This is a genomic window from Tenacibaculum sp. L6 (genome assembly GCF_028823685.1).
Taxonomy (GTDB): Bacteria; Bacteroidota; Bacteroidia; order Flavobacteriales; family Flavobacteriaceae; genus Polaribacter.
Genome location: NZ_JAPEHZ010000005.1, coordinates 1 through 57,671, shown reverse-complemented (window position 1 = coordinate 57,671; position 57,671 = coordinate 1). Strand labels below are relative to the sequence as shown.

The window sequence follows — 57,671 nt, the reverse complement described above, 5'->3', positions numbered from 1 at the left end:
TCCCACATTACTTTGAGCTAGAGCTCCAGCATCATTCAATCCGTCTCCAATCATCAACACACTCTTATCTTTTTCTTGCAACTCCTCAACATAGTGCAATTTATCTTGTGGTTTTTGATTGAATAAAAAGGTGGTTTCTTTCGGTAAAAACTCTTCTAAAAACTTCTTTTCTCCTTCATTATCTCCAGATACTATCGATAAATCATATTTCTTATTTAGCTGAGTAAATAATTCCTGAACACCTTTTCTATAGGCATTTTTGAAAACATACTTTCCTTTGTATTCATCATTAACACTAATATGTACTGAAGTATCTAAATTCGTTTGCTCTTTTGCATTTTTAACAAAAGAAGATGAACCTATTTTTATTTTTGTTTGTTGATAATTCGCTTCAATTCCTTTACCTACGTGCTCTTGATAACTATCTACGGTTAACACCTCTTCATCTTGTAACGAAGTGTACAACATTCTACTTAATGGGTGATTCGACGCTCTAAGAGAACTTTTTAGTATTGATTTTTGAGTGGGATCTAAGCTTTCTCCTTCATACGTTATTGTGTTTTCTTTATTCGTGGTAAGCGTACCTGTTTTATCAAAAATTACCGAATTAACAGCTGCTAATTGTTCTACTACAGTCGCATTTTTAAGATAGAATTTCTTTCTGCCAAAAATTCGCAAGATGTTTCCTAAAGTAAACGGAGCTGCCAATGCAATTGCACACGGACATGCGATAATTAGAACCGAAGTAAATACGTTTAACGCTACACTTGAATCGTAATACAGCCAAAATCCAGTAGATAAAAAAGCGATAGATAAAAAACACAACTATGGTAAAGTTTTTACTTATCTCATCTGTTAATGTTTTAAAAGATGAGTTCTTATCTTTCTGAAACACATCATTACTCCATAACTGCGTTAAGTAACTTTGTGAAACCGAAGCTAACACTTCCATTTCTATACTTCCTGATAATTGTTTTCCTCCTGCGAATAACTTATCTCCCGATTTTTTGTTTACGGGCACTTCTTCACCTGTAACGAAACTGTAATCTATTTTTGCTTCTCCGCTAATTAAAATTCCATCAACAGGAATCAACTCCTGATTTCTAATTAATAATCTATCTCCTTTTTTAACTTCATAAATTTGAGTATTCTCTTCTTTTTTGTCGGAAGTTATCTTGGTTACCGCAATTGGGAAATACGATTTATAATCACGTTCAAACGATAAGAAGTTATAGGTTTTCTGTTGAAAAAACTTTCCAAGTAATAAAAAGAATACTAATCCTGTTAAACTGTCAAAGAATCCTGTTCCTAGATCGAAAAGAATTTCAGCTGTACTACGAACAAACAGCACAAATATTCCTAAAGCAATCGGAACATCTATATTCAAAATTTTTGAACGTAAGCCTTTATAAGCTGAAATGAAATAATCAATTCCTGCATAAAACACTACTGGAAGCGAAAAAATAAACATTAACCAACGGAATACACCTTTGTATTGTTCTAACCAGTATTCTGACACTTCAAAATATTCAGGAAATGATAAAAACATCACGTTTCCGAAAGCAAAACCAGCAATTCCTAATTTGTAAATTAAGCTGCGATCAACTTTCTTTTTTCCTACTTCATAATCTTCTAAACTGATATACGGTTCATAACCAATAGAACTTAATAATAGTACTATTTCTTTTAGTGAAGTCTTTTCTGAATTGTACGTAATTCGTACAGTTTTTTTCGGGAAGTTAACTTGTGCCGACGACACATTACTTTGCAGTTTGTGAAGATTTTCTAAAACCCAAATACACGAACTACAGTGAATATGCGGTATATACAGATTAATGACCTGCATATTACCATCGTTAAACTCAAGAAGTTTTTCTACAATCGGTTGATTATCTAAAAAATCGTACTTTCCTTGTATTTCTTCAGGGATAGCTCCTGGGTTGTTTTGAAAATCGTAATAACACGTTAAATCGTTTTCTGAAAATATTTCATAAACGGTTTTACACCCTTTACAGCAGAAAAATTTATCTTGTACTGTAATTTTTTCGGTATCACATTCGTTACCACAATGAAAACATATTTTGCTTTCCATATTTACTCTTTTGCCTACAACAAATGTCCGATAAGATTCTATTTTAAAACATGATAATTGTCAGCTTTTTCTGTATATTTGAGTGGAAAAAAAGGCATAAATATGAGCAAGTGTGAGCAGTGTATCATTCGTGAATTCAACTCCTTAAAAACTCTTACAAAAGACGAGCTGATAAGAATCACTGGGTGTAAAACGTCGAAAACAGTGAAAAAAGGAGAAGTTTTATTTGATGAAGGAGAGTATATCAACGGAGTATTTTGTATTAAAGATGGTGTTTGTAAGGTTTCTAAAATGAGTGATAATGGTAGAGATCAAATTATTCATTTAATACAAAAAGGAGATATTTTAGGAGAACGTAGTTTAATAAACAACGAAGCCTCAAATTTAAAGGCTATTGCCATAAATGATATGGAGGTTTGTTTTATTCCTAAAGATGAAATTATTAGGGATTTAGAGAACAATCCTCTTTTTTCTTTGGATCTTTTAAGAAAAATGGCAAACTCACTAAAAAAAGCAGATGATGTTATTGTTGATATGGCTCAAAAAACCGTAAAACAACGTTTAGCAGCTACTCTTTTGTTTTTAGAAGCCAAGTTTGAAAAAAATGATAATGGCTCTATAAAGGTTAACTTATCTAGAGAAGATATTGCCAATATTATAGGAACTGCCACTGAAAGTGCCATCCGATTACTTTCTGAATTTAAAAAGAAGAAAATGATCGATTTACAAGGAAAAGAAATCGTTATTTTAGATGTTAAAGCCTTAAAAGACTTGTCTGAAGGTTTCTAAATATAAAAACAAAAAAAATCGTCTAAATAGACGATTTTTTTGTTTTAAGCTTCACCTGTAGTCCCACCAAAATTCATTGGAATTGGAGGCTGCTCATAATCTTTAATTTCACCATGTGCTTGTTCAAACTTACGAATATTATCTGCCAACGCTTTTGATAAACGTTTTGCATGTTGTGGTGTTAATATAATTCTCGATTTTACTTTTGCCTTAGGTACACCTGGCATAATGTTGATGAAATCAACAATAAACTCTGAAACAGAATGGTTTATAATAGCTAAATTACTATAGGTTCCTTCAGCTATTTCTTGATCTAATTCTATGTTTAATTGAGGTTCTTTTTTAGTATCGTCCATACTGTAATATATTATTTTTTTAGAAAAAAAACAAGGGTTTAGAGTTTTAAAAACTCTAAACCCTTGCTATAATTTATAAACATAAGTTCTTATAAACTTTGTTCAATCTCATCTTTAGGACCAACGATTAAATCTTCGTATGCTCTCATTCCTGTACCTGCTGGTATACGTTTACCAACAATTACATTCTCTTTTAATCCTTCTAAGGTATCTACTTTACCGTTTACTGCGGCTTCGTTTAATACTTTAGTAGTTTCCTGGAACGACGCAGCTGAGATAAACGACTTCGTTTGTAACGAAGCTCTTGTAATACCTTGTAATACTTGCTCAGCAGTAGCTGGTTGAGCATCACGTGCAATTACTAAGTTTTTATCTTCTCTACGTAATAAAGAGTTTTCATCTCTTAATTGACGAGCAGTAACAATTTGTCCTGGTTTTAAGTTTGCTGAATCTCCTGAGTCTTCAACAACTTTCATTCCGTAGATAGCATCGTTTTCTTTGATGAAATCAGTTTTATGAACTAATTGATTTTCTAAGAATAAGGTATCTCCTGAATCAATAATTCTAACTTTACGCATCATTTGACGTACTACTACTTCGAAATGCTTGTCATTAATCTTCACCCCTTGTAAACGATATACTTCTTGAATTTCGTTTACTAAGTACTCTTGTACAGCTGAAGGTCCTTTGATATTTAAGATATCTGTTGGTGTAATTGCTCCGTCAGATAACGGCATACCTGCTTTGATAAAGTCATTTTCTTGAACTAAGATTTGGTTAGATAACTTGATTAAGTATTTTCTAACATCACCTGTTTTAGATTCAATAATGATTTCACGGTTACCACGTTTAATCTTACCAAAAGATACAACTCCGTCAATCTCAGCAACTACAGCTGGGTTAGATGGGTTACGTGCTTCAAATAATTCTGTTACACGTGGTAAACCTCCTGTAATATCTCCTGCTTTACCAGACTTACGAGGAATTTTTACTAATGTTTTACCAGACTCAACTTTATCACCATTATCAACAATTAAGTGAGCACCTACTGGTAAACTGTATGAACGTAATGCATTACCATCAGCATCTTCAATGATTAATGAAGGAATGATTTTCTTGTTCTTAGAATCAGTAATTACTTTTTCTTGGAAACCTGTTTGTTCATCAATTTCTACAGAGTAGTTAATTCCTTGCTCTAAGTTATCAAACTTCACTTTACCAGCGAATTCTGAAACGATAACTCCGTTAAATGGATCCCATTGACATAGAGCATCTCCTTTTTTGATTGTTTTTCTATCTTTATCAAAAATGATAGAACCGTAAGGAATAATGTTTGTACTTAATACAACTCCGTTTTTCTTATCGGTAATTTTAACTTCGGCAGTACGAGAAATAACGATATCTACTTCTTCTCCTGCTGCGTCTTTACCTTTAACCGTACGTAAATCATCAATAGTTACATCTCCATCAAACTTAGCGATTAACTTGTTATCTTCTGAAATGTTTCCTGCTACCCCTCCAACGTGGAACGTACGTAATGTTAACTGTGTACCTGGTTCTCCAATCGATTGTGCTGCAATTACACCAACTGCTTCACCTCTTTGAACTTTCTGACCAGTAGACATACTTTGTCCGTAACACTTCTCACAAATTCCTTTTTCAGATTCACAAGTTAATGCAGAACGAACTTCAATTGTATCTACCCCTGCAGCTTCAATTTTATCAGCTAATAATGGAGTAATTAATTCTCCTGCAGCTATTAATAACTCATCAGAGTTTGGTGGATATACATCGTGTAATGCTGTACGACCTGAAATTCTATCGCTTAAAGATTCAACGATTTCATCGTTTTTCTTTAATGCAGAAACTTCTAATCCTCTTAATGTACCACAATCTACCTCGTTAATGATAACATCTTGAGACACATCTACTAAACGACGTGTTAAATAACCTGCATCGGCTGTTTTTAATGCGGTATCGGCAAGACCTTTACGAGCACCGTGCGTAGAGATAAAGTATTCTAAAATTGATAAACCTTCTTTAAAGTTAGATAAAATCGGGTTTTCAATAATTTCTCCACCACTAGCAGTAGATTTCTTAGGTTTTGCCATCAGACCACGCATACCTGTTAACTGACGAATCTGCTCTTTCGATCCACGCGCTCCAGAATCTAACATCATAAATACCGAGTTAAATCCTTGTTGATCTTCACGTAAACGCTTCATCGATAATTCAGTTAATCGGTTGTTGGTAGATCCCCAAACATCAATTACCTGGTTATAACGCTCTTTTTGCGTTAACATACCCATGTTATAGTTCATGATAATACCATCCACTTCTTGGTTTGCCTCAGCAATCATAGCGTGTTTCTCTTCTGGAATAATGATATCACCTAATGAGAATGATAAACCACCTTCGAAGGCGTATTTATATCCCATATTTTTAATTTCATCTAAGAATTTTCCAACAGCTGGTATATCAGTAACTTTTAAAATTCTACTAATAACACCTCTTAATGATTTCTTAGTTAAAACTTCATTAATAAACCCTGCTTCTTCTGGTACAACTTCGTTAAATAAAACTCTACCTACAGTAGTTTCAATAATTCTAACTACGTGCTCTCCATTTACTACATCATTAGTACGAACCTTAATACCTGCATTTAGGTCTACTTTTTCTTCATTTAAGGCAATAATTACCTCTTCTGGAGAGTAGAAAGTTAATCCTTCACCTTTAATTGGCACTTCAGGAGTTGACTTTCTTTCTTTCGTCATATAATAAAGTCCTAATACCATATCTTGTGATGGTACAGTAATAGGAGCTCCGTTTGCTGGGTTTAAGATATTGTGAGAACCTAACATTAATAGTTGAGCTTCTAAAATAGCTTCTGGCCCTAATGGTAAGTGAACCGCCATTTGATCCCCATCAAAATCCGCGTTAAATGCCGAACATGCTAATGGGTGTAAACGAATTGCTTTACCTTCTATTAATTTTGGTTGGAATGCTTGAATACCTAAACGGTGTAAGGTAGGGGCACGGTTTAATAACACCGGGTGTCCTTTAATTACATTTTCTAAGATATCCCAAACAACTGGTTCTTTGCGATCTATAATTTTCTTTGCAGATTTTACAGTTTTAACAATACCTCTTTCGATTAACTTACGAATAACGAAAGGCTTGTATAGTTCTGCTGCCATATCTTTTGGCAATCCACATTCAAATAATCTTAATTCTGGTCCAACAACAATTACCGAACGTGCAGAATAATCAACACGCTTACCTAATAAGTTTTGACGGAAACGTCCTTGTTTACCTTTTAAACTATCAGATAATGATTTTAATGGTCTGTTAGATTCAGTTTTTACTGCAGATGATTTACGCGTGTTATCAAATAATGAATCTACTGATTCTTGTAACATACGTTTCTCGTTACGTAAAATTACTTCTGGAGCTTTGATTTCCATTAATCGCTTTAAACGATTGTTACGGATGATTACACGACGGTATAAATCATTTAAATCAGAAGTAGCGAAACGACCACCATCTAATGGAACTAATGGACGTAATTCTGGTGGAATAACCGGAATTACTTTCATAATCATCCATTCTGGATTATTTTCTCTGTTCTTTTGAGAATCTCTAAAAGCTTCAACAACATTTAAACGCTTTAATGCTTCGTTTTTACGTTGTTTAGAAGTTTCAGTATTTGCTTTATGTCGTAACTCATAAGATAGTTGGTCTAAATCGATTCTTTCTAATAAATCGATTAAACACTCTGCTCCCATTTTAGCGATAAACTTATTAGGATCAGAATCTTCTAAGTACATATTTTCTTGTGGAAGTGTATCTAAAATATCTAAATACTCTTCTTCTGTTAAGAAATCCATTTTTTGTAATGGTTCTCCTTCAGCATTTTTAGCAATACCTGGTTGAATTACTACGTAACGCTCGTAGTAAATAATCATATCTAACTTTTTAGATGGTAACCCTAAAAGGTATCCCATTTTGTTAGGTAATGATCTAAAATACCAAATATGTGCTACAGGTACCACTAAGTTAATATGACCTACTCTATCTCTACGTACTTTTTTCTCAGTAACTTCAACCCCACAACGGTCACAAACGATACCTTTATATCGAATTCTTTTGTATTTACCACACGCACACTCATAATCTTTTACAGGTCCAAAGATACGCTCACAAAATAACCCATCTCTTTCTGGTTTATGTGTACGGTAGTTAATAGTTTCTGGTTTTAACACCTCACCTTTTGAAGCCTCTAAAATAGACTCAGGTGATGCTAAACCTATTGAAATTTTGTTAAACTTCTTAACAGTGTATTTTTCGTTTTTTCTTGCCATGATAATGGATTCGAATTAAAAATAAATGTCTTTTAACAAGACTGATATTGAAAAAATGATTTGCCTCAGAGCCTAGACTCTGAGACATTTCACTGTGATTATTCTTCTAATTTAACGTCTAATCCTAAACCTTTAAGTTCGTGCATTAATACGTTAAATGATTCTGGTAAACCTGGTTCTGGCATAGCCTCACCTTTTACAATACTTTCGTAAGTTTTTGCTCTACCTAATACGTCATCAGACTTAACAGTTAAGATTTCACGTAAGATACTTGATGCACCATATGCTTCAAGTGCCCAAACTTCCATCTCTCCAAAACGCTGACCTCCAAACTGAGCTTTACCTCCTAATGGCTGTTGTGTAATTAATGAGTAAGGTCCGATAGAACGTGCATGCATCTTATCTTCAATCATGTGACCTAACTTAATCATATAAATTACCCCTACCGTTGCTGGCTGATCGAAACGCTTACCTGTACCTCCGTCATATAAGTATGTATGACCGAATCTTGGAATTCCTGCTTCGTCTGTTAATTTATTAATTTCATCTAAAGAAGCCCCATCGAAAATAGGAGTCGCATATTTTTGACCTAATTTTTGACCTGCCCATCCAAGAACAGTTTCATAAATCTGACCAATGTTCATACGCGATGGTACCCCTAATGGGTTTAATACGATATCTACTGGTGTTCCATCTTCTAAGAAAGGCATATCTTCTTGACGTACGATACGTGCAACAATACCTTTGTTTCCGTGACGTCCTGCCATCTTATCTCCTACTTTTAATTTACGTTTCTTAGCAACATAAATTTTAGCAAGTTTTAAGATTCCGGCTGGTAATTCGTCTCCTACAGAAATAGTAAACTTCTCACGACGTAAAACTCCTTGTAAATCGTTTACTTTAATCTTGTAGTTGTGAACTAATTCTACAACTAAATCGTTTAACTCCTTATCGGTAGTCCAAGTTCCGTTTAAATGTGTAAAGTCTTCAACAGAGTTTAACATTTTTTGCGTGAACTTCTTACCTTTTGGTAATACTTCTTCACCTAAGTCGTTATAAACTCCTTGAGATGTTTTACCTGATACTAAGTTGAATAATTTTTCAACTAATACATCTTTTAAGTCTTCAAACTTAGATACGTAAGATGCTTCTAAAGCTGCGATAGCTTCTTTATCACGAGCACGCTTATTCTTATCTTTTACCGCACGTTTGAATAATTTTTTGTTGATTACAACACCTCTTAATGATGGAGAAGCTTTTAATGATGCGTCTTTTACATCACCTGCTTTATCACCAAAGATGGCACGTAATAACTTTTCTTCTGGAGTTGGATCAGATTCTCCTTTTGGTGTAATCTTACCAATTAAGATGTCACCAGGATTTACTTCTGCTCCAATACGAATCATACCATTTTCATCTAAGTCTTTAGTAGCCTCTTCAGAAACGTTAGGAATATCGTTTGTTAACTCCTCTGCTCCTAACTTCGTATCACGAACATCTAATGAATACTCATCAATGTGGATAGAAGTAAAGATATCTTCACGAACAACTTTTTCAGAAATCACAATCGCATCCTCGAAGTTATACCCTTTCCAAGGCATAAAGGCTACTTTCATGTTTCTACCTAAAGCTAATTCTCCTTTTTGTGTTGCATAACCTTCGCAAAGTACTTGTCCTTCTTCAACTCTATCACCTACTTTTACGATTGGTTTTAGGTTGATGTTCGTACCTTGGTTGGTTTTTCTAAACTTAATTAAGTCGTATGATACTTCATCAGAATCGAAGCTTACCATTCGCTCTTCTTCTGTTCTGTCGTACTTAATTGTAATTTTGTTAGCATCTACATACTCAACAACTCCTGCTCCTTCAGCATTGATTAAGATACGAGAATCTTTAGCAACTCTACGCTCTAAACCAGTACCAACGATTGGAGATTCTGGACGTAATAATGGAACTGCTTGACGCATCATGTTCGATCCCATTAACGCACGGTTGGCATCATCATGCTCTAAGAAAGGAATTAACGATGCTGAAATCGAAGCGATTTGGTTAGGCGCAACGTCCATATAGTTAATTGCTTCAGGACTTTCTACTGGGAAATCTCCTTCTTCACGAGCAATTACTCTATCTCCTTCTATCTTACCATCATTTGCAACAGGTAAGTTAGATTGAGCAATCTTCATTCCTTCTTCCTCCTCAGCACTTAAATAAATAGGCTCTTCAGAAGAAACTGAACCGTTTTCTACTTTCTTATATGGAGTTTCAATGAATCCCATATTGTTAACTTTAGCATATACAGCTAAAGAAGAAATAAGTCCAATGTTTGGTCCTTCAGGTGTTTCAATCGGACATAAACGACCGTAGTGAGTATAGTGAACGTCACGCACCTCGAAACCTGCTCTTTCACGTGATAAACCTCCAGGTCCTAAAGCCGATAAACGACGTTTATGAGTAATCTCTGCTAATGGGTTTGTTTGATCCATAAACTGAGATAACTGGTTGGTACCAAAGAAAGAGTTAATTACTGAAGATAAAGTCTTAGCGTTAATTAAGTCGATTGGAGTAAATACTTCGTTGTCACGAACATTCATTCTTTCACGAATAGTACGTGCCATACGAGCTAAACCTACACCAAATTGACCTGCTAATTGCTCACCAACAGTTCTAACACGACGGTTAGATAAGTGATCGATATCATCTACTTCAGCTTTTGAATTGATTAACTCAATTAAATACTTAATGATGGTAATGATATCGTTCTTTGTTAATACTTTTTGATCTAAATCTTCATTTAACTGAAGTTTAGTATTCATTCTAAAACGTCCTACTTCACCTAAACTATAACGTTGCTCTGAGAAGAATAATTTTTCAATAATTCCTCTTGCAGTTTCCTCGTCTGGCGGTTCAGCATTACGTAATTGTCTATATATATGCTCTACAGCCTCTTTTTCAGAGTTTGTAGGGTCCTTTTGTAATGTGTTATGGATGATTGCATAGTCTGCTTGCTGATTATCTTCTTTGTGTAATAAGATAGTCTTAGCACCAGAATCTATAATTTCATCAATATGTTCTTTTTCAATAATGGTATCACGATCGAAAATAATTTCGTTACGTTCAATCGATACTACTTCTCCTGTATCCTCATCAACGAAATCTTCGTGCCAAGTTTTTAAAACTCTCGCCGCTAATTTATGCCCTAATACCTTCTTTAATCCAGCTTTTGAAACTTTTACTTCTTCAGCTAAATCAAAAATTTCTAATATATCTTTATCTCTTTCAAAACCGATGGCTCTGAATAATGTTGTTACTGGTAATTTTTTCTTTCTATCAATATAAGCATACATTACTTGATTGATATCGGTAGCAAATTCTATCCAAGAACCTTTGAAAGGAATTACTCTTGCAGAGTATAATTTGGTTCCGTTTGCGTGGAAAGATTGCCCAAAAAATACACCTGGTGAACGGTGTAATTGCGACACTACAACTCTTTCTGCTCCATTAATAATGAATGTTCCAGAGTTAGTCATATAAGGAATTGTACCTAAGTATACATCTTGAACTATCGTTTCGAAATCTTCGTGTTCAGGATCGGTACAATATAATTTTAAACGTGCTTTTAAAGGTACACTGTAAGTTAAACCACGCTCGATACATTCTTGAATGCTATATCTTGGTGGATCTACAAAGTAGTCTAAAAATTCTAGTACAAATTGATTACGTGTATCGGTAATCGGGAAGTTATCCATAAAGGTTTTGTACAAACCTTCTTCTCCACGTTCTTCTGCTTTAGTTTGCAATTGGAAAAAATCTTGAAATGATTTTACCTGAATATCTAAAAAATCTGGATAATCAGTTCCTAACTGCGAAGACGCGAAGTTAATTCTTTCAGTAGTGTTTATCGTTGCCAAAAGAGATGCTATTTTTAATTAAAAATAATATTTTTGAAACTTAACCGTTTCAATACTGCAATTTTAATTGCTTTACTGATTAAAAACCAGCACTTTATAATCGTAAAATCACAATGGAATTTATTGTGAAAAATAAAGAACGAATATATACACAAAATGGTTTAGGCCTAAAAACATGTGTTTTTAGTACCTAAACCTTAATTGTTTTTCCCCGTTTTAAATCGGGAGTATAGCTTACTTAAGCTCTACCTCAGCTCCTGCTTCTTCTAAAGACTTCTTAAGACCTTCTGCCTCATCTTTAGAGATTGCTTCTTTTACTGGTGCTGGTGCGCTATCAACGATTTCTTTAGCTTCTTTTAATCCTAATCCAGTTAATTCTTTAACTAACTTTACAACTGCTAATTTAGAACCACCTGCTGCTTTTAAGATTACATCAAACTCAGTTTTTTCTTCAGCTGCATCTCCACCACCTGCTGCTGGACCTGCTACTGCTACAGCTGCTGCTGCTGGCTCAATACCATACTCTTCTTTTAAAATATCAGCTAATTCATTAACTTCTTTTACTGTTAAGTTAACTAATTGCTCTGCGAAATCTTTTAAATCTGCCATTTTAATTGTTTTTAAAAATTTTATTATTTTAGTTTATTAGTGCGCGAAATTATTTTTCTGATAATGTCTTTAAGATACCTGATAACTTACCACCACCTGATTGTAATGCTGAAACAACATTCTTAGCAGGAGATTGTAATAAGGTAATAATATCTCCAATAAGTTCTTCTTTAGACTTGATGTTAACAAGAGCGTCTAATTGGTCATCTCCAACATAAACTGCTTCTTCAACATACGCACCTTTTAATAAAGGTTTGTCTGATTTTTTTCTGAACTCTTTGATAACTTTTGCTGGTGCATTTGCAGCCTCAGCAATTAACATTGAAGTATTACCTTTTAATACGTCTGGTAACTCTCCGAAATCTTTATCAGAAGCTTCCATTGCTTTAGAAAGCAATGTATTTTTAACAACAGCCAATTGTACGTTAGCTTTGAAACAAGCTCTACGTAAGTTAGATGTAGTAGCTGCATCTAAACCAGAAATATCTGCTAAATAGATTGTGCTAGTATCTGCTAATTGTGCTGTTAAATCTTGTATTACTTGTGATTTTTCCTCTCTAGTCATAATTAAAAAGTTTTAACTGCCTTACGATACTGTTTTAACATCTACAGCAACACTAGGACTCATAGTAGAAGAGATAAAGATACTCTTAATATAAGTTCCTTTAGCCGCTGTTGGCTTTAATTTAATTAATGTTTGAATTAACTCGTTTGCATTTTCTGTAATCTTTGCAGCATCAAAAGATGCTTTTCCGATTGCAGCGTGTACAATACCAGTTTTATCTACTTTAAAGTCGATTTTACCAGCTTTTACTTCTTGTACTGCTTTTGCAACATCCATAGTTACTGTACCTGTTTTTGGGTTTGGCATTAAACCACGAGGACCTAAGACACGTCCTAAAGGACCTAATTTACCCATTACTGAAGGCATAGTAATAATAACGTCAACATCAGTCCATCCTCCTTTAATTTTTTGAAGGTACTCATCTAATCCAACATAATCAGCACCAGCTTCCTTAGCTTCTGCTTCTTTATCTGGAGTAACTAATGCTAAAACTTTTACATCTTTACCAGTTCCGTGAGGTAATGTTACAACTCCACGTACCATTTGATTAGCTTTACGAGGATCTACCCCTAAACGCACTGCTAAATCTACAGATGCATCAAATTTTACGTTTGTAATTTCTTTAACTAAAGCTGATGCTTCACTTAAATTATAAACTTTAGAGCTATCTATTTTAGCACGAGCCTCCGTTTGTTTTGTTTTTTAGTCAATCTTGCCATTTTCTAAATCTCTTTTAAGTTTATGCAGGAGCATCACCTGTTACTGTTAATCCCATAGAACGAGCTGTTCCGGCAATCATTTTCATTGCAGATTCTACTTCAAAGGCATTCATATCAGCCATTTTGTCTTCTGCAATTCCACGAATTTGATCCCAAGATACGCTTGCTACTTTCTTTCTATTAGGCTCACCTGAACCTTTCTTAATTTTGGCCGCTTCTAATAATTGTACCGCAGCTGGTGGAGTTTTTACAACAAACTCGAAAGATTTGTCTGTATAAACTGTAATAACAACAGGTAATACTTTACCTTGTTTGTCCTGTGTACGAGCATTAAACTGCTTACAGAACTCCATGATGTTAACACCGGCAGCACCTAAAGCGGGTCCAACTGGTGGCGACGGATTCGCAGCACCTCCCCTAACTTGTAGTTTTACTAATTTACTTACTTCTTTTGCCATTGTTTAAGATTTAACGATGTGCTTAAATTGGAAGCTTAAACACACCAAAATATAGGTGTAACAATTATATTTTCTCTACTTGCATGTAATTTAATTCTAATGGAGTTTTTCTTCCGAAAATCTTTACCATTACCTCTAATTTACGTTTTTCTTCATTAACCTTTTCAACAGTTCCATCGAATCCGTTGAAAGGTCCGTCAATTACTTTTACAGTTTCACCAACTGAATAAGGAATTGCAACGTTTTCATCTTTAACAGAAAGTTCATCAACCTTACCTAACATTCTGTTTACTTCTGATTTACGCATTGGTACTGGATCACCTCCTTTTGTTTCACCTAAAAAACCAATAACTCCAGTTACTGATTTGATTACGTGAGGAACCTCACCTGCTAAATTAGCTTCTACCATTACATAACCAGGAAAGTAAACTCTTTCTCTGTTCATCTTCTTTCCGTTTCGTACTTGAATAACTTTTTCAGTTGGAACGATTACTTGGTTTACATAATCAGACAACCCATGACGCGCTATTTCAGTCTCGATATAAGATTTAACCTTATTTTCTTGACCACCAATAGCTCTCACAACATACCATTTCATCACCGAATCAGCCATCATTAAAACATTTTAAAGAAGTTATCTAATCCTGTTTGAAAAACTTTATCTATTCCAGCTACTGCTAAAGCAAAAACAATAGTGAATACTGCTACTACCACTGTAGACTTTTGAGCTTCTTCGCGAGATGCCCAAGTCATATTGGTATTTAATTCTTCAAAAGAATCTTTAATATATTGTACAAAGTTACTCATATTTTATCCTTTTAACGAGTTGCAGTAAAACCACAACTCGTTTTTAATTTTTGCACGGGTTGAGAGACTCGAACTCCCGACACCTGGTTTTGGAGACCAGTGCTCTACCAACTGAGCTAAACCCGTATTTATAAAGGAGTCTCACCAATAAGGAGACTCCTTATAATTTATAATTAAACTGTAATTAGTCTAAAATTTCAGTTACCTGACCAGCTCCTACTGTTCTACCTCCTTCACGGATTGCGAACTGTAAACCAACGTTTAATGCGATTGGTTGGATTAAGTCTACGATGATAGTTAAGTTATCACCTGGCATTACCATCTCTACTCCTTCTGGTAAGTTGATGTTACCAGTTACGTCTGTTGTACGTACGTAGAACTGTGGACGGTAGTTGTTGTGGAATGGAGTGTGACGTCCACCTTCTTCTTTCTTTAAGATATATACCTCTGCTTTGAATTTAGCGTGTGGAGTAATAGAACCTGGCTTACAGATTACCATACCTCTTTTAATATCTTCTTTTGCAATACCTCTTAATAAGATACCTGCGTTATCTCCAGCCTCTCCTCTATCTAAGATTTGACGGAACATTTCGATACCAGTTACAGTAGAAGTTAACTTCTCGTCACCCATACCGATGATCTCTACAGGATCTCCAGTGTTAACGATACCAGTTTCGATACGTCCTGTTGCTACAGTACCACGACCAGTAATAGAGAATACATCTTCGATTGGCATTAAGAATGGCTTTTCAGTATCTCTTGGTGGCTCTTCAATCCAAGTATCAACAGCTTCCATTAATTCTAATACTGTATCAACCCACTTTTGCTCTCCGTTTAATGCACCTAAAGCAGAACCAGCGATTACAGGACCGTTATCTCCATCGTACTCATAGAAAGATAATAAGTCTCTTACTTCCATCTCTACTAATTCTAATAACTCCTCGTCATCAACCATATCAACTTTGTTTAAGAAAACAACGATACGTGGAATACCTACCTGACGACCTAATAAGATGTGCTCACGAGTTTGTGGCATTGGACCATCTGTAGCAGCTACTACTAAGATAGCACCATCCATTTGTGCAGCACCAGTTACCATGTTCTTTACGTAATCGGCGTGACCTGGACAGTCAACGTGTGCGTAGTGACGGTTAGCTGTTGCATACTCTACGTGAGAAGAGTTAATTGTAATACCTCTTTCTTTTTCTTCTGGAGCGTTATCGATTTGATCAAAAGCTCTTTGCTCAGAATATCCTGCATCTGCTAATACTTTAGTAATTGCAGCAGTTAAAGTAGTTTTACCGTGATCTACGTGACCAATAGTACCTACGTTTAAGTGCGGTTTCGAACGATCATAAGTTCCTTTTGCCATGATTATTAATTTTAATTCTTAGTTAAATATATTTAGTGTTATTTTAAAACTCTTGTCAAATAAACTCTAAAATAGAGCCAACAACGGGATTTGAACCCGTGACCTCATCCCTACCAAGGATGCGCTCTACCAACTGAGCTATGTCGGCAACGAATTTAGAGCGGGAGACCGGGTTCGAACCGGCGACATTCAGCTTGGAAGGCTGACGCTCTACCAACTGAGCTACTCCCGCAATTTTGCTTCTTAAGATTTTTGTGGGGAGAGCAGGATTCGAACCTGCGAAGTCGTAAGACAACGGAGTTACAGTCCGTCCCATTTGGCCGCTCTGGAATCTCCCCAAAAATCTTAAATCAAAATTTTAATGAACTTTTGTTCTTTTAGAGCCGATGGAGGGACTCGAACCCACGACCTGCTGATTACAAATCAGCTGCTCTAGCCAGCTGAGCTACATCGGCAATTGCTATAAAAAAACAATCCGCTATTTCTAACGGACTGCAAATGTAAAAAGTAATTTTTGATTTTTAAAACTTTTTTTAATTATTTTTTATTGTTTTTTTATACAAGAGCATCTTTCTTTTTTTCTTTAGACTTTTGCAACTGTCTTTTTAATGATTCTACCGACATACTAACTCCTTCTTCAAAAGTTTTGCATTGCTTTTTCACCATTAACTCATCTCCTGGTATATTGATTTTTACCTCTGTAATTTTATTCTCTTTTTCGCTCGTTTTTTGCACTTTTAAAAATACTTCTGCATCAACGATCTTATCATGAAACCTTTCTAATCCTCTTACTTTTTTCTCAATGTAATCTATTAACTTTTTGTCTGCTGAGAAATTTACTGATTGCGTGAATACCTTCATAATTCTTCGATCTTTTAGGTTGACTCTCTAGGATGAGCCTTATTATACACTTTTTTTATTTGTTCCAAGCTATTATGCGTATACACTTGGGTAGAGGCTAAACTTGAATGCCCTAGTAATTCTTTAACCGAATTTAACGACGCACCGTTATTTAGTAAATGCGTTGCAAAAGCGTGCCTTAAAATATGGGGGCTTTTTTTTGCTTTTGTCGACACCCTACTAAAGTACAAATTTATTATTCGGTAAACAAGAGTTTCATAAATTTTAACTCCCTTTTTGGTTACAAAAAGTGCTTCTTCATTTTCTATTTCATACGCTTTTTTTTCAGACAAATATTCTTCTAACGTTTTATAGACTGACGGCAAGATTGTTACATATCGTTCTTTATTTCTTTTCCCTAAAACTTTAATTGCTTTTTTAGAATGATCTACATCTTTCTCTTTAACATTTATTAACTCTATTCTTCTCATTCCTGTTGAATATAATAATTCAACAATTAATCGATCTCTTATCGATTCAAAATCGGAAGCTTCATTTAACAACTTCAACACCTCTTCTACTTCATTTTGATCGAATGGTGTTTGAATTTTCTTTTGAACTTTTAACGCTTTATGACTCGCTAACGGATTCGTTGTTACTTCACCTATTTTTTGCAAAAACTTATAAAAGGTCTTTAGTGAACTTACCTTTCTATTTACACTTCTATTAGATACACCACTATTCACCAAACTAACAATCCATGTTCGTATTTGGTTATAATGTATGTTTTCTAAATCTTCTTGATCAAATTCAACCGCACTAAAATCTTTAAATGCAATTAAATCTGTTTTGTATGCTTGTATAGTATGTTTCGAATAGTTTTTCTCAAACGCTAAGTATTCTAAAAAAGCTTCAATAAGCATATATCTTTCTTTTTATTAAAATGAAGGTACAAAAAAAACCTGTATTGAGATCAACACAGGTTTTTATACATTATAAGGATGATTACTATCCTACTTCTTCTTGAGTTCTTAACTTCTGAACGTAAGATGCTTTAATCATTTGAGCACGTTTAGCTACAGACGGCTTTGTAAATTGCTTTCTGTTACGTAATTGCTTCATCGTTTTTGTACGATCAAATTTACGCTTATAACGTTTTAACGCTCTATCGATATTCTCTCCTTCTTTAACTGGAATGATTAACATATTTTTGCACCTCCTTTCATTGTAGTTTTCTATATTTTAAAATCTTTTGATAAAACACAGTATATCAGAAGATTATATTATTTTTAATTTATTTGGACGGCAAAGATACAAAGTATTGGTTTAAAACCAACTATTTTTAAATTTCTTTTCATAAAAAAAATCCTGTTATCAAAAACAGGATTCTTATTTAGTATTATTTAACCAACTTAGGTTGCTGGCTTGTATTCTTTTTTGTCTATTACCATTTTTGCAATGCGAGGACGCATTTTCGCAAAAATGATAATCAACAACATTACGTAGCTGGCTTATATTCTTTCTTATCTATTACCATTTTTGCGATAATCTCTTTTAAGATTTCAGAAGTTCCTCCACCAATTGGTCCTAAACGGCTATCACGAAGTAAACGCGCCATAGGATATTCTTCCATATAACCATAACCTCCTAACAATTGCAATGCATCGTAAATTACCTCATCTGCCATTTTAGTTGACAGTAATTTACTCATACTCGCTTCTTTCACCACATAAACACCATCGTTTAATCTTTTTGCAATAGAGTAATTATATTCTTTACACATATCTACTCTACTTGACATTTCAGCAACTTTATGACGTAAGGCTTGGAATTTATCTAAGGTTTTACCAAACGCTTGACGCTCACTCATGTATTGCACAGCATAATCAACAGCGTATTCTGCACGTGCATGCGCGTTGATTCCCATAATTAATCTTTCTAACGCAAAGTGTTGCATGATATATGGAAATCCTTTCCCTTCTTCTCCCATTAAGTTTTCAGCAGGAATTACCACATTATCAAAAGCGATTTCAGCAGTATCAGAAGCTCTCCAACCTAATTTATCTAATTTAGTTGATGAAATTCCTGGAGTATCTCTATCAACCATAAAAATACTCATTCCTTTATGTTTATCTTCAGGATTTGTTTTGGCAGCCACTACCAAATAATCAGAATACACTCCATTTGTAATAAATGTTTTTGATCCATTAAGCACATAAGTATCTCCTTTTTTAATTGCTGTAGTTCGCATTCCAGCCACATCACTTCCACCAAAAGGTTCAGTAATACATAAACACCCTATTTTATCTCCTTCAATACTTGGTGTTAAGTATTCTCTTTTAATACGATCGTCTCCTTCTTTATTTACGTGTGTCATCGCTAAGTAAGCATGCGCCCACATATTAGCTGCGAAACCACCTGAATTCACTTTTTGTAATTCTTCTAAAAAGATTACTGTATAAAAAAGGTCTAAACCTAATCCTCCGTATTCTTCTGGTTGATTTAAACCAAAGTATCCCATTTCACCGAATTTCTTCCAAATAAAACGTTCAACAGTTCCTTCTTTTTCCCATTTATCTATATGCGGAACAACCTCTTTTTGTAAAAAATCTTTAAAACTTTGACGAAAAGACTCGTGCTCTTCAGTAAAATACATACTGTTCATTCGTTCTCTAATTGTTTGTTGTTTGTTATTTTGCTTCCAAATATATAACTATTCTATCGTATTTGTCTAGTGGAAAATCTTTAATATTTCTTAATTCTGAAATATTTTGAAGCTCAGCCACCTCATCTCTATACTCAAAAATCTTTTTACATAGCTCATAATCTATATATGGATTTTTCAGTACTTCCTTAAAAGTAGCTGTGTTTACATTCACTTTTGCTATAATTGGTTTATCTACAATTTTGAATGTTTCTAGAACCTCGTTAGCAGTTTCTTTACTCAACCCCCAAACTTCATACAATTGAGACGAAAGCGAATATCCTTGTAATTTATTTCGGTATTTTATAATTCTTGTAGCAAGCACTTCTCCTACTCCACTAACAGTTTCAAAATCTTGTTGCGTAGCTTTATTAATATCGTTGGTGGAGGTTTTATATACCTTGCTATATATAGGCTTTTCAGAAGAACTCGTTTTAGTAACTTTATTTTTCTTTTGATTTTGTCTTTTCACTACCCAATCTGGAAATTTAAAGTATGGAGAAATTATAGCCAACAAACTATCAGAAATCTTTGTTACTTCTTTAAAGTCTTTAACTGAGTTAATCCATTTATTTTGCTTTCTATAATTATGCAATCTATCGATTTCCTCTGCCGACATCCCTAGCTGATAACCTTTGAAGTCTGTTATATAATTTGGATTAAATGGAAACAACTTCGGTTTCCTGTTTTCTAGCTCTATTTGCTTTAAACTATCTATTTGGTATTGAAAAGCTATTAATTCATCTGTTGTAGTGTTTTGCTCATCTTCCGAAGAAAAATCAACAAAAGCATAAATGAATTGTAAGACGACAATTACCGCCAACAAAAAGAAAACCCCATTTCGTTGGCGTTTGTTATACCAGAAATGGGGTTTAAATATTTTCATTTTTTTTAGTTTTTAATCTTCAATTGCTTCCTTTTTAAGGTTAATAGCATCTAGATATCTTTTTAATTGCTTTTTAACCACTGGCATTAACAAGTATAAACCTACCATATTTGGGAACACCATTGCAAAAATCATTGCATCTGAGAAATCCCAAATAGATTTCATACTAGCCGCAGCACCAATTACCACGAAAGTTAAGAATAAAAATTTATATGTTAAATCCGCTTTTTTTCCTCTACCGAATAAAAACTTCCAAGATTGTAACCCGTAGTAAGACCATGAAATCATAGTTGACACAGCGAATAATACTACTGCTACTGTTAAAAATACATTTGAAAAAGGAATATAAGCTGCAAATGCTTTTGATGTAATTCCTGCTCCTTCGTAAGCTACACCATCAATAAATACAGATCCAGAACCATCTCCTCCGTATTCGAATGCTCCTCCGAAGTTAAACATGATAATTACTAAAGCTGTCATTGTACAAATTAATACCGTGTCAATAAATGGCTCTAATAAGGCTACTAAACCTTCAGAAGCTGAATATTTTGTTTTTACTGCTGAATGCGCAATTGAAGCAGAACCTGCTCCTGCTTCATTTGAGAAAGCTGCTCTTTTGAACCCTACTAATAACACACCAATAACACCACCAACTCCAATTGCCGTTGGGTTAAATGCTTCGGCAAGAATTAAAGAGATAGCATCATCAATTAAAGAAAAGTTACTAAAAATAATATACAAACATGCTAATACGTAAAGCACCGCCATAAACGGAACTACTTTTTCTGTTACCGAAGCAATTCTTTTAATTCCTCCAATAATGATAATTCCTACTAAAGCTGCTAACACTAAACCTATTATAGCTCCTGCTGCTGTACTTTCTAACCCTAATAACTCTTTAATTACAATTGTTGCTTGATTAGATTGTGCTGCGTTACCACCACCAAAAGATCCTCCAATACAGAACACCGCAAATGCAGCTGCTGCAATTTTACCTAAGGTTGCATATCCTTTTTCTTTTAATCCTTTTGATAAATAATACATAGGACCTCCATATACTGTACCGTCTTTCCCTACATCACGATAGTGAACCCCTAAAGTACATTCAACAAATTTTGTTGACATACCTAATAAACCACAAATAATCATCCAGAAAGTTGCTCCTGGACCTCCTAAAGCAATTGCCAATGCAACCCCTGCTATATTACCATTACCTACTGTACCCGAAACAGCTGTTGCCAATGCTTGGAAATGCGATACTTCTCCTTCATGACTCTCATCTCTTATCGTATCTTTTATATCTCCATCAATTTCTAAATCGCTATGTATGCTTTCAATATTTTCTATATGCTCTTCGATATCATCTACATTGTTCATATCAACTCCTTGAGCTATACCATCTTCTCCATACAATAATTGCGCTCCATGCTTCTCTATATCTTCATATTTACCTCTAACAACATTGATTGCTGTAAAAAAGTGGCGAATGTTAGGAAACCCAAAATAAACCGTAAAAAAAGCGGCACTTGCCACTAACAAAATCAATACAAAAGGGGTTCCAAATACTGGAAAGAAAATTACACTACTAAAGAAATCTGATATAGGTTTAAATGCTTCATCAATTTGTTGATCCAAACCTTTTTCTTGTGCAAATGTGAACATCGGCGTTATCAAAAACAGCAATGCAAGTAATCTTTTATTCATAATGTAAGTATTAGATTTTTTGATTTAGTAGCCCGCAATATCATAAAAAAATGAACTTACGACAAGTTTTAATCGTTAAATATGAAGATAAGATTAGTTTTTCTTTAAATTTTTGTAAAACCCTACTTAAACCACTAATCGTGTATTGGCTTTATTTTGAAGATATCCTCAGCTTTACTGGTTTTAAAACCCTTAAATAAAAGCACCAAAACCCCTACAAACTTTAAGATTTTTATAAAACAAAAAAGAATGTACTTTTATTTAGTTTTTCGCAACTATTTTGACAGAAAATTAGAAAAAACCATTCACCTCTTTTTAAAATAGCTTTCTTAAAGTATTTATTTGTTCTGGTCGACCTAAAACAATAAGATTTCCTCCTGCTTCTAGCTTTACTTCTGCTTCAGGATTTATAATATACTCCTTACTTGGTGTACGGTAACCGATAACGGTACATCCGGTCTTTTTACGAAGATCTAAATCTAAAATTGTTTTATCTAAGTATTTTTCTGGCAAATCATTAATGGCTACTTCTTCTAAGTTTGCTGTAGTTTCTCCTTCAATAGTTAATCTATCTACAAACTCAATTACATCTGGAGTTACTACTAAAGATGCCATATGCGAGCCTCCCAACTTATCGGGCATAATCACATTATCAGCCCCTGCAATTTTTAACTTATTGTAAGACGTTTCTTTCGAGGCTCTACTTATAATTTTACAATCTTTATTTAACTGTTTTGCTGTTAATACTACAAATAAATTATCGGCGTCTGAAGGTAATGCTGTAATTAAATTATCGGCATTCATTATACCCGCTCTCAATAAAGTTTCGTCAAGCGTAGCATCTCCTTCAATTGTTAACACCCCTTTTTCATCTAACTGTTTAACGATTCCTTCATACTTTTCAACCACAACTATTTGTTTTTTATAACTTTTTAATTTCGAAATAGCTTGTCTTCCATTTCTCCCATAACCACAAACAATAGTGTGTCCTTGTAATTCTTCTATTTTTTTTTGCACTTTTTTTACTTTTATTTGATGAAAAAATTGCCCACTGATTAAATATTCTGAAAACGATGAAACTGCATAACCAATAACAAATAAACTCGATATTATTAAACCTATGGTAAAGAGTTTTTCTCCTACTCCGAACGGATGCACTTCTCCGAATCCGATGGTACTTATTGTAATAGTAGTCATGTAAAGTGCATCGACAAACGAATATCCAAAAAGCAGGATATACCCCAACACACCAAGCGCCACTATTGACGAGGAAAGAATAATTGCTCTATATAACCTTGATTGAAATACGGTGTTTGTCATAAATCAAAACACGCCATGGTTAAGTACAACCCAAATGACAAACCTACAGTAACAAATGATATATAAATAAAAAATAAACGAACATTAGTAGCTCGCATACCTAAACGATCTGCAAATCGTGAAGACACATTAAATCCGTGTCGTTCAAAAAAATGTCGTACAGAATGGATAAATTTCATTTATTAATTAAGTTTTATTCGCAATATACTATTTTCAGTTTATTTGTTGATAATCGCTGCTTCAAAATAAATTTGGTTTTGGTAACTTTGCTGTTTTTGGTAAAATCCTCACTTTGAAAGAACAAGAATACATAGAAGTTTACGGAGCTCGAGCTCATAATTTAAAGAATATTGATGTTAAAATTCCTCGTGAAAAGCTAGTTGTGATTACTGGTTTAAGCGGAAGTGGGAAATCTTCTTTAGCTTTCGACACCATTTATGCTGAAGGACAACGTCGATATATCGAAACATTTTCCGCCTATGCACGTCAGTTTTTAGGGGGATTAGAGCGTCCTGATGTTGATAAAATAGATGGTTTATCTCCCGTAATTTCTATTGAACAAAAGACGACTAATAAAAGTCCACGTTCTACTGTAGGTACCATTACCGAAATTTACGATTTCCTGCGTTTATTATTTTCTCGTGCAGCAGATGCCTACTCATACAATACAGGAGAGAAAATGGTAAGTTATTCTGACGAGCAGATCAAAGAATTGATTTTAAAAGATTTTGATGGTAAACGCATTGCAATTCTTGCTCCTTTAATCAAATCTAGAAAAGGGCATTATCGTGAGTTGTTCGAGCAAATTTCTAAGCAAGGATTTGTACGTGTGCGTGTCGATGGAGAAATTAGAGAGATTGAAAAAGGCATGAAACTCGATCGTTACAAAACCCACGATATTGAAGTGGTTATTGATCGTTTGGTTGTAAATGACACTGCTGAAAAACGCCTAGAAGAAACTATTAAAACAGCTTTATATACAGGTGATAACATCTTAATGGTAATTGATGTTGATGATGAAAAACCGCGTTATTTCAGTCGAGAATTAATGTGTCCTACTACAGGAATTGCTTATCCAAACCCTGAACCTAATACTTTTTCTTTCAACTCTCCTAAAGGAGCTTGTACACATTGTAATGGATTGGGTATTACCAACGAAATAAACAACCAAAAAGTAATTCCCGATGATAACATTTCTATTAAAAACGGAGGAATTGTTCCGTTAGGAGAACAAAAAAATAGCTGGATTTTTAAACAGCTTCAAACTATCGCTGAACGTTATAATTTCAAATTAACCGATCCTATAAAAAGCATTCCAAAAGAAGCTATGGAAGTTATTTTACATGGTGGAAAGGAAAAATTTGAAATTCAGTCAAAAGCCGCAGGAGTTACTAGAAACTACGAGATCGACTTTGAAGGCATCATCGCTTTTATTGAAAATCAATATAACAATTCTGAAAGTACTTCTATCAAACGTTGGGCTAAAGATTTTATGGATGAAGTTACTTGTTCTGTATGTGAAGGAAAACGTTTGAAGAAAGAAGCCCTTCATTTTAAAATCACTGATAAAAACATCAGCGATTTAGCTCATATGGATGTACTGGAATTAGCTAGCTGGTTTCAAAAAGTTGATAAAGAACTTTCGGAAAAACAACTAACAATTGCCGCTGAAATTTTAAAAGAAATCCGTACACGAATTCAATTTTTATTAGATGTTGGTTTGGATTATTTGACTTTGGACAGAACATCAAAGTCACTTTCAGGTGGTGAAGCACAACGTATTCGATTAGCAACACAAATTGGTTCTCAATTAGTCGGGGTACTTTATATTTTAGATGAACCAAGTATTGGTTTACATCAACGTGACAATCAGAAATTAATCGATTCTTTAATTAAACTTCGTGATGTTGGAAACTCTGTTTTAGTAGTCGAACACGATGAAGACATGATTAAAAATGCTGATTTTGTCTTAGATATCGGTCCAGGTGCAGGACGACATGGTGGTGAAATTGTAAGTGAAGGTACTTTTGAAGATTTAAAAAGTCACGATACACTTACAGCAGATTACCTATCTAAAAGAAAAGAAATAAAGGTTCCTAAAAAACGTCGTGAAGGAAACGGAAATAGTATTAAACTATCAGGAGCTTCTGGAAACAACTTAAAAAATGTTTCTGTTGAATTCCCTTTAGGAAAAATGATTTGTGTAACAGGTGTTTCTGGTAGTGGAAAATCTACTTTAATTAACGAAACCCTCTACCCTATTTTAAATTCTCATATTTATCGAGCGGTAAAAAAGCCAATGCCTTACAAGAAAATTGAAGGGCTAGAACATATTGATAAAGTAATTGATATCGACCAATCTCCTATTGGAAGAACACCTCGATCTAATCCTGCTACTTATACAGGTGTGTTTAGCGAAATTAGAAGCTTATTTGCTAAAACTCCTGAAGCATCTATTCGTGGTTACAAACCTGGAAGATTTAGCTTCAATGTAAAAGGTGGGCGTTGTGAAACTTGTCAAGGAGGAGGTGTTCGAGTTATAGAAATGAATTTCTTACCCGATGTTCATGTAGAATGTGAAACCTGTCAAGGGAAACGTTTTAATAGAGAAACCTTAGAAATTCGCTACAAAGGAAAGTCAATTTCTGATGTATTAGATATGACTATTAACGAAGCTACCGAATTTTTTGAACACATTCCTAAAATACACCGTAAGTTAAAAACAATTAAAGATGTTGGTTTAGGATATATCACACTAGGACAACAATCTACCACACTTTCTGGTGGAGAAGCGCAACGTATTAAATTAGCTTCAGAATTATCAAAAAGAGATACCGGAAACACCTTTTATATTTTAGATGAACCAACTACTGGATTACACTTTGAAGATATCCGCGTTTTAATGGAAGTACTAAACAAATTAGCCAACAAAGGAAATACCGTATTAATTATTGAGCATAATTTAGATGTCATAAAACTTGCCGATTATATTATTGACATCGGTATGGAAGGTGGGAAAAAAGGTGGAAAAGTACTGACTTCGGGAACTCCAGAAGAAGTTGCTAAACACAAAACAAGTTATACTGCCAAATTCTTAAAGAAAGAACTAAACTAAAAACCCAAGGTATGATGAAGAATTATTTTTACATTCTAATACTTTTTACCTCAATTGCATGTAATACCAAAAGACAAGAGGTTAAAATAGAAAATAAAAAAGAGCAAATTTCTATCGGTGAAGTAGCTACCTTGCATTCTTATATTTTAAATGAAGACAGAAATTTAAACATTTATTTACCTCTTGGTTATCATCCTGATTCAACTAGAACCTATAATACTATTTATTTGTTAGACGGCTCTAAAGAAGAGGATTTTAAACACATTGCTGGACTGGTTCAGTTTATGCAATTATCAACTCAAATGCAACCCACCATTGTTGTAGGTGTTGGAAATATTGATAGAAATAGAGATTTTACACACCCTAGTAAAGATAGTTTAGATACTAAAGATTTTCCTACCCATGGAGGCTCAGAGAAATTCATTCGTTTTTTAAAGGAAGAAGCACAACCATACATCAATAAAAACTATAAAACCAGTAATCATACAACATTAATCGGTCAATCGTTAGGAGGTTTATTAGCTACAGAAATTTTACTAAAAAACCCAAGTATGTTTAACGATTATATCATTGTTAGTCCGTCGTTATGGTGGAACGAATACCGAATGCTAAAAAACATTGATAGTTTGTTAAACAATCAGCAGTTTTCTAATCCAAACGTGTTTTTATCTGTTGGAAAAGAGCATCCTGCTATGAATGAAATTGCCGATGATTTAGCTGAAAAGTTAACTAGTAAGAGTGACATCAACTGTATTTACAAACCAGATTATGATGAAGATCATGCTACCATATTGCATCCTGCAGTACACGAAGCATTTAAAACACTTTATAAAAAAGAACAATAAATATATTTTTCAAGCACCACACTACAACTACCTTTTAGGTAGTTTTTTTCTTTTACCTTTTTTCTATTGTTAAAAACCGCTAAATTAGCAGGCTTGCTAAAATTTAAATTTTTAGCAAATAATTTGTTATTTAATATAAAAAGTAGAAGAATTATGACTCCGAATGATGACAGAAAAATTAGAGAAAAACTACAACAAAAAACTTGGAACGAAATAAAAACAAACGATTCTTGGGCAATTTTTAAAATTATGTCTGAGTTTGTTGATGGCTATGAAAAACTTAGTAAAATAGGACCTTGTGTATCTATTTTTGGTTCTGCCCGTACAAAAACAGACGACCCATATTATAAACTAGCCGAAGAAGTAGCTTTTAAACTAACACAAAGTGGATTTGGAGTTATTACCGGTGGTGGACCAGGTATTATGGAAGCTGGTAACAAAGGAGCTCATCGCGGTAAAGGAACTTCGGTAGGTTTAAATATCGAATTACCTTTTGAACAACATGACAACCCTTGGATTGATAGCGATAAAAACTTAGAATTCGATTACTTTTTTGTTCGTAAAGTAATGTTTGTAAAATATTCACAAGGTTTTGTAGTGATGCCTGGTGGTTTTGGTACGATGGATGAACTTTTTGAAGCAATCACTCTTATTCAAACCAACAAAATTGGTCGTTTCCCAATTGTTTTAGTAGGTAAAAAATTCTGGGGTGGTTTATTAGACTGGATTAAAAACACCTTAATAGAAGAAGGAAACATTAGCGAAAAAGACCTGAACCTGTTTAGAGTCGTTGATACCGCTGATGAAGCCGTAGAACACTTCAATAAATTCTATGCTAAATATCAGTTGAAACCTAATTTCTAAAAATAATTATCTTTAAAGCTCGTTGAATTCACATCGAGCTTTTTTATTTAATGCTGAAAAAAAAAATATCCCTTTTTATAACTTTTGTCTCTTTGTGCTGTGTTCATCTACTAGCGCAAGAAAACAGTATTGAAATAAAAGCAAGACTAGATGTAGATGACGATCTTATTCATATTGATCAAAAAATAATTTATTTCAACACTTCTACCTCAAGTATATCTGAATTATATCTACACAATTGGGGAAATAGTTTTACTGACAACAACACTCCTTTAGCAAAGCGTTTTATTGAAGATTATAAAAATGACTTTTACTTTTCTAAAGATCAAGACAAAGGGTTTAGCTACATAAAAAACGTAGCCGTTAACAATAAACGAGTTGTTTTTAAAGAGAAAAAAAAGCATCCTGATATTGTTAAAATAAACCTTGACGAAGAACTAAAACCGAACGATAGTTTAATTATAAACACTTCCTATTTTGTAAAAATTCCGAATGCTAAATACACAGGATACGGAAAAACAAAAACAGGCTATCATTTACGTTTTTGGTATGTAACTCCTGCTATTTTTGATGGAGAATGGCACCTCATGAGCAACATAAATTTAGATGATTTATACGAAAACCTTTCTAGCTATAACATTTCTATTGAAGTTCCTAAAAATTACTTTGTTGAGAGCAACTTGTATCAATATAAAACCGAACAAAAAGATGTTACCAATTACTATTTAGTTGGCGGAAAAAAGAAAGATATTATATTACACATAGACTCTCTTAAAACATTCAAATCTTTCAAAATAAAAGATAAAGAAATAAAAACAGATGCTTATTTAAAGAGTATTCCTAACAAGGAAACAACTAAGATTATAGACAGACAAATACAATTTATTGAAAATTTTATAGGGAAACATCCGCACCCCGAAATTCTTGTTGATGCTCGTACAGTAAGCAAAAACTCATTGCATGAAATTTACGGTCTTCCAAAGTGGTTAAAACCATTTCCTAACAACTTTAGATGGGAAACCGGATTTTTTAAAGCACTTGTTCAAAAATATTTTGACGATGTTATTATTCAAAATACCCGAAAAGATTATTGGTTAACTGATGGCTTACAAACCTTTTTGATGATGGAGTACGTTAAAAAATATTATCCCGACATCACTATTTTAGGTAAATATTCTAACTACTGGCCTATTAAATCGTATAATATTTCTCAATTAAAGCAAAATGATAAATATGCGCTTGTTTATCAATTTAGCTCTCGTAAATTTTACGATCAACCTTTAACTACAGCTAGCGACTCGCTTTCTAACTTCAATAGAAAGGTAGTTAGCAAGTATAAAGCTGGTCTTGGTTTTAAATATCTTCAAAACTTTGTTGGAGACAGTATTTTAAAAAAATCTGTAAAAGAGTTCTACATAAAACATCAACTTAAACCTTCAAACAGTAGTGATTTCGCTAATATACTTCAAAAAAACACCTCTAAAGATTTACAGTGGTTCTTTGGAGATTATATTACCACTGACAAAAAAATAGATTATAAAATAAATAAGGTTACTTTTTCTGAAAACAAAGATTCTTTATACGTTACTATTAAAAACAAAAGTGATTTCAGCGCTCCTGTGGCTTTGTATGGAATTCAAAAAAAAGACATTGAATTTAAAACTTGGGTAACCGATGTTGATTCAACCAAAACCGTAAAAATTAAAAGAGGTGATTTTAAAAAGCTTGCATTAAACTATGAAAATAGCTACCCTGAATTTAATTCATTAGATAATTTTAGAAATGTAAATAACAATCTTATCAACAAACCGCTTCAATTTCGTTTTTTCAAAGATTTTGAAAACCCTTATTATAATCAGCTATTTTATTATCCCGATTTTAAATACAATTTATATGACGGATTAATACTTGGGGTTAATATTAATAACAGATCAATCGTCAATCGAAACTTTGAATTCAGCATCACTCCAAACTACAGTACTAAGAGTCAAAATTTAACAGGTTCATTCGTTGTTGCCTACAATCATTTTCTTAAAAGCCCTGACTTATATAAAATACGCTACGGAATTGGTGGTAGTAATTTTCATTACGCCCCAGAGCTTGGTTACAACACTCTAACTCCCTTTGTTAGTTTTCAGTTTAGGCGAAACACCCTTCGTGATATTGGGGCAAAATCTTTTACTGTTCGACTTGTAAGTGTTAATAAAGAAATTCCGTCAGGTGAAATTAAAAGTGATAAAGACAAATACAATATTTTTAATTTACGTTACATTAACAATAAGTTTGATGCTGTAAAAAGAATCCGCTTTGCTGCCAATGCAGAAATAAATTCAAGTTTTAGTAAAATATCAACAGATCTTCGTTACAGAAAATTTTTTACTGCAGATGAAAGTTATGAAATTCGATTTTTTGGCGGACTTTTTGTGTCCAATAAAACAGAAGGAAATTATTTTAGCTTCGGATTAAACCGCGGAAACGATTATTTATTTGAACAAAATTTATTTGGACGTTCTGAAAACGAAGGAATTTTCAGCCAACAGTTTGTAGTTGGTCAAGGAGGTTTTAAATCGAAATTTAACACTCCCTCATTTGCCAATCAATTTATAACCTCAGTAAACACCAGCGTAAGCGTTTGGAAGTGGGCCGAAATTTACAATGATGTTGCCATGTTGAAAAACAAAAATGATGCTCCTAAGTTTTTTTATGAAAATGGTATTCGTTTAAACTTCCTTCCTGATATTTTTGAATTTTATCTTCCAATATACACAAACGAAGGATTTGAAGTTACCAAAGAAGCTTATCCTTCAAAAATTAGGTTTATCATCACGACTGATATTGATCAGATTTATAACTTTGTTAGAAGAGGTATATTATAGATACTTCAATATTTTTTGATTTTTCGCTTTATTTTTGAAAAATATGCAATGAAAAGAGAAATTTTTAAATTTCAACTAAAAAACCTATCTTTGTAACCATACCTAAATTAGATGATTATGATGCAAAATACCGAAATAGTTAATACTCAACAGCTTTCTTTTGAAGATTTTAAAAACGAAGTTTTAAACGACTATAGAATTGCTCGTATTAGTCGAGAATGTAGTTTATTAGGACGTAGAGAAGTTTTAACGGGTAAAGCTAAATTTGGGATTTTCGGTGATGGTAAAGAAGTACCTCAATTAGCTATGGCTAAAGCCTTTCAAAATGGAGATTTTCGTTCGGGTTATTACCGCGATCAAACCTTTATGATGGCTATTGGAGAATTAACTCCACAACAATTTTTTGCTGGTTTATATGCTCATACTGATATTGATGTTGAGCCGATGTCAGCAGGTCGTCAAATGGGAGGTCATTTTGCAACCCATTCTTTAGATGAAAATGGAGATTGGAAAAACTTAACAGCTCAAAAAAATTCATCATCTGACATCTCTCCTACTGCAGGTCAAATGCCTCGTTTGTTAGGATTGGCACAAGCATCTAAAATTTACAGAAACGTTGAAGGATTAGAAAAACACACTAATTTTTCAATCAACGGAAACGAAGTTGCTTGGGGCACCATTGGTAATGCTAGTACAAGTGAAGGATTGTTTTTTGAAACAATCAACGCAGCTGGTGTTTTACAAGTTCCGATGGTGATGAATGTTTGGGATGATGAGTACGGAATTTCAGTACACGCACGTCATCAAACTACCAAAGAAAGCATTTCTGAAATTTTAAAAGGATTCCAACGTGAAAACGAAAGTAACGGGTATGAAATCTTTGTAGTAAATGGATGGGATTATGTTCAGCTAATCGACACTTATAACAAAGCTTCTCAAATTGCAAGAGAGCAACATATTCCTGTATTAATTCATGTAAAAGAATTAACGCAACCTCAAGGACACTCTACTTCTGGTTCTCACGAACGTTACAAATCGAAAGAGCGTTTACAATGGGAGCAAGAATTTGATTGTATTGCTCAAATGCGTAAATGGATTTTAGAGTTTGAATTAGAAAATGAAGACGGAGAAACTTTAAAATTTATTGATTCTGAAGAAGATTTAATCAATATTGAAAAAGAAGCTAAAAAAGAAGTAAGTAAAGCTAAACGTGATGCTTGGAGTGCTTATACTAATGAAATTAAAGCAGAAGTTGCTGAAGCTATTACTTTATTAGATACTATCGCTGAAAAGAGCAACAACGGATCTTTCATTACAAAATACAAAAACGATTTAGCTGCTATTGCAGAACCTATTAGAAAAGATATTTTAGTAGCTGCTCGTAAAACGTTACGTTATTTAAGAGATGAAAATCTTGCTGAAAAAACTACTTTACAAAACTTTATTAAAACTTCAATTGATAAAGCTGCTGTAAAATATTCTTCTCATTTATTAAGTGAAACTGAATTAGCTACTGAAAATGTTCCTGCTGAAGCTCCAACCTATGCTTCAGAAAAAAATATGGTAGATGCACGTATTATTATGCGTGATAATTTTGATGCAATTTTGGCAAAACACCCAGAGGTATTAATCTTTGGAGAGGATGCAGGTTATATTGGAGATGTAAACCAAGGATTAGAAGGTTTACAAGAGAAGTTTGGTGAATTACGTGTTTCTGATACTGGAATTCGTGAAGCTACCATTTTAGGTCAAGGTATTGGTATGGCTATGCGTGGTTTACGTCCGATTGCTGAAATTCAATATTTAGATTATTTACTGTACGCTTTACAAATTATGAGTGACGATTTAGCTACGTTACGTTACCGTACTTTTGGTAAGCAAAAAGCACCGTTAATTATTCGTACCCGTGGGCATCGTTTAGAAGGAATTTGGCATTCTGGTTCTCCAATGGGTGGAATTATCAATAATGTAAGAGGTATTCACGTATTGGTTCCTCGTAACATGACCAAAGCTGCCGGATTCTATAATACTTTATTAGAAGGTGACGATCCTGCTTTAGTAGTAGAGTGTTTAAACGGATACCGTTTAAAAGAAGAATTACCTACCAACTTAGGAGATTTTAAAACTCCTATTGGTGTTGTTGAAACTATAAAAGAGGGAAGCGATATTACTATTGTTTCTTATGGTTCTACCTTACGAATTGTGGAAGAAGCTGCTAAAGATTTAGCTCAAGTGGGTATTGATGTAGAAATTGTAGATGCACAAAGTTTATTACCTTTCGACATCAATCATGATACAGTTAAATCGGTTGCTAAAACGAATCGTTTGTTAGTAGTTGACGAAGATGTTCCTGGAGGAGCTTCAGCATATTTATTACAAGAAATTGTTGAAAACCAAAATGGATACAAACATTTAGATAGCAAACCTCAAACCTTAACAGCAAAAGCACACAGACCTGCTTATGGTACTGACGGAGATTATTTCTCTAAACCTTCTGCTGAAGATATTTTTGAAAAAGTATACGAAATTATGCACGAGGTAAATCCTGCAAAATTTAAGAGTTTATACTAACACTTCGCTTTTAGATAAAAGAATATAGATGAGTCTCGTGAGTTTACATTCACGAGATTTTTTATTTACGCAACAAGCTATTTCCTATAGCGCATTGTAAACATTTTTGCTTTGTGCAATAGTTATTTTTTAACTCTAACAAAGCTTGTGTTTCAAAAGCATTTTTCCCTTTAATTTTTAACTCAGAAAACTTACTAACAATAGAGTTTTTCTCTGATTTTAATTGTTGCATTAATTGCAATAATTGTTCTTCATTTACTGCTCCTCTTTCTTGTTCATACACAAATTTTAAAGGTATTATCGTATTGATGACCAATAAATCAACAAACGATTTAGTTAATCTTTTCGGTGATTTTTTTGAAGTGGTTTCAAACGTATAATGTGTTTTCCAAAAATCATTCACTTCCACCGAAAACAACATATAAAAATCTTGTAAACGAGAGACTTCTACTATTTGAGAAAATAAATGCTGATGCCTGAAATACAAAGCAACCAACTGAGCTATTCGAATCGTTGGAAAATTGTTCGGACGCATTCTAAAAAATTGAAATCGGTTTTTTGTTAAAGGCTGTAACTGATGTTTATGCTGTAAGTATTTATACTCATTTTGCAGTTGTGTATAATAACCATCTTCAACTTCGTCTTCTAAAAATCCTGATTGTCCAAATAATAAAGCGGATAGTTGCTCTTCCTGAAACCGAACTTTTCGCAATACAGAAAAATCAAAAGAATTAGACATATCAAAAAAAGCTTCTCCATTAACTTTTAATCCAAAGTTTTTGGCGAGTAGTTTGAATAATACAGCTTCATAATCATTATTTGATTTCACCAACAATTCTTTGATAAAAACAGCTTTATTTTCTAATCGTTCAAAATACAGTCGTTCCAACCAATTATTCAACAAAAAAGAATCTACTTCTACTATTTGCTTTTCACAGGGAATCCATCGTTGTTCTTTTGAAAATAATTTCTGGTAATTTACCAATACTTCTTTTTGAACAAACTTTTCCAGTTCTAAAGTAGGCAAAGGAAGATTATTTTTCATAAAAACATCAGCATCATAACTCCACACCACATGTAAAATTATCGCATCGTAATTTGTGTCTTCTTCATGATGATGCGCATACCAATCAGATGATTTTAAATGAATCTCTATATTTCCAATCCATAACTGACCATCAATTTTTAATTGTGCATTTAAAAAATCAGGACCGGTATTGGTATTATAAATTCCTGAATTAACAATCTCAATAGATTCTTCTTTAGTCGATTTTAAATCTGTTGTACTGAACAGCTTGTATTTCCACAAAAAATGTAAAAACTCTTCTTTCATAAACTTCCTTTTTCTCCATGAATTTACAAAATATTTTTATGGCATTATCAATTTTTATTATCCAAAGTATTTTATAACAATGTCCTATTCAACTATTTTTGCCGAATAAGAAAATTAAACCACATGAATAGTATAGAAAATTTACAATGGCGTTATGCTGTTAAAAAATTTGACGAACATAAATTTCTTTCCAAAGAACAAATCAATATTTTAAAAGAAGCTTTTAACTTAACTGCAACTTCATACGGATTACAACCTGTAAAAATGGTTGTGGTAAAAAACAAAGATTTACAGCAACAATTAGTAGCGCATTCTTGGAACCAACTTCAGGTTGTACAAGCTTCGCATTTACTAGTACTTTGTATTCCTAAAGAATTGACTTCTGAACACGTTGAAAGCTACTTTAAATTAGTAAAAGACACAAGAAACACACCAGACGAAATTTTAAATCCGTTTAAAGAATTTTTAGTAAATGACATTGCTAACAAACCCAAAGAAATTCTTACCTCTTGGATGAAAAATCAAGCCTATATCGCTTTAGGAAATCTTATGACCGTAGCTGCAAACGAAAAGATTGACAGTTGCCCTATGGAAGGTTTTAACCCAGTAAAATATGATGAAATTTTAGGTTTAAATAAGCTAAACTTAAATTCGGTTTTAGTTTTACCCGTTGGTTTTAGAGCTGAAGACGATTATATGAAAGACTTAAAAAAAGTTCGAAGAAAAACCGAAGAAGTGGTTATTGAACTTTCTTAGATAATCTAAATTATGAATTACGAATGATAATTTTAGTACATTCGTAATTCATAATTTAACTACATGCAACCACTACATATACTCCTCCTTATTTTAGCTTATTTTGGTGTATTAATCCTTATTTCATACATCACTGGAAAATCTGCAAACAACCAAACATTTTTTAAAGCAAACAACTCATCTCCTTGGTATTTAGTTGCCTTTGGTATGATTGGTGCTTCGCTTTCAGGAGTTACTTTCATCTCTGTTCCTGGATGGATTGAAGGTGATAAAATGAGCTATATGCAAATGGTACTTGGGTATGTATTAGGATATGCCGTGATTGGTTTAGTACTACTCCCACTTTACTACAGATTAAATCTGACTTCTATTTACACCTACTTAGAAGGTCGTTTCGGTAGATATTCTTATAAAACAGGAGCTTCTTTGCTTCTTTTTTCTTACTTTCTAGAACGATTGGAGCTTCCTTTCGATTATTTTTAGTTGCCAACGTGTTACAATTAATTTTGTTTGATGCCTATGGAGTTCCGTTTTGGATTACCGTTACCATTACTATTTTATTAATTTGGTTATATACGTTTAAAGGAGGAATAAAAACTATTGTATGGACAGACACCTTACAAACTTTATTCATGCTGATTGCTGTTGGTGTATGTATTGTGATGATAAAAGATGAAATGCAAATCGACAATCTATTTTCGTATGTTGCTAACAATGATCTATCAAAAACCTTCTTTTTTGACGATGTAAAGGCAGGAAATTACTTTTGGAAACAATTCTTTTCAGGAGCTTTCATTTCTATAGTAATGACGGGATTAGATCAAGATATGATGCAAAAAAACTTAACCTGTCGTAACTTGAAAGATGCTCAAAAAAACATGTTTTGGTTTACTATCGTATTAGTAATTGTAAACTTTTTCTTCTTAGCTCTAGGTGTATTGTTAACCGATTATGCTTCTGCTAATGAAATAAACGCACATAAAGATGAACTATTTCCAACAATAGCTATGAGTGGTGATTTAGGAATAGCCACAGCCCTATTCTTTTTATTAGGATTGATTGCCGCGGCATACTCTAGTGCTGATAGTGCTTTAACTTCACTAACTACTTCTTTTAGTATCGATATTTTAGAAATCGACAAAAAAGATAATGAGCAAGAAAAAGAAAAAACACGAAAGAAAATCCACATATTATTTTCCTTCATTTTAGTGGCTACTATTTTAATTTTTAAATATTTTATTGCTGATGAAAGTGTAATTGCTAAAATATTCCAATTTGCAGGCTATACCTATGGTCCACTATTAGGATTATATGCCTTCGGATTATTTACCAAACTAAATGTAAAAGACAAATTAGTTCCAATTATTTGTTTAATTGCTCCTGTTTTAACGTATGTAATTAGTTTTTACAGCAAAGAAAAAATGGGATTTGACTTTGGTTTCTTTGTGTTAATCTTAAACGGAGCCTTAACTTTCTTAGGTTTATTAGCAATTCATAAAAAACGTGTAATTTTATAATTCACAAAATCTTACACAATATGAAGTCTTTTTTTATACTCATAGTAGCCTTATTGTCTATCACAATACATGCTCAAAAAAACAATCCTAACTATGATGCAAAACTTGCAAAAGAATTGGGTGCAGACGACTACGGAATGAAAAGTTATGTATTTGCTGTCTTAAAAACAGGCACTAATACCTCTACTGATAAAGAACTAAAAAGTAAAGCTTTTAGGGGACATTTAGACAATATTAATAGGTTAGCTAAAGAAAATAAACTTATTGTTGCTGGACCTTTTGGCAAGAATGAAAACACTTATCGAGGTCTTTTTATTTTTAATGTAAAAACCTTAGAAGAAGCTCAAGAACTAATAAAAACAGATCCTGCTATTGCTGAAAAATATTTAGCGGTAGATTTATACAGCTGGTATGGTTCAGCTGCTTTGTCTGAATATTTAAAAACCGCAGATAAAATCTGGAAAATCAATCCTTAAAATGCCTAAAAAAGGAAAAGCTAAAAATACCGTTAACAAAGCGAAACACACTCGCTTAATGAAACAAAAGGAGAATAAACTTCGCCTAGAAAAACAACGCACTAAAGAACGTTTAAAAGCAATTATTAAAAAGGCGAATGAAGAAAAAAACGAAGAATAAACAAAAAAATTAAAGAGATTAAAGATCTTTTCGTTGCTAAAAAATCTAAAATGCACTATCGCGTTTATGAAAGTGGTTTTGGTAAAGTAGGAGACCGTTTTGTTGTGGTTATATCTGCAAAAATAGATTGGATTATGCTCAAAAAAGTGAAGAAAACAGAAACTTATTAGGTAACGATTTCAAACTTAAATTTGACGATTTATATAGTTTACTTTCTAATTACTCTGAAATTTCAGGAAAAATGCGACCAGAGCTTAGCTACACTCAAAAAAAATAAACTTTTTAACCAAATTTAAACCGGTAAGATTTAAATCTCACCGGTTTTTAACTTTTACATAAACGCTATTTGCAATCCCATTAAAACAAAAACTACTCCTGAAATCTTGTTCATTCGAATCCCGATATTTTGATTTTCTTTTACCTTTTTTGAAAATGCTCCTGCAAAAGAAGTTAAAAATAAATACCAAACGGTAGTCATAAGTGCATAAGAAATTCCCATAAAAATGAACGGAACTGGATTTTCTATATGATCAGGACTGATGAACTGTGGAAAAAATGCGATAAAGAATAATGCAACTTTCGGATTTAATATATTCGTTATAAACCCTGATTTAAAATCATTTTTTGCTGAATTTTTCTTTTGCTCCTCAACGTCATTTCCTATCAAATCTTTCTTTGATAACACTTTCATCACTCCTAAATAAATTAAATAGGCAGCTCCTAAATATTTTATCAATGCAAAAAATATTGCTGACTTTGCTACAATGATTGACAAGCCTAATGCTCCGAACAAGGTATGCACTAAAGCCCCCGTATTTAAACCAAAAGCAGTATAAACTCCTGATTTCCTCCCCTGACTTATCGATTTGTTAATTAAAAAAATCGTTTCCATTCCTGGTGTTAATACAAAAAGAATGGTTGCTGTAAAAAATGCTATAAAGTTCTCAATTCCCATTTCCTTTAATTTTAAAAATGAATATCAATGTTTTTTTGTGCAAAGCAACGGCAGTTCTGTTTATTAAAAAATACTTATTTTTGAACGATTAATGCAAAAACCGCATTAAAATGACTTTACAACAAATTCGATATTTTTTAGTACTCGCTGAAGAGTTACATTTTTGGAAAACCGCAGAAAAGGTATATGTCTCACAATCATCATTAAGTAGACAAATTCAATCGTTAGAAGAAGAATTAGGCGTTACCTTATTTGAACGCGATAAAAGAAACGTAAAATTGACCGATGCTGGTGTTTTTCTTAAGAAAAAATGGGAAGATTTATTAGATGAGTTTGACCGTACACTTCAACATGCAAAAAAAATTGAAGAAGGTTCTTCTGGGCTTATTAGTATTGCCTATCCTGGGTCTATTTCTTACAACTACTTACCAGAGTTACTCAAGATATTTTCCGAAGAAAAACCTGACTTAAAGGTTGAACTTATGGAACCTACTGACATTACCCTTGAAAACTTACTGACAAGCTATCAAATAGATGTTGCTTTTAGCAGAAACACTGTTTTAAACTCTTCTATTTGTTCTGAAAGATTGTATGCTGAACCTGTTTGCCTTGTTGTTCCAAAAAACCACTGGTTAACCGCTGAGGATTTTGTAGATTTAAGAGATGTAAAAGATGAAAAGTTTATTCTTTCTGGCTTACATCATACTACTTATTTTTCGTCGTTACTTCGTAGTATTTTTAACACTTATGGTTTTGAACCACAAGCTCATATTGAATCTGATTTTGGAAGTATGATCTTAAACTTAATTTCTAGAGAGTTAGGAATTTCAATTTTGCCTTATTCTTTTCAATTTTCATTAAACTCACATGTTCGTTTTATCACGCTTCCTGAAAAAACAGAATTATTTATCAACTGGCGTAAAAACGACGATAGAAAGATTGTAAAAAATGTTATTGAATATGCTACGAATCTTGGTAAAAGATACAATCAGCAATTTATATAAAACAAAATCCCGAGCATATTGCTCGGGATTTATATTTTCTTTCGTAGTAAAACTATTGGTCAATCGAACCTAAAACACGCTTCATAAAGTTATTTAACGCTTCTTTTTTAGGTGTTCCGTCTTTAATCATTTTATCAACTTCAATTGCTCCGTACATGTTAGAGATTAATTCCCCTATCACATCTAACTCTTCGTCTTTTAAAGAAGGAACTTCTGTTAAAGCTTCTAGAGTTTCAATAGTTTCTAGTACGTAATCTTGGTCATTTTCTTCAATAAAAGAAGTTAAATGTTTAATTACTGGTAATTTCATAATTAAGCTACTTCGTTTACTAAATCTTTTAACACTTCAAACTTGTTCGTTTGCGTTTGGTTTACAAACTTACCATCTACAAATGTTGCAAATGTTGGTAAGTTGCTTACATCAGCAAGTTTTCTACTTTCAGGAAACTGTTCTGCATCTGCAATAATAAAAACCACGTCTTCATTTTCAGAAGCTAACTTCTTAAATTTTGGTTTCATAATACGGCAGTTACCGCACCAAGTAGCAGAATATTGTACCACTACTTTTTTATTACCTGCAACAACTTCTGATAAATTATCTTGACTTAATTCTTGTACCATAGTCTTAAAAATTATTTTATTTCGAAAGGAGCTCGTGCTCGACCCCTTCACCTATCTCACACGAACTTATTCCCTCTCTTAATGTTATATTAGTTTGCCGCTAAGTACTCTGCTGTAGCTTTAGCGTTTGCTTGCATAGCTTCTTTACCTTCTTCCCAGTTTGCAGGACAAACCTCACCTTTTTCTTGCACGTGAGTGTAAGCATCGATTAAACGTAAGTACTCATTTACGTTACGACCAACTGGCATGTGGTTAATTCCTTCGTGGAATACAGTTCCTTCTTCATCAATTAAATACGTAGCTCTGTATGTTACGTTATCTCCTTCTACTTGTACAGTTCCTGTAGCTTCATCATACGTTTCATTAGTAATATCTAAAATTCCTAAGATAGATGATAAGTTACGGTTACTATCAGCTAATAATGGATAAGTAACTCCTTCGATTCCTCCGTTAGCTTTAGATTGGTTTAACCAAGCAAAGTGTACTTCAGGAGTATCACATGACGCACCAATTACAATTGTGTTTCTTTTTTCAAATTCTGATAAAGCAGCTTGAAAAGCGTGTAATTCTGTTGGACAAACAAAAGTAAAGTCTTTTGGATACCAGAATAATAATACTTTCTTGTTGTTTTTTACTGCTTCTTCTAATACATTTAACTTAAACGTATCACCCATTTCGTTCATTGCATCTACGCTTAAACTTGGAAATTTTTTTCCTACTGTAGCCATTTTATATTTTTTAAAGGTTAATAATAAATATGTTCTTTTTATCTGGGGCAAATTTATTTCCTTTCTTACGATCTACAGCCTAAAAGCAAAAATATTTTCTTATTCAACTATAAAGATTATCAATACATTTTAAAAAACCAAATAAACAAAACAAATACAAACCCAACTATCAAAAAGTTATATGTTAAAAAAACAAAATAATAAAAAATTATTATTTTGAAATAAAAAATATAGATAAAAATTATTCAAGGTTTTATCGTAAATTTGATGGTATTCTAACCTATAAAATTGATAACATGAAAGATGCAAACTCACACGCTTCTGGTAAATGTCCATTCTCACAAGGCGCTAATACCGAAACCCATGATAACGTTATGGAATGGTGGCCTAAATCTTTGAATTTAGACATTCTCAGTCAGCATGACACTAAAACGAATCCTCTAGGAGAAGATTTTAATTATGCTGAAGAATTTAAAAAACTAGACCTTGAAGCTGTAAAAAATGATTTAAAAACGCTTATGACCGATAGTCAAGATTGGTGGCCTGCCGATTGGGGAACTTATGGTGGATTAATGATTCGCATGGCGTGGCACGCTGCAGGTACTTATAGAGTTGCAGACGGAAGAGGTGGTAGTAACACCGGAAACCAGCGTTTCGCTCCTTTAAACAGTTGGCCTGATAATGGAAACCTAGATAAAGCACGACGCTTATTATGGCCTATCAAAAAGAAATATGGAAATAAACTATCGTGGGCTGACCTTATTATTTTAGCAGGAAATATGGCTTACGAATCTATGGGATTCAAAACTTTTGGTTTTGCTGGAGGGCGTGAAGATATTTGGCATCCTGAAAAAGATATTTATTGGGGGTCAGAAAAAGAATGGTTAGCTCCTACGGGAAGTAAAGGCACGCGCTATTCTGGTGAGCGAGATTTAGAAAATCCTTTAGCAGCTGTTATGATGGGATTAATTTATGTAAACCCTGAAGGTGTTGATGGCAAACCTGACCCGTTAAAAACTGCACATGATGTTCGAGTAACTTTTAAGCGTATGGCTATGAACGATGAAGAAACCGTTGCTTTAACTGCTGGTGGACACACCGTTGGAAAAGCACATGGTAACGGTGATGCAGGAGCATTAGGTCAAAGTCCTGAAGGAGCAGAAATTCAAGATCAAGGTTTTGGATGGATGAACCCTAAAGGAAACGGAAATGCAGCTGATACCGTAACTAGTGGTATAGAAGGAGCTTGGACAACTACTCCTGACAAATGGAATCACACCTACTTTCATTTGTTGTTAAATCATGATTGGGAATTAACAAAAAGTCCTGCTGGTGCTTGGCAATGGGAACCTGTTAATATTGATGAGGCAGATAAACCTGTAGATGCTCACAATCCGAACATCAAAAGAAACCCAATTATGACTGATGCAGATATGGCGATGAAAATGGATCCTGAATACAGAAAAATATCGGAGAAGTTCTACAACGACCCAGCAGCTTTTGAAGACGCTTTCGCTAGAGCTTGGTTTAAACTTACCCACCGTGATTTAGGTCCAAATACTCGTTATTTGGGAGCTGACTCTCCTACCGAAACATTAATTTGGCAAGATCCAGTTCCAACTGTTGATTACACTTTAAGTACTACAGAAATTGAAGAACTAAAGGACAAGTTATTAAATAGCGGACTTACTCGTACAGAATTAATTAACACTGCTTGGGATAGTGCTAGAACTTACAGAGGTTCCGATTTTAGAGGTGGTGCTAATGGTGCTCGTATTCGTTTAGCTCCTCAAAAAGATTGGGAAGGAAACGAACCTACAAGATTAAAAAAAGTGCTTGATAAACTAACTGAAATTCAATCAGGATTAAGCAAAAAAGTAAGTATCGCTGATTTAATTGTTTTAGGAGGAAGCGCTGCCATAGAGAAAGCCGCTAAAGAAGGTGGTTTCGATATTAAAGTTCCTTTTACTCCTGGAAGAGGTGACGCAACTGCTGAAATGACCGATGTAGAATCTTTTGATGTGCTAGAACCTTTACACGATGGCTATAGAAACTGGCAAAAGAAAGATTACGTAGTAAAACCAGAAGAATTATTATTAGACAGAACACAACTTATGGGCTTAACTGCCCCTGAAATGACTGCTTTAATTGGTGGAATGCGTGTTTTAGGAACCAATCATGGAGGTACTAAACATGGAGTATTTACTGATAACGAAGGCGTTTTAAGTAATGATTTCTTTGTAAACTTAACAGATATGGCATATTCTTGGAAGCCTGTAGGAGAAAACCTATATAATATTGTTGAGCGTAAATCTGGAAATACTAAATGGACAGCAACCAGAGTTGATTTGATATTTGGATCCAATTCAATTTTACGTTCGTATGCAGAAGTATACGCACAAGATGATAACAAAGAAAAATTTGCAAAAGATTTCGTAGCTGCTTGGACAAAAGTAATGAATGCCGACAGATATGATGTAGCATCATAGTTTAACATGACTAATAATCATAAAAAAAGAAGAGCTATGTGCTCTTCTTTTTTGTTATTTATGGTTAGATGTATTACTTGCTCGCAAATAGTTTCACATCATTTTTAGACACTTCTTTTTCGCCTAAAATAAGTAAGCGCTCTACCACATTTCGGAGCTCTCGAATGTTTCCTGTCCAATCGTATTCTTGTAATTGTTTAATTGCGTCATCAGCAAATGCTTTTTTAGGCATTCCTTGTTCTTCAGAAATCTTTTTGGCAAAGAAATCTACCAGTAACGGAATATCTTCTCGCCTATCGTTCAACGCAGGTACTTTTATTAAAATAACGGCTAAACGATGATATAAATCTTCACGAAAACGTCCTTCTTCAATTTCCTTTTTTAAATCTTTATTCGTAGCAGCCACGACACGTACGTTCACTTTAATATCCTTATCAGAACCTACACGCTGAATGCGATTTTCTTGTAATGCGCGTAATACTTTTGCTTGTGCAGATAAGCTCATATCTCCTATTTCATCTAAGAAAATAGTTCCTCCATTTGCTGCCTCAAACTTTCCTGCTCTATCTTTATTAGCCCCTGTAAAACTACCTTTTACATGTCCGAATAGTTCACTTTCTATTAATTCTGAAGGAATAGCTGCACAGTTTACCTCAATCATTGGTGCTTTAGAACGATCAGACTTTTCATGCAGCCAATGCGCTACTAACTCTTTTCCTGTTCCGTTAGGCCCTGTAATTAACACACGAGCATCGGTAGCTGAAACTTTTTCTATCATATCTTTAATATGAGTAATAGCCTCACTTTCACCAATCATTTCGTAGTTTTTGCTTACCTTCTTTTTTAAACGCTTGTTTTCAACTACTAGTTCTTTTTTATCCAATGCATTACGAACTGTGTTTAACAAACGATTTAAATCTGGCGGTTTCGAAATATAATCAAAGGCTCCTAAACGCATTGTATTAACTGCTGTATCAAGATCTCCGTGACCAGATATCATCACCATTGGTGTTTCTGGTTTAATCTTTCTTGCCTTTTCTAATACCTCAACACCATCCATTTTTGGCATTTTTATATCACACAGCACTAAATCGTAATCTGTGTTTTTTATCATTTCAATTCCTGCTAATCCATCTTCTGCTTCTTCTACTTCATAGGAATCATTCTCTTCAGAAATGATTTTTTTTAACACTCTGCGGATTGCAGCTTCATCTTCTATTATTAATATTTTAGCCATATTCTTTTTTAGATTTTTAGATGTTAGACAAAAGAGAAAAGACTAACCTAATGAGTTCTTAAATCCTGAAATCATTTTTTGTAACTCTTCTATTTCGTCTTCTAAATCTATTAATGTTGTTTTATCAATATGTTCTTTATAACAAGAAAGAACCATTTGTGTTTGCAATTCAAAAAGTAAGCCAAGTATTTTATTGAGACTTTCCTTTTGATTTTTCTTCGATTTTCTCAGTTGCTTTATCGTTAGTTAATCTTTCTTTTGATTCTTGATTAAACTTTAAACCTTTCGCATCTACAATATGTATATCTCTTTGAGGAAATGGAATACTTATATTATGCTCTCTAAATAATTCATCAATCCTAAACCTAATATCACTCTTTGGTATCGCTGCCTGAAAGCTATCGTTTAATGTAAAAACCAACTTAAAATCTAATGAGCTATCTCCAAAATTTTCAAAAAACACTAACGGAGCAGGGTGTTGATACACTTTTGAATGTTCGTTAGCCGCTTGTAACAATAGTTTTTTTACTAATGCAACATCACTACCATACGCCACTCCTACTTTTACACTCTCACGAGTTGTGGTTCCGTTTTGCGTCCAGTTATATAAACTATTTGATAAATACTTATGATTCGGAATTACCAACACTTTATTATCGATAGTTACCGCTCGGGTAGTTCTTAATTTTATTTCCTCTACTCTTCCTACTTTATCGTCTAATTCGATAATATCTCCTACATGTACACTTTTATCAAGAATAATAAAAATACCTGAAATAATATCTTGAAAGAAGGTTTGTAATGCCAAACCAATACCAATTAATAAAGCAGAAGAAGCTACTAAAACCGCACTTAAATTAACTCCTGCTGAACTTAAGCCTATTGAAAAAACAACTACATAAGCTAACCAACTGGTAAAAGAGAAAATAGTATCAAACTTATTTTTATCTTCTTGTTCTAACTTGCTTTTTGCCAGCTTTTTTAAATACTTCAATAAAAACTTGACAAAAAGTAAGCCTACAATTAAAAACAGGATTGTTTTTAACGTGAACTCAACATCTTTTCCTCCCACAGGGATTCTGTAGTTTAAAAAATCGGTTATTTCCTTTATAATTTCTTTCATCTAGTAGTTCTTATTGTTTTATTAATTAAATACAATCTACATTAAACTCTTTCGATTATAGTAAACTAATGACTTTACAATTTATTTCATAAAAATAATTATCCGTTATAACGAATCCACTTCCACAAATCTTTATAGGTTGCTTTTTTACCGTACATTAAAATACCTACTCGATAAATCTTAGCAGCTACCCACACAATCACCATAAAAGTAAGAATTAATAACAACATAGAAATGGCTATTTCCCACCAAGCTACTCCAAATGGAATACGCATTAACATAACGATTGGAGAGGTAAATGGAATGTATGAAAATACTACTGATACAGGTCCGTGAGGATCATTAATTACCGTTGCAAACCCGACATATACAGCTAAAATTAAAGGCAACATAATAGGCATCATAAATTGCTGAGTATCTGTTTCATTATCTACAGCTGCACCAACAGCTGCGAATAGCGAACTATACAACATATATCCGCCCAAGAAATAGAAGATGAACAAGAAAAACATTTTAACTAAAGGCAATCTGAAAATTTCTTGTACAATCATTTCTCCTTTATCGGTTGCTGTTTGCTTAATTACCTCCATTTGTTCTGGTGAAACTTTAGCCGATTGCACATCCATCATATCAACTCCAAAGAAAGAGGATGCAACAAGACTAAATATTAAAAACAAAATTCCCCAAATAAAGAATTGTAATAACCCTGCTGAGGCATTTCCGATAATCTTCCCTAACATTAATTGGAAAGGTTTTACTGAAGAAACAATTACTTCGATAATTCTACTTGTTTTTTCTTCAATAACGCTTCGCATTACCGAAGTACCATAAATCATAACAAACATCATTAATAAGTATCCTGCTATGGCACCTACTCCAATTTTTAATCCGTTGATTAGTTTTGATGATTTTTCACCAGAGAAATTCAACATTTTAATTTCTGAAGCTATTTTTGACTCTTCTATATGCGCTAAATCAATACCGAAACTGGTTAGCTTTTCATGACGTAACACTTTGTCTATCTTATCCTCCAAACTTTCCATAATAGACATACTTGGTGAATCTTTTGAGAAGAACTCAATCGATTTTGCCAATACCTCTAAACTATCTTGCTTCGGAATATATAAAGCTCCGTAATAATCACCTTCTTCAACTTTCTTTTTTGAATCTTCAATACCTAACGCCGTAAAATCTTGATACTTTACCGTTTTAGAATCTACAAATACATCTTTAGAAAACTTTCCTGACTCATCTACATAAACTATCTTCTTAACCTTCTCATCATTCTTTTTCATTAAGAAAAATACCAACGCCCCCATACCAATCATTAACAAAGGACTTAAGAAAGTCATGACGATAAATGATTTATTTCTAACCTTAGCAATAAATTCACGTTCTATAATTAATCGTAATCTTTTCATAGCTTAACTGTTTTTATGTATTGCTTGAATAAAAATATCATTGGCACTTGGTACTAACTCGACAAAATGCTGTACTTGTCCTTGAGTAGTTAAATACGATAGCAAATCGTTTGGTGAACTTCCATTAGAAAGCTTCACGTTTAATTTTAAACCATCATTCAATAATTTGAAATCTGCTGGTAATACTTCAAAGTTTTGTTTTAATTTACTCTCAACTTCTCTCGAATTTGAAGTTGTTAATCCTACTTGAAAAGTATTTGTTCTAAATTCCTTTTTAATATCCTCTAGCTTACCGTCTAAAATTTTGTTTGATTTATTAATCAACGCTATATAATCGCACATTTCCTCAACAGATTCCATTCTGTGGGTAGAAAAAATGATGGTAGCACCTTCATCACGCAATTGTAAAATTTCTTTTGCTATTAATTGTGCATTAATAGGATCGAATCCTGAAAAAGGCTCATCAAAAATTAATAATTTAGGCTGATGTAATACCGTTACTATAAACTGTACCTTCTGTGCCATCCCTTTAGAAAGTTCTTCAATCTTTTTATTCCACCATGCGCCAATATCAAACTTATCAAACCAATATTTAAGGCGTTTTTTAGCTTCGGCTTTACTCAATCCTTTTAACTGTGCCAAATACAACGCCTGCTCTCCTACCTTCATACTTTTATACAAACCACGTTCTTCTGGTAAGTATCCTATATATTCAATATGATGTGGTGCTAACTTTTCTCCATCTAAAATTACCTCACCACTATCTGGCATTGTAATTTGATTGATGATTCTAATTAAAGAAGTTTTTCCAGCTCCGTTAGGACCCAACAAGCCAAAAACGCTTCCTTTAGGTATGTGCATAGACACATTATTTAATGCAGTATAATCGCCGTAACGTTTTACCACATTATTTATTTCTAATAAATTATTCATAGACTCAATAGTTGATTAATTGCCGCTTGTTAAAAAACAGCAGTGACAAACTTACATATTTTTATACTCAATTAGTATCTACTTCGCTGTAAACGTTACAAGATTAATTTTATGTTAATTTTATTATGCATGCATAATTTTTTTGCTAAATACTATGCATGCATAATAAATTTTTATATATTTGGCATCGATGGATAAAGATAAATCGATAGATCACCAATTAAGAGCCACTTGGCAAGCCGTTGCAAAAATGTATAATGAGCAAGCTGCCAAGCACGATAGCACCATGGCTACAGCTTTTGCTTTGTTGAATATAGATTATGAAAATGGTACTCCTTCTACAGCTTTAGGTCCTTTAATGGGAATGGAGCCTACAAGTCTTTCTCGCTTGTTAAAAACCATGGAAGACAAAGGAGCTATATGTCGCGAAAAGAATCCTAATGACGGAAGAAGTGTTATTTTAAAACTTACTAAATATGGTAAGGAAATGCGTGAAGTTTCTAAGGGACATGTGTACGAATTTAACAATAAAGTAAGAGAGCATATTACTGAAGAAGAGTTAGAAACCTTCTTTAAAGTAACAACAACAATAAACAAACTAATTACAGATAAGTTGATATACGAAGAGGATATTGACAATCAAGCTGTATAAAAACAAACCAATAAACAAATGGCAAGAAGAATTAAAAAAGTAGCAATTATCGGTTCTGGTATCATGGGATCTGGTATTGCATGTCATTTTGCTAACATTGGCGTTGAGGTCTTATTATTAGACATTGTTCCAAGAGAACTTAACGACCAAGAAAAAGCAAAAGGATTAACCTTAGAAGACAAAGTAGTTCGTAACCGTTTGGTAAATGATGCTTTGACTGCTTCATTAAAGTCAAAACCATCACCTATCTACAATACAAAATTTGCAGATAGAATTACTACTGGAAACCTTGAAGACGATTTACACAAAATTAAAGATGTAGATTGGGTTATGGAAGTAGTTGTTGAGCGCTTAGACATTAAACAAAGTGTTTTTGAGCAAGTTGAAAAATATCGTACTCCTGGTACTATTATTTCTACCAACACTTCAGGTATTCCTATTAAGTTTATGAATGAAGGACGTAGTGAAGATTTCCGTAAGCACTTTGCGGTAACGCACTTTTTTAACCCTCCTCGTTATTTAAAATTATTTGAAGTTGTTCCAGGGCCAGATTGTAAGCCAGAAGTTACTGACTTCTTAATGGATTACGGTTCTAAATTCTTAGGAAAAACTTCAGTATTAGCAAAAGACACACCTGCTTTTATTGGTAACCGTATTGGTATCTTCGGAATCCAATCGTTATTTCACCAAGTAAAAGAATTAGGATTAACTGTTGAAGAAGTTGATAAATTAACAGGTCCAGTTATTGGACGTCCAAAATCAGCTACTTTCCGTACTGTTGATGTTGTTGGATTAGATACTTTAGTACACGTTGCTAACGGAATCTACAAAAACTGTCCAAACGACGAAGCTCACGACTTATTTAAGTTGCCAGATTTCATCAACACCATGATGGAAAACAAGTGGTTAGGTAACAAAACCAAGCAAGGTTTTTACAAAAAAACAACCAATGCTGAAGGAAAGCGTGAAATTTTAGCCTTAGATTTAGACACGATGGAATACCGTCCGTCTAAAAAAGCAAAATTTGCTACCTTAGAATTAACAAAAACAATCGATAAGCCAATTGACCGATTCAAAGTGTTAGTTAGCGGAAAAGATAAAGCGGGAGAATTCTACCGTAAAAACTTCGCAGCAATGTTTGCATACGTTCAAAATAGAATTCCAGAAATTTCTGACGAATTATATAGAATTGACGATGCTATGAAAGCTGGTTTCGGATGGGAAAATGGTCCTTTCGAAATTTGGGATGCTGTAGGAGTTGAAAAAGGTATCGAATTAATGAAAGCTGAAGGGGCGGAACCAGCTGCTTGGGTTACTGAAATGGTAGCTAAAGGAGAAAAATCTTTCTATACAGTTAAAGACGGTGCAACATATTACTACGATGTACCTGCAAAAGCACAAGTTAAAAAGCCAGGACAAGATTCATTTATTATCTTAGACAACATTCGTAAAACTACCGAAGTGTTCAAAAACTCTGGAGTTGTTATTGAAGATTTAGGAGACGGAATCTTAAACTGTGAATTCCAATCTAAAATGAACACCATTGGTGGTGATGTTTTAGCTGGATTAAACAAAGCAGTTGATTTAGCTGAAAAAGACTTCCAAGGATTAGTAATTGGTAACCAAGCTGCAAACTTCTCAGTAGGTGCCAACATCGGAATGATTTTTATGATGGCTGTTGAGCAAGAGTACGATGAATTAAACATGGCTATCAAGTATTTCCAAGATACCATGATGCGTATGCGTTACTCTGCAATTCCTACGATTGCTGCTCCTCACGGAATGGCATTAGGTGGTGGATGTGAATTATCATTACATGCCGATAAAGTTGTAGCTGCTGCTGAAACCTACATCGGATTAGTAGAGTTTGGAGTTGGAGTAATTCCTGGTGGTGGTGGATCTAAAGAAATGGCGTTAAGAGCGCAAGACTTATTCCACACTGGTGATGTTCAATTAAACGTATTACAAGAGCACTTCTTAACTATTGGTATGGCTAAAGTGGCAACTTCAGCTTATGAAGCATACGACTTAAACCTACTACAAAAAGGAAAAGATGTTGTGGTTGTAAACAAAGACCGTCAAATTGCAGAAGCTAAAAAACATGCTGTGTTATTAGCAGAAGCAGGTTATACACAACCAGCAAAACGTAAAGATGTTTTAGTATTAGGTAAGCAAGCCTTAGGTATGTTCTTAGTAGGAACAGACTCTATGGAAGCTTCTAAATATATTTCTGAACACGATCAGAAAATTGCAAACAAACTAGCCTATGTAATGGCTGGTGGAGATTTATCAGAACCTACTAAAGTTACTGAGCAGTATTTATTAGACCTTGAACGTGAAGCTTTCTTAAGTTTAACTACAGAACGTAAAACGTTAGAGCGTATTCAGCACATGCTAAAAACTGGTAAACCATTAAGAAACTAAAACAATGAAAACAGCATATATAGTAAAAGGATATAGAACCGCCGTAGGGAAATCTAAAAAAGGTGTGTTCAGATTTAAAAGAGCTGATGAATTAGCTGCTGAGACCATCAAATATATGATGACTCAACTGCCTGAATTCGACGTAAAGCGTATCGACGATGTTATTGTTGGTAATGCTATGCCAGAAGGTTCTCAAGGATTAAACATGGCAAGAATCATTTCATTAATCGGATTAGATTCTGTAGATGTACCTGGAGTTACCGTAAACCGTTTCTGTTCATCAGGATTAGAAACTATTGGTATGGCAGTAGCAAAAATTCAATCTGGAATGGCAGAGTGTATTATTGCTGGTGGAGCAGAAAGTATGAGTTCTGTACCAATGACAGGTTTTAAACCAGAATTAAACTACGATATCGTAAATGCTGGTCACGAAGATTATTATTGGGGAATGGGTAATACTGCAGAAGCAGTTGCGCAACAATTCAATGTATCTCGTGAAGACCAAGATAAATTTGCATACGAGTCGCACATGAAAGCTTTAAAAGCTTTAGATAGTGACCGTTTCCAAGACCAAATAGCTCCAATTGATGTAGAAGAAACTTACATTGATGGAAACGGAAAACGCGCTACAAGAAATTACATCGTTACTAAAGACGAAGGTCCACGTCGTGGAACAACAGTAGAAGCCTTAGCAAAATTACGTCCTGTATTTGCTGCTAATGGTTCTGTTACGGCTGGTAACTCATCGCAAACTAGTGATGGAGCTGCTTTCGTAATGGTAATGAGTGAAGATATGGTAAAAGAGTTAGGTATTCAACCAGAAGCTCGTTTAGTAAGTTATGCAGCAGCAGGAGTACCACCTCGTATTATGGGTATTGGTCCAGTAGCAGCTATTCCAAAAGCATTAAAACAAGCAGGTTTACAACAAAGTGATATTGAATTAATTGAGCTAAACGAAGCGTTTGCTTCACAATCATTAGCTGTTATTCGCGAATTAGATTTAAATCCGGATATCATTAACGTAAATGGTGGAGCAATTGCTTTAGGTCACCCATTAGGATGTACTGGTGGTAAACTATCTGTTCAGTTATTTGATGAAATGCGTAAGCGTAACATGAATAACAAATACGGAATGGTAACCATGTGTGTAGGTACTGGTCAAGGTGCTGCTGGTATTTTTGAATTCCTAAATTAAGAAACAAGACTATTAGAATCAAGAAACAAGACGATGCACAATTTCAAAAAATTAAAAATTTGGACTGAAAGCATGAATTTAGTTTCTGATTCTTATAAATTAACTAGAACCTTTCCAGACTTTGAAAAGTTTGGCTTGGTTTCTCAGATGAATAGATGTGCTGTTTCTATTCCTTCTAACATAGCTGAGGGTTCAAGTAAAAGCACTAACAAACATTTTAATAAATATTTAGAAGATAGCTTAGGTTCTTCATTTGAATGGGAAACACAATTAATTATTGCTTTTAATGAAAGCTACCTATCTGAAGAAAAGTTTAAAGAATTAGAACAAAAAATTAAGTCAATACAAAAAATGATTTCAAGTTTCCAATCTGGTCTGAATAAGTCTTGACTCTTGGCTCTTGAATCTTAAAATCTAATATACTATGTCAGAATTAACTAAAGATCTTTTACGCGGAGGGCAGTTCTTAGTAAAAGAAACAAAATGCGAAGATATATTTACTCCTGAAGATTTTTCAGAAGAGCAAACAATGATGCGTGATGCGGTTAAAGAATTTAACGACCGCGAAATCATTCCTCATAAAGAACGTTTTGAAAAGAAAGACTATGCACTTACCGAAGAAACTATGCGTAAAGCTGGTGAATTAGGATTCTTAGGTGTAGCAGTTCCTGAATCATATGGTGGATTAGGAATGGGATTCGTTTCTACAATGTTAACATGTGATTACATATCTAGTGGAACAGGGTCTTTTAGTACTGCTTTTGGAGCACACACAGGTATTGGTACTATGCCAATTACTTTATACGGTACTGAAGAGCAAAAGCAAAAATACGTTCCTGCATTAGCAATGGGTGAAAAATTCGGAGCTTACTGTTTAACAGAACCAGGAGCAGGATCTGACGCGAACTCAGGTAAAACTACTGCTGAATTAACTGAAGACGGAAAGCATTACAAAATTAACGGACAAAAAATGTGGATTTCGAATGCAGGTTTTGCTGAAATCTTCATCGTTTTTGCTCGTATTGAAGACGATAAAAACATTACTGGTTTTATCTTAGAATATGATAAAAACAACCCTAACGGAGTAACTTTAGGAGAAGAAGAACACAAATTAGGTATTCGTGCCTCTTCTACTCGTCAGGTATTTTTCAACGATACCTTAATTCCTGTTGAAAACATGTTATCTGTACGTGGTGGTGGATTCAAAATTGCAATGAACGCTCTAAACGTTGGTCGTATTAAATTAGCAGCAGCTTGTTTAGATTCTCAAAGAAGAATTGTAACTCATGCTGTAAACTATGCTAACGAGCGTAAGCAATTTAAAACTCCTATTGCTGAGTTTGGAGCTATTAAAATGAAATTAGCTGAAATGGCTACTAACGCTTATGTTGGTGAGTCTGCATCATACAGAGCTGCTAAAAATATTGAAGACAGAATCGCTATTCGTGAATCTGAAGGAAACACGCATCAAGAAGCAGAATTAAAAGGTGTTGAAGAATACGCTATTGAATGTTCTATCTTAAAAGTAGCGGTTTCTGAAGACGTACAAAACTGTGCTGATGAAGGAATCCAAATTTACGGAGGTATGGGATTCTCTGAAGAAACTCCAATGGAGTCTGCTTGGAGAGATGCTCGTATTGCTCGTATCTACGAAGGAACTAACGAAATTAACCGTTTATTATCGGTAGGAATGTTAGTTAAAAAAGCCATGAAAGGTCATGTAGATTTATTAAACCCTGCAATGGCTGTTCAAAACGAATTAATGGGAATTCCTTCTTTCGATACTCCAGATTATTCTGAATTATTCTCAGAAGAAAAAGAAATTCTTGCTAAACTTAAGAAAGTATTCTTAATGGTTGCAGGAGCTGCTTTACAAAAATTTGGACCAGAGTTAGAGCAACACCAACAGTTATTAACTGCTGCTTCAAATATTTTAATTGAAATATACATGGCAGAATCTGGAATTTTAAGAACAGAAAAGAACGCGAAGCGTTTTGGTGAAGATGCTCAAAAAGAACAGATTGCAATGGCTAAGTTATACTTATACAATGCTGTTGAAATTATTACCAAAAGTGCAAGAGAAGGAATTATTTCTTTCGCTGAAGGTGATGAGCAACGTATGATGTTAATGGGACTTAAGCGTTTTACAAAGTATGCAAACTACCCTAACGTAGTTGAATTACGTAATACAATCGCAGAAAAATTAAAAGCAGAAAATAAATACTGCTTCTAATCCTCTGAAAAGATTAGATATAATTCATAGTTAGTGCACATTATCAGCAAACTAACTTGAATAAAAAAATTTCTTCAACTATTATAGGTTTTAGAATTTAGTTGTTTGTTTAAAAGATCGTCAAATTAGGTTTTGGCGGTCTTTTTTTTGATGAAATTTCTTTCTAGAGATCTAACAATCCAACCATCTAATCATCTAAAATCAAACTCTCTTAATATTTTCTTAAAACCTTTTTTCATATCCTTAATGGTATATTTATTGAAACAAATTCCTCTGAAAAATTGAAAAACATGATAAAACTAAACACTTCAGCCTTATTAGGAATGGCTTTTTTAGCCCTAGTAAGCTGTAAAAACGAAACAAAAAAAACAGACACGCAAGAAACTACTCAAGAAGCTGTAACTACGACTCTTAGTGTTACAGGAAACTATGTTTCTTCCGAATACGAGAAAAGAGATGAAGGCTACGATTGGGTTTCGGTTGCTGTAAAAGCTGCTAAAGACGAGCAATTAAAAATTGCTGTTCGTTCGCGTGCTGACAAAAAGAAACCTACCTGTACTTTTGAAGCACTTGCAAAAAAAGTAAATGACAGTACCTTTACAGCTACTGCCGAAGGGAAAACAATCCTATTTTCTTTTAAAGACAATCAAATTTCCATCACTACTCAAAACGAATCTGATAGCAACATCTTAAACTTTTATTGTTCTGGAGGAGGTAGTCTTGCGGGTTCGTATCAGAAAATTGAAGGTGATTTAGACCAAACACAGATAGACAAAACCATTTTTAGAAAAAATGTAACCTTACAAGGAATTAGCTTTAGTATTTCTACTCAAAAAAATGGAATGGAAACTGAATTAACGGTTACTCCGTACGGATTAGAAATAGATAATTCAGCCGTTACTCAAACTATTGATGGTAGTGTTGTTGATGCAGAAATTGAAGATTTAAACTCTGATGGTTCTCCTGAAGTATTAATGTACACAAAATCTGACGGAAGTGGAAGCTACGGAAATGTAATAGGATTTTCAGTAAACAATAAAAAATCGATGAGTCAAATATACTTCCCTCCTATTACCGATAACAAAGAATTAAGTAAGGGATATATGGGGCACGATGAATTTACCATTATTGAAACTACCCTATCACAACGTTTTCCTATTTATAAAGAAGGTGATAGCAATGCCAACCCAACAGGTGGCACCAGACAAATTACTTACAAATTGTTTGATGGAGAAGCCTCTAGAAAATTTGTAGTAAAAAACTCAACTGAATTTAACACTAATAACTAAACTTACATATTATGAAAAAACTATCATTTGTATTCGCAGTAATTTTATTAATCACAGTCTCTTGTACAAAAAAAGACAATAGCGAACAATTATACGGAACCACTTGGGAACTAGAATACATCTCTGGACCTAGAATTGCTTTTGAAGGATTGTTTCCTGATAAAAAGCCACAACTTACGTTTAATAAAGAAACAAAGAAAGCTACTGGAAATAACGGTTGTAACGGTTATGCTGCTGAATTTACGTTAGGAGAAGAAAATGCGATTTCTTTTGGAGAACCAGGACCAACAACTATGATGTACTGCGGACAAGGAGAACAAGAGTTTTTAAAAACCATTAAAAAAATAAACAAGTATAGTTTTGACGAAGACGGAAAACTAAACTTATTAATGGACGATGTAACCATGATGCGCTTTAAAAAAGTAACTACCGAAGAATAATTCACGATAATTGTTACTTTAAACGAATTAATAACTTAGGAGAAACCTCATACTATAAATCCTTTTTTGGTTTGTTAGTATGAGGTTTATTTTTAACTACCAAAGGCAACGTTCGCTAATAAGTATACAGAGAATGTTGGGTTGTATCTATACAAATGTAAAAGCAGAAAACATTCCGTAATATCAGCGACCCGTGTTATGGGAGTATTCAATAAAATGTGTCAACTTGTTTAAAGTTGCTCCTATTACTGAAGAAGGAAGACAACCGATTAGGCTTCGTTTGTAGTCCCGATAAAAAAGTTGCACTTTTTTATCTTATTTCTTTATATTTGAAAGTGTTAATAAAATTGCTAAAAGTTCCGCATATCTTACCGTAAAAGGAATATATAAGTAATTTTATTACGTATATAAACTAGTTAGCACACATTTGACAAAAAAATCGAAATGTATTTAATAAACAAAGAACAAAATAGAATTTCTAAATTAAAGCAAAGAACATTCGCTGAACTAAAATTTAGAGAAAGAGACCATTTACAAGAATGGATTGCAAACAACCCTTCTTCATTGGGAGAAGAATTGTTAATCATCCAAAAAGAATTTAGTGGTTTTAGTGAAACTAACGAAAGACTTGATTTATTAGCTTTGGATAAATTAGGAAATGTTGTCATTATTGAGAATAAATTAGACGATTCTGGAAAAGACGTTACTTGGCAAGCAATAAAATACGCATCATATTGTGCTAGTTTGACCAAACAAGATATTATAAAAATCTATCAAGACTTTTTAGGAACTTCGGCAATAGCTACTGAAAAACTATCCGATTTTTTTGATGGTCGAGAATTATCTGAAATTGTACTTAATCAAGGACTTAATTCTCAAAGACTTATTTTGGTTGCTGCTAATTTCAGAAAAGAAGTTACGTCT

At 33.6% G+C, this 57,671-nt stretch carries 47 protein-coding genes, 5 tRNA genes and 2 pseudogenes (1 of these 54 running past the window's edge); 20 read left to right on the top strand and 34 right to left on the bottom strand.

Going from position 1 to position 57,671, the window contains the following annotated elements; genetic code table 11:
- Window positions 1-2,092 (bottom strand): annotated as a pseudogene (locus OU788_RS02085) (heavy metal translocating P-type ATPase) (it extends 288 nt beyond the left edge of the window).
- A gap of 204 nt (window positions 2,093-2,296) precedes the next feature.
- Here OU788_RS02085 and OU788_RS02080 point away from each other — a divergent pair.
- The gene (locus OU788_RS02080) at window positions 2,297-2,881 is read left to right on the top strand and encodes a Crp/Fnr family transcriptional regulator (protein ID WP_342454896.1); all 585 of its coding nucleotides are present in this window, start codon (window positions 2,297-2,299) and stop codon (window positions 2,879-2,881) included.
- 44 nt (window positions 2,882-2,925) lie between these two features.
- Here OU788_RS02080 and OU788_RS02075 read toward each other — a convergent pair whose 3' ends face one another.
- The 23 genes from OU788_RS02075 to OU788_RS01965 all read right to left on the bottom strand — a co-directional run bounded on the left by OU788_RS02075 (window position 2,926) and on the right by OU788_RS01965 (window position 23,669).
- A complete protein-coding gene (locus OU788_RS02075) occupies window positions 2,926-3,237 on the bottom strand; it encodes a DUF3467 domain-containing protein (protein ID WP_274633621.1) in 312 nt (103 codons plus the stop codon).
- Between the two features lie 89 nt (window positions 3,238-3,326).
- Window positions 3,327-7,598 carry a DNA-directed RNA polymerase subunit beta' gene (gene rpoC / locus OU788_RS02070; protein ID WP_274633620.1) on the bottom strand — a complete coding sequence of 1,424 codons (4,272 nt, stop codon included), beginning with the start codon at window positions 7,596-7,598 and terminating at the stop codon, window positions 3,327-3,329.
- 98 nt (window positions 7,599-7,696) lie between these two features.
- A complete protein-coding gene (gene rpoB, locus OU788_RS02065) occupies window positions 7,697-11,506 on the bottom strand; it encodes a DNA-directed RNA polymerase subunit beta (protein ID WP_274633619.1) in 3,810 nt (1,269 codons plus the stop codon).
- A 234-nt stretch (window positions 11,507-11,740) separates the two neighbouring features.
- The gene (rplL, locus tag OU788_RS02060; protein WP_028892878.1) at window positions 11,741-12,115 is read right to left on the bottom strand and encodes a 50S ribosomal protein L7/L12; all 375 of its coding nucleotides are present in this window, start codon (window positions 12,113-12,115) and stop codon (window positions 11,741-11,743) included.
- 49 nt (window positions 12,116-12,164) lie between these two features.
- The gene (gene rplJ / locus OU788_RS02055; protein ID WP_274633618.1) at window positions 12,165-12,680 is read right to left on the bottom strand and encodes a 50S ribosomal protein L10; all 516 of its coding nucleotides are present in this window, start codon (window positions 12,678-12,680) and stop codon (window positions 12,165-12,167) included.
- A gap of 21 nt (window positions 12,681-12,701) precedes the next feature.
- Complete coding sequence (rplA, locus tag OU788_RS02050; protein ID WP_446751471.1) at window positions 12,702-13,352, bottom strand: 50S ribosomal protein L1; 651 nt, start codon at window positions 13,350-13,352, stop codon at window positions 12,702-12,704.
- 67 nt (window positions 13,353-13,419) lie between these two features.
- Entirely contained in the window at window positions 13,420-13,857 is a 438-nt protein-coding gene (gene rplK, locus OU788_RS02045; RefSeq protein WP_274633617.1) for a 50S ribosomal protein L11, read from the bottom strand.
- A gap of 64 nt (window positions 13,858-13,921) precedes the next feature.
- Complete coding sequence (nusG, locus tag OU788_RS02040) at window positions 13,922-14,470, bottom strand: transcription termination/antitermination protein NusG (RefSeq protein ID WP_274633636.1); 549 nt, start codon at window positions 14,468-14,470, stop codon at window positions 13,922-13,924.
- A 2-nt stretch (window positions 14,471-14,472) separates the two neighbouring features.
- Window positions 14,473-14,664, bottom strand: a complete 192-nt coding sequence (secE, locus tag OU788_RS02035) for a preprotein translocase subunit SecE (RefSeq protein ID WP_274633616.1) — start codon at window positions 14,662-14,664, stop codon at window positions 14,473-14,475.
- A 53-nt stretch (window positions 14,665-14,717) separates the two neighbouring features.
- Window positions 14,718-14,790 (bottom strand) — tRNA-Trp (locus OU788_RS02030).
- 58 nt (window positions 14,791-14,848) lie between these two features.
- Entirely contained in the window at window positions 14,849-16,036 is a 1,188-nt protein-coding gene (gene tuf, locus OU788_RS02025; RefSeq protein ID WP_274633615.1) for an elongation factor Tu, read from the bottom strand.
- 75 nt (window positions 16,037-16,111) lie between these two features.
- Window positions 16,112-16,184 (bottom strand) — tRNA-Thr (locus OU788_RS02020).
- 11 nt (window positions 16,185-16,195) lie between these two features.
- Window positions 16,196-16,268, bottom strand: a tRNA-Gly gene (locus OU788_RS02015).
- Between the two features lie 23 nt (window positions 16,269-16,291).
- Window positions 16,292-16,374: transfer RNA gene (locus OU788_RS02010), tRNA-Tyr, on the bottom strand.
- Between the two features lie 43 nt (window positions 16,375-16,417).
- Window positions 16,418-16,491 (bottom strand) — tRNA-Thr (locus tag OU788_RS02005).
- Between the two features lie 100 nt (window positions 16,492-16,591).
- A complete protein-coding gene (gene hpf, locus OU788_RS02000) occupies window positions 16,592-16,897 on the bottom strand; it encodes a ribosome hibernation-promoting factor, HPF/YfiA family (protein ID WP_274633614.1) in 306 nt (101 codons plus the stop codon).
- Window positions 16,898-16,911: 14 nt separating this feature from the next.
- Window positions 16,912-17,799: a tyrosine-type recombinase/integrase gene (locus OU788_RS01995; RefSeq protein ID WP_274633613.1), complete on the bottom strand. Its 888-nt coding sequence runs from the start codon at window positions 17,797-17,799 to the stop codon at window positions 16,912-16,914.
- A gap of 85 nt (window positions 17,800-17,884) precedes the next feature.
- Window positions 17,885-18,082: a 30S ribosomal protein S21 gene (gene rpsU / locus OU788_RS01990; protein ID WP_274633612.1), complete on the bottom strand. Its 198-nt coding sequence runs from the start codon at window positions 18,080-18,082 to the stop codon at window positions 17,885-17,887.
- Between the two features lie 292 nt (window positions 18,083-18,374).
- Entirely contained in the window at window positions 18,375-19,541 is a 1,167-nt protein-coding gene (locus tag OU788_RS01985) for an acyl-CoA dehydrogenase family protein (protein WP_274633611.1), read from the bottom strand.
- 25 nt (window positions 19,542-19,566) lie between these two features.
- On the bottom strand, window positions 19,567-20,466 hold the full coding sequence (locus OU788_RS01980) for a ComEA family DNA-binding protein (protein ID WP_274633610.1): 900 nt from the start codon (window positions 20,464-20,466) through the stop codon (window positions 19,567-19,569).
- Between the two features lie 12 nt (window positions 20,467-20,478).
- Complete coding sequence (locus tag OU788_RS01975; protein ID WP_274633609.1) at window positions 20,479-22,170, bottom strand: alanine/glycine:cation symporter family protein; 1,692 nt, start codon at window positions 22,168-22,170, stop codon at window positions 20,479-20,481.
- A gap of 315 nt (window positions 22,171-22,485) precedes the next feature.
- Window positions 22,486-23,490 (bottom strand): potassium channel family protein, encoded by a 1,005-nt coding sequence (locus tag OU788_RS01970; RefSeq protein ID WP_274633608.1) that lies wholly within the window; start codon window positions 23,488-23,490, stop codon window positions 22,486-22,488.
- A complete protein-coding gene (locus tag OU788_RS01965; RefSeq protein WP_274633607.1) occupies window positions 23,487-23,669 on the bottom strand; it encodes a PspC domain-containing protein in 183 nt (60 codons plus the stop codon). Before OU788_RS01965 ends, OU788_RS01970 begins: the two co-directional genes overlap by 4 nt.
- A 113-nt stretch (window positions 23,670-23,782) precedes the next feature.
- On the opposite strand from OU788_RS01965, the gene uvrA reads away from it, so the two are divergent.
- From uvrA to OU788_RS01940, 5 genes are all read left to right on the top strand, one after another.
- Window positions 23,783-26,605, top strand: coding sequence for an excinuclease ABC subunit UvrA (gene uvrA, locus OU788_RS01960; RefSeq protein WP_274633606.1), 2,823 nt, complete (start codon window positions 23,783-23,785; stop codon window positions 26,603-26,605).
- A gap of 11 nt (window positions 26,606-26,616) precedes the next feature.
- The gene (locus tag OU788_RS01955; protein WP_274633605.1) at window positions 26,617-27,450 is read left to right on the top strand and encodes an alpha/beta hydrolase; all 834 of its coding nucleotides are present in this window, start codon (window positions 26,617-26,619) and stop codon (window positions 27,448-27,450) included.
- A gap of 153 nt (window positions 27,451-27,603) precedes the next feature.
- On the top strand, window positions 27,604-28,314 hold the full coding sequence (locus OU788_RS01950; protein ID WP_274633635.1) for an LOG family protein: 711 nt from the start codon (window positions 27,604-27,606) through the stop codon (window positions 28,312-28,314).
- Window positions 28,315-28,406: 92 nt separating this feature from the next.
- Window positions 28,407-31,190: an aminopeptidase gene (locus tag OU788_RS01945; RefSeq protein WP_274633604.1), complete on the top strand. Its 2,784-nt coding sequence runs from the start codon at window positions 28,407-28,409 to the stop codon at window positions 31,188-31,190.
- Window positions 31,191-31,307: 117 nt separating this feature from the next.
- Entirely contained in the window at window positions 31,308-33,761 is a 2,454-nt protein-coding gene (locus tag OU788_RS01940; protein ID WP_274633603.1) for an alpha-ketoacid dehydrogenase subunit alpha/beta, read from the top strand.
- Between the two features lie 61 nt (window positions 33,762-33,822).
- Here the strand turns inward: OU788_RS01940 and OU788_RS01935 are convergent, their stop codons facing one another.
- Window positions 33,823-35,094, bottom strand: coding sequence for a DUF2851 family protein (locus tag OU788_RS01935; protein WP_274633602.1), 1,272 nt, complete (start codon window positions 35,092-35,094; stop codon window positions 33,823-33,825).
- Window positions 35,095-35,217: 123 nt separating this feature from the next.
- On the opposite strand from OU788_RS01935, the gene OU788_RS01930 reads away from it, so the two are divergent.
- The 4 genes and pseudogenes from OU788_RS01930 to OU788_RS01915 all read left to right on the top strand — a co-directional run bounded on the left by OU788_RS01930 (window position 35,218) and on the right by OU788_RS01915 (window position 38,003).
- Window positions 35,218-35,850, top strand: a complete 633-nt coding sequence (locus OU788_RS01930) for an NAD(P)H-dependent oxidoreductase (protein WP_274633601.1) — start codon at window positions 35,218-35,220, stop codon at window positions 35,848-35,850.
- A 63-nt stretch (window positions 35,851-35,913) separates the two neighbouring features.
- Window positions 35,914-37,367, top strand: a pseudogene (locus tag OU788_RS01925) (sodium:solute symporter).
- A gap of 20 nt (window positions 37,368-37,387) precedes the next feature.
- A complete protein-coding gene (locus OU788_RS01920) occupies window positions 37,388-37,843 on the top strand; it encodes a YciI family protein (RefSeq protein WP_274633600.1) in 456 nt (151 codons plus the stop codon).
- A 1-nt stretch (window position 37,844) separates the two neighbouring features.
- Complete coding sequence (locus tag OU788_RS01915; protein ID WP_274633599.1) at window positions 37,845-38,003, top strand: hypothetical protein; 159 nt, start codon at window positions 37,845-37,847, stop codon at window positions 38,001-38,003.
- A gap of 331 nt (window positions 38,004-38,334) precedes the next feature.
- Here the strand turns inward: OU788_RS01915 and OU788_RS01910 are convergent, their stop codons facing one another.
- The gene (locus OU788_RS01910; protein ID WP_274633598.1) at window positions 38,335-38,958 is read right to left on the bottom strand and encodes a LysE family translocator; all 624 of its coding nucleotides are present in this window, start codon (window positions 38,956-38,958) and stop codon (window positions 38,335-38,337) included.
- Between the two features lie 110 nt (window positions 38,959-39,068).
- Between OU788_RS01910 and OU788_RS01905 the strand changes: the two genes are divergently transcribed.
- Window positions 39,069-39,962, top strand: coding sequence for a LysR substrate-binding domain-containing protein (locus OU788_RS01905; RefSeq protein WP_274633597.1), 894 nt, complete (start codon window positions 39,069-39,071; stop codon window positions 39,960-39,962).
- 52 nt (window positions 39,963-40,014) lie between these two features.
- On the opposite strand, the gene OU788_RS01900 is transcribed toward OU788_RS01905, so the two are convergent.
- The 3 genes from OU788_RS01900 to OU788_RS01890 form a co-directional block, all read right to left on the bottom strand.
- Window positions 40,015-40,272, bottom strand: a complete 258-nt coding sequence (locus OU788_RS01900) for a DUF6952 family protein (RefSeq protein WP_028892839.1) — start codon at window positions 40,270-40,272, stop codon at window positions 40,015-40,017.
- A gap of 2 nt (window positions 40,273-40,274) precedes the next feature.
- Entirely contained in the window at window positions 40,275-40,583 is a 309-nt protein-coding gene (locus OU788_RS01895; RefSeq protein WP_028892838.1) for a thioredoxin family protein, read from the bottom strand.
- Between the two features lie 89 nt (window positions 40,584-40,672).
- Window positions 40,673-41,311 (bottom strand): peroxiredoxin, encoded by a 639-nt coding sequence (locus OU788_RS01890; RefSeq protein WP_274633596.1) that lies wholly within the window; start codon window positions 41,309-41,311, stop codon window positions 40,673-40,675.
- 296 nt (window positions 41,312-41,607) lie between these two features.
- On the opposite strand from OU788_RS01890, the gene katG reads away from it, so the two are divergent.
- Window positions 41,608-43,800, top strand: a complete 2,193-nt coding sequence (gene katG, locus OU788_RS01885) for a catalase/peroxidase HPI (protein ID WP_274633595.1) — start codon at window positions 41,608-41,610, stop codon at window positions 43,798-43,800.
- Between the two features lie 73 nt (window positions 43,801-43,873).
- Here katG and OU788_RS01880 read toward each other — a convergent pair whose 3' ends face one another.
- The 5 genes from OU788_RS01880 to OU788_RS01860 form a co-directional block, all read right to left on the bottom strand.
- Window positions 43,874-45,037, bottom strand: a complete 1,164-nt coding sequence (locus OU788_RS01880) for a sigma-54-dependent transcriptional regulator (RefSeq protein WP_274633594.1) — start codon at window positions 45,035-45,037, stop codon at window positions 43,874-43,876.
- Between the two features lie 42 nt (window positions 45,038-45,079).
- A complete protein-coding gene (locus OU788_RS01875; protein WP_274633593.1) occupies window positions 45,080-45,205 on the bottom strand; it encodes a hypothetical protein in 126 nt (41 codons plus the stop codon).
- A 22-nt stretch (window positions 45,206-45,227) separates the two neighbouring features.
- On the bottom strand, window positions 45,228-46,160 hold the full coding sequence (locus OU788_RS01870) for a mechanosensitive ion channel family protein (RefSeq protein WP_274633592.1): 933 nt from the start codon (window positions 46,158-46,160) through the stop codon (window positions 45,228-45,230).
- 98 nt (window positions 46,161-46,258) lie between these two features.
- Window positions 46,259-47,581 carry an ABC transporter permease gene (locus OU788_RS01865; protein WP_274633591.1) on the bottom strand — a complete coding sequence of 441 codons (1,323 nt, stop codon included), beginning with the start codon at window positions 47,579-47,581 and terminating at the stop codon, window positions 46,259-46,261.
- A gap of 3 nt (window positions 47,582-47,584) precedes the next feature.
- The gene (locus OU788_RS01860) at window positions 47,585-48,514 is read right to left on the bottom strand and encodes an ABC transporter ATP-binding protein (protein WP_274633590.1); all 930 of its coding nucleotides are present in this window, start codon (window positions 48,512-48,514) and stop codon (window positions 47,585-47,587) included.
- A 190-nt stretch (window positions 48,515-48,704) separates the two neighbouring features.
- On the opposite strand from OU788_RS01860, the gene OU788_RS01855 reads away from it, so the two are divergent.
- The 8 genes from OU788_RS01855 to OU788_RS01820 form a co-directional block, all read left to right on the top strand.
- Window positions 48,705-49,166: a MarR family winged helix-turn-helix transcriptional regulator gene (locus OU788_RS01855; RefSeq protein WP_274633589.1), complete on the top strand. Its 462-nt coding sequence runs from the start codon at window positions 48,705-48,707 to the stop codon at window positions 49,164-49,166.
- Between the two features lie 18 nt (window positions 49,167-49,184).
- Window positions 49,185-51,590: a 3-hydroxyacyl-CoA dehydrogenase/enoyl-CoA hydratase family protein gene (locus tag OU788_RS01850; protein ID WP_274633588.1), complete on the top strand. Its 2,406-nt coding sequence runs from the start codon at window positions 49,185-49,187 to the stop codon at window positions 51,588-51,590.
- 4 nt (window positions 51,591-51,594) lie between these two features.
- Entirely contained in the window at window positions 51,595-52,785 is a 1,191-nt protein-coding gene (locus OU788_RS01845) for an acetyl-CoA C-acyltransferase (protein WP_274633587.1), read from the top strand.
- 33 nt (window positions 52,786-52,818) lie between these two features.
- Window positions 52,819-53,175 carry a four helix bundle protein gene (locus tag OU788_RS01840; protein WP_073184577.1) on the top strand — a complete coding sequence of 119 codons (357 nt, stop codon included), beginning with the start codon at window positions 52,819-52,821 and terminating at the stop codon, window positions 53,173-53,175.
- Between the two features lie 34 nt (window positions 53,176-53,209).
- The gene (locus OU788_RS01835; RefSeq protein WP_274633586.1) at window positions 53,210-55,018 is read left to right on the top strand and encodes an acyl-CoA dehydrogenase family protein; all 1,809 of its coding nucleotides are present in this window, start codon (window positions 53,210-53,212) and stop codon (window positions 55,016-55,018) included.
- 290 nt (window positions 55,019-55,308) lie between these two features.
- Window positions 55,309-56,307, top strand: coding sequence for a PliI family lysozyme inhibitor of I-type lysozyme (locus OU788_RS01830; RefSeq protein ID WP_274633585.1), 999 nt, complete (start codon window positions 55,309-55,311; stop codon window positions 56,305-56,307).
- An 11-nt stretch (window positions 56,308-56,318) separates the two neighbouring features.
- Window positions 56,319-56,747 carry an META domain-containing protein gene (locus OU788_RS01825; RefSeq protein WP_274633584.1) on the top strand — a complete coding sequence of 143 codons (429 nt, stop codon included), beginning with the start codon at window positions 56,319-56,321 and terminating at the stop codon, window positions 56,745-56,747.
- 444 nt (window positions 56,748-57,191) lie between these two features.
- Window positions 57,192-57,671 (top strand): hypothetical protein (locus OU788_RS01820; RefSeq protein WP_274633583.1); only part of this gene is annotated, 480 nt, incomplete at its 3' end.

What these genes read in the sequence shown, in the direction of transcription:
- OU788_RS02075 (WP_274633621.1), bottom strand. Translation starts at nt 3,237, where the DNA reads ATGGACGATACTAAAAAAGAACCTCAATTAAACATAGAATTAGATCAA.
- rpoC (WP_274633620.1), bottom strand. Translation starts at nt 7,598, where the DNA reads ATGGCAAGAAAAAACGAAAAATACACTGTTAAGAAGTTTAACAAAATT.
- rplL (WP_028892878.1), bottom strand. Translation starts at nt 12,115, where the DNA reads ATGGCAGATTTAAAAGATTTCGCAGAGCAATTAGTTAACTTAACAGTA.
- rplJ (WP_274633618.1), bottom strand. Translation starts at nt 12,680, where the DNA reads ATGACTAGAGAGGAAAAATCACAAGTAATACAAGATTTAACAGCACAA.
- rplK (WP_274633617.1), bottom strand. Translation starts at nt 13,857, where the DNA reads ATGGCAAAAGAAGTAAGTAAATTAGTAAAACTACAAGTTAGGGGAGGT.
- nusG (WP_274633636.1), bottom strand. Translation starts at nt 14,470, where the DNA reads ATGGCTGATTCGGTGATGAAATGGTATGTTGTGAGAGCTATTGGTGGT.
- secE (WP_274633616.1), bottom strand. Translation starts at nt 14,664, where the DNA reads ATGAGTAACTTTGTACAATATATTAAAGATTCTTTTGAAGAATTAAAT.
- tuf (WP_274633615.1), bottom strand. Translation starts at nt 16,036, where the DNA reads ATGGCAAAAGGAACTTATGATCGTTCGAAACCGCACTTAAACGTAGGT.
- hpf (WP_274633614.1), bottom strand. Translation starts at nt 16,897, where the DNA reads ATGAAGGTATTCACGCAATCAGTAAATTTCTCAGCAGACAAAAAGTTA.
- OU788_RS01995 (WP_274633613.1), bottom strand. Translation starts at nt 17,799, where the DNA reads ATGCTTATTGAAGCTTTTTTAGAATACTTAGCGTTTGAGAAAAACTAT.
- rpsU (WP_274633612.1), bottom strand. Translation starts at nt 18,082, where the DNA reads ATGTTAATCATTCCAGTTAAAGAAGGAGAGAATATCGATAGAGCGTTA.
- OU788_RS01985 (WP_274633611.1), bottom strand. Translation starts at nt 19,541, where the DNA reads ATGAACAGTATGTATTTTACTGAAGAGCACGAGTCTTTTCGTCAAAGT.
- OU788_RS01980 (WP_274633610.1), bottom strand. Translation starts at nt 20,466, where the DNA reads ATGAAAATATTTAAACCCCATTTCTGGTATAACAAACGCCAACGAAAT.
- OU788_RS01975 (WP_274633609.1), bottom strand. Translation starts at nt 22,170, where the DNA reads ATGAATAAAAGATTACTTGCATTGCTGTTTTTGATAACGCCGATGTTC.
- OU788_RS01970 (WP_274633608.1), bottom strand. Translation starts at nt 23,490, where the DNA reads ATGACAAACACCGTATTTCAATCAAGGTTATATAGAGCAATTATTCTT.
- OU788_RS01965 (WP_274633607.1), bottom strand. Translation starts at nt 23,669, where the DNA reads ATGAAATTTATCCATTCTGTACGACATTTTTTTGAACGACACGGATTT.
- OU788_RS01955 (WP_274633605.1), top strand. Translation starts at nt 26,617, where the DNA reads ATGATGAAGAATTATTTTTACATTCTAATACTTTTTACCTCAATTGCA.
- OU788_RS01950 (WP_274633635.1), top strand. Translation starts at nt 27,604, where the DNA reads ATGACTCCGAATGATGACAGAAAAATTAGAGAAAAACTACAACAAAAA.
- OU788_RS01940 (WP_274633603.1), top strand. Translation starts at nt 31,308, where the DNA reads ATGATGCAAAATACCGAAATAGTTAATACTCAACAGCTTTCTTTTGAA.
- OU788_RS01935 (WP_274633602.1), bottom strand. Translation starts at nt 35,094, where the DNA reads ATGAAAGAAGAGTTTTTACATTTTTTGTGGAAATACAAGCTGTTCAGT.
- OU788_RS01930 (WP_274633601.1), top strand. Translation starts at nt 35,218, where the DNA reads ATGAATAGTATAGAAAATTTACAATGGCGTTATGCTGTTAAAAAATTT.
- OU788_RS01920 (WP_274633600.1), top strand. Translation starts at nt 37,388, where the DNA reads ATGAAGTCTTTTTTTATACTCATAGTAGCCTTATTGTCTATCACAATA.
- OU788_RS01915 (WP_274633599.1), top strand. Translation starts at nt 37,845, where the DNA reads ATGCCTAAAAAAGGAAAAGCTAAAAATACCGTTAACAAAGCGAAACAC.
- OU788_RS01910 (WP_274633598.1), bottom strand. Translation starts at nt 38,958, where the DNA reads ATGGGAATTGAGAACTTTATAGCATTTTTTACAGCAACCATTCTTTTT.
- OU788_RS01905 (WP_274633597.1), top strand. Translation starts at nt 39,069, where the DNA reads ATGACTTTACAACAAATTCGATATTTTTTAGTACTCGCTGAAGAGTTA.
- OU788_RS01900 (WP_028892839.1), bottom strand. Translation starts at nt 40,272, where the DNA reads ATGAAATTACCAGTAATTAAACATTTAACTTCTTTTATTGAAGAAAAT.
- OU788_RS01895 (WP_028892838.1), bottom strand. Translation starts at nt 40,583, where the DNA reads ATGGTACAAGAATTAAGTCAAGATAATTTATCAGAAGTTGTTGCAGGT.
- OU788_RS01890 (WP_274633596.1), bottom strand. Translation starts at nt 41,311, where the DNA reads ATGGCTACAGTAGGAAAAAAATTTCCAAGTTTAAGCGTAGATGCAATG.
- katG (WP_274633595.1), top strand. Translation starts at nt 41,608, where the DNA reads ATGAAAGATGCAAACTCACACGCTTCTGGTAAATGTCCATTCTCACAA.
- OU788_RS01880 (WP_274633594.1), bottom strand. Translation starts at nt 45,037, where the DNA reads ATGGCTAAAATATTAATAATAGAAGATGAAGCTGCAATCCGCAGAGTG.
- OU788_RS01870 (WP_274633592.1), bottom strand. Translation starts at nt 46,160, where the DNA reads ATGAAAGAAATTATAAAGGAAATAACCGATTTTTTAAACTACAGAATC.
- OU788_RS01865 (WP_274633591.1), bottom strand. Translation starts at nt 47,581, where the DNA reads ATGAAAAGATTACGATTAATTATAGAACGTGAATTTATTGCTAAGGTT.
- OU788_RS01860 (WP_274633590.1), bottom strand. Translation starts at nt 48,514, where the DNA reads ATGAATAATTTATTAGAAATAAATAATGTGGTAAAACGTTACGGCGAT.
- OU788_RS01855 (WP_274633589.1), top strand. Translation starts at nt 48,705, where the DNA reads ATGGATAAAGATAAATCGATAGATCACCAATTAAGAGCCACTTGGCAA.
- OU788_RS01850 (WP_274633588.1), top strand. Translation starts at nt 49,185, where the DNA reads ATGGCAAGAAGAATTAAAAAAGTAGCAATTATCGGTTCTGGTATCATG.
- OU788_RS01845 (WP_274633587.1), top strand. Translation starts at nt 51,595, where the DNA reads ATGAAAACAGCATATATAGTAAAAGGATATAGAACCGCCGTAGGGAAA.
- OU788_RS01840 (WP_073184577.1), top strand. Translation starts at nt 52,819, where the DNA reads ATGCACAATTTCAAAAAATTAAAAATTTGGACTGAAAGCATGAATTTA.
- OU788_RS01835 (WP_274633586.1), top strand. Translation starts at nt 53,210, where the DNA reads ATGTCAGAATTAACTAAAGATCTTTTACGCGGAGGGCAGTTCTTAGTA.
- OU788_RS01830 (WP_274633585.1), top strand. Translation starts at nt 55,309, where the DNA reads ATGATAAAACTAAACACTTCAGCCTTATTAGGAATGGCTTTTTTAGCC.
- OU788_RS01825 (WP_274633584.1), top strand. Translation starts at nt 56,319, where the DNA reads ATGAAAAAACTATCATTTGTATTCGCAGTAATTTTATTAATCACAGTC.